The sequence below is a fragment of the Spirosoma luteolum genome (assembly GCF_054778875.1).
This window is the reverse complement of sequence record NZ_BAAGZE010000023.1, coordinates 57,672-115,342: the sequence shown is the minus strand read 5'-3', so window position 1 is coordinate 115,342 and position 57,671 is coordinate 57,672. Positions and strand designations below refer to the sequence as shown.

At 54.4% G+C, this 57,671-nt stretch carries 54 protein-coding genes (2 of these 54 cut by a window edge); 28 read left to right on the top strand and 26 right to left on the bottom strand.

What is annotated here, in order from left to right; genetic code table 11:
* The 9 genes from ACYVAC_RS20810 to ACYVAC_RS20770 all read left to right on the top strand — a co-directional run.
* Positions 1 to 507, top strand: the 3' portion of a protein-coding gene (locus tag ACYVAC_RS20810) for a GDP-mannose 4,6-dehydratase (RefSeq protein WP_461099732.1). It extends 459 nt beyond the left edge of the window; only the last 507 of its 966 coding nucleotides appear in the window; the start codon falls outside the window, past its left edge; it ends in the stop codon at positions 505 to 507.
* A gap of 88 nt (positions 508 to 595) precedes the next feature.
* Positions 596 to 1,876, top strand: coding sequence for a lipopolysaccharide biosynthesis protein (locus ACYVAC_RS20805; protein WP_461099730.1), 1,281 nt, complete (start codon positions 596 to 598; stop codon positions 1,874 to 1,876).
* Positions 1,864 to 2,676 (top strand): class I SAM-dependent methyltransferase, encoded by an 813-nt coding sequence (locus tag ACYVAC_RS20800; protein ID WP_461099729.1) that lies wholly within the window; start codon positions 1,864 to 1,866, stop codon positions 2,674 to 2,676. Before ACYVAC_RS20805 ends, ACYVAC_RS20800 begins: the two co-directional genes overlap by 13 nt.
* Positions 2,677 to 2,707: 31 nt before the next feature.
* Positions 2,708 to 3,808: a glycosyltransferase family 4 protein gene (locus ACYVAC_RS20795; RefSeq protein ID WP_461099727.1), complete on the top strand. Its 1,101-nt coding sequence runs from the start codon at positions 2,708 to 2,710 to the stop codon at positions 3,806 to 3,808.
* A gap of 23 nt (positions 3,809 to 3,831) precedes the next feature.
* Complete coding sequence (locus tag ACYVAC_RS20790) at positions 3,832 to 4,566, top strand: glycosyltransferase family 2 protein (RefSeq protein ID WP_461099726.1); 735 nt, start codon at positions 3,832 to 3,834, stop codon at positions 4,564 to 4,566.
* 23 nt (positions 4,567 to 4,589) lie between these two features.
* The gene (locus ACYVAC_RS20785) at positions 4,590 to 5,477 is read left to right on the top strand and encodes a glycosyltransferase (RefSeq protein ID WP_461099725.1); all 888 of its coding nucleotides are present in this window, start codon (positions 4,590 to 4,592) and stop codon (positions 5,475 to 5,477) included.
* Between the two features lie 16 nt (positions 5,478 to 5,493).
* Positions 5,494 to 6,801 (top strand): O-antigen polymerase, encoded by a 1,308-nt coding sequence (locus ACYVAC_RS20780; protein ID WP_461099724.1) that lies wholly within the window; start codon positions 5,494 to 5,496, stop codon positions 6,799 to 6,801.
* Positions 6,802 to 6,826: 25 nt separating this feature from the next.
* Positions 6,827 to 7,525 (top strand): glycosyltransferase family 2 protein, encoded by a 699-nt coding sequence (locus tag ACYVAC_RS20775; RefSeq protein ID WP_461099723.1) that lies wholly within the window; start codon positions 6,827 to 6,829, stop codon positions 7,523 to 7,525.
* A 3-nt stretch (positions 7,526 to 7,528) separates the two neighbouring features.
* Positions 7,529 to 8,452, top strand: a complete 924-nt coding sequence (locus ACYVAC_RS20770; RefSeq protein WP_461099722.1) for a glycosyltransferase family 2 protein — start codon at positions 7,529 to 7,531, stop codon at positions 8,450 to 8,452.
* Here the strand turns inward: ACYVAC_RS20770 and ACYVAC_RS20765 are convergent.
* Positions 8,439 to 10,064, bottom strand: a complete 1,626-nt coding sequence (locus tag ACYVAC_RS20765) for a glycosyl hydrolase family 28-related protein (protein WP_461099721.1) — start codon at positions 10,062 to 10,064, stop codon at positions 8,439 to 8,441. The two genes, ACYVAC_RS20770 and ACYVAC_RS20765, sit on opposite strands and share 14 nt — an antisense overlap.
* A gap of 31 nt (positions 10,065 to 10,095) precedes the next feature.
* The gene (locus ACYVAC_RS20760) at positions 10,096 to 11,907 is read right to left on the bottom strand and encodes a hypothetical protein (protein ID WP_461099720.1); all 1,812 of its coding nucleotides are present in this window, start codon (positions 11,905 to 11,907) and stop codon (positions 10,096 to 10,098) included.
* 271 nt (positions 11,908 to 12,178) lie between these two features.
* Here ACYVAC_RS20760 and ACYVAC_RS20755 point away from each other — a divergent pair, with 271 nt between their 5' ends.
* The 8 genes from ACYVAC_RS20755 (at position 12,179) to ACYVAC_RS20720 (ending at position 23,851) form a co-directional block, all read left to right on the top strand.
* Positions 12,179 to 13,870, top strand: coding sequence for a beta strand repeat-containing protein (locus ACYVAC_RS20755; RefSeq protein WP_461099719.1), 1,692 nt, complete (start codon positions 12,179 to 12,181; stop codon positions 13,868 to 13,870).
* A 1-nt stretch (position 13,871) separates the two neighbouring features.
* Entirely contained in the window at positions 13,872 to 14,405 is a 534-nt protein-coding gene (locus ACYVAC_RS20750) for a T9SS type A sorting domain-containing protein (protein WP_461099718.1), read from the top strand.
* Positions 14,406 to 14,701: 296 nt separating this feature from the next.
* Complete coding sequence (locus ACYVAC_RS20745; protein ID WP_461099717.1) at positions 14,702 to 16,081, top strand: sugar transferase; 1,380 nt, start codon at positions 14,702 to 14,704, stop codon at positions 16,079 to 16,081.
* A 48-nt stretch (positions 16,082 to 16,129) separates the two neighbouring features.
* Complete coding sequence (locus tag ACYVAC_RS20740; RefSeq protein ID WP_461099716.1) at positions 16,130 to 17,668, top strand: capsule assembly Wzi family protein; 1,539 nt, start codon at positions 16,130 to 16,132, stop codon at positions 17,666 to 17,668.
* A 121-nt stretch (positions 17,669 to 17,789) separates the two neighbouring features.
* Positions 17,790 to 19,040, top strand: coding sequence for a serine hydrolase domain-containing protein (locus tag ACYVAC_RS20735; protein WP_461100178.1), 1,251 nt, complete (start codon positions 17,790 to 17,792; stop codon positions 19,038 to 19,040).
* 69 nt (positions 19,041 to 19,109) lie between these two features.
* Complete coding sequence (locus ACYVAC_RS20730) at positions 19,110 to 20,030, top strand: alpha/beta hydrolase (protein WP_461099715.1); 921 nt, start codon at positions 19,110 to 19,112, stop codon at positions 20,028 to 20,030.
* Positions 20,031 to 20,276: 246 nt separating this feature from the next.
* The gene (locus ACYVAC_RS20725) at positions 20,277 to 22,631 is read left to right on the top strand and encodes a TonB-dependent siderophore receptor (protein WP_461099714.1); all 2,355 of its coding nucleotides are present in this window, start codon (positions 20,277 to 20,279) and stop codon (positions 22,629 to 22,631) included.
* A gap of 62 nt (positions 22,632 to 22,693) precedes the next feature.
* Positions 22,694 to 23,851, top strand: coding sequence for a PepSY-associated TM helix domain-containing protein (locus tag ACYVAC_RS20720; RefSeq protein ID WP_461099713.1), 1,158 nt, complete (start codon positions 22,694 to 22,696; stop codon positions 23,849 to 23,851).
* A gap of 9 nt (positions 23,852 to 23,860) precedes the next feature.
* Here ACYVAC_RS20720 and ACYVAC_RS20715 read toward each other — a convergent pair whose 3' ends face one another.
* Together ACYVAC_RS20715 and ACYVAC_RS20710 are read right to left on the bottom strand one after the other, a co-directional pair.
* Entirely contained in the window at positions 23,861 to 24,766 is a 906-nt protein-coding gene (locus ACYVAC_RS20715; protein WP_461099712.1) for a prohibitin family protein, read from the bottom strand.
* Positions 24,767 to 25,041: 275 nt separating this feature from the next.
* Positions 25,042 to 25,491, bottom strand: a complete 450-nt coding sequence (locus ACYVAC_RS20710) for a DUF1573 domain-containing protein (protein ID WP_461099711.1) — start codon at positions 25,489 to 25,491, stop codon at positions 25,042 to 25,044.
* Positions 25,492 to 25,735: 244 nt separating this feature from the next.
* On the opposite strand from ACYVAC_RS20710, the gene ACYVAC_RS20705 reads away from it, so the two are divergent.
* The 3 genes from ACYVAC_RS20705 to ACYVAC_RS20695 all read left to right on the top strand — a co-directional run bounded on the left by ACYVAC_RS20705 (position 25,736) and on the right by ACYVAC_RS20695 (position 30,293).
* Positions 25,736 to 28,144: an alpha-ketoacid dehydrogenase subunit alpha/beta gene (locus tag ACYVAC_RS20705; RefSeq protein WP_461099710.1), complete on the top strand. Its 2,409-nt coding sequence runs from the start codon at positions 25,736 to 25,738 to the stop codon at positions 28,142 to 28,144.
* A gap of 102 nt (positions 28,145 to 28,246) precedes the next feature.
* Positions 28,247 to 29,752 (top strand): 4Fe-4S dicluster domain-containing protein, encoded by a 1,506-nt coding sequence (locus ACYVAC_RS20700; protein WP_461099709.1) that lies wholly within the window; start codon positions 28,247 to 28,249, stop codon positions 29,750 to 29,752.
* A 19-nt stretch (positions 29,753 to 29,771) separates the two neighbouring features.
* Positions 29,772 to 30,293, top strand: a complete 522-nt coding sequence (locus tag ACYVAC_RS20695; RefSeq protein ID WP_461099708.1) for an NADH-quinone oxidoreductase subunit J family protein — start codon at positions 29,772 to 29,774, stop codon at positions 30,291 to 30,293.
* A 54-nt stretch (positions 30,294 to 30,347) separates the two neighbouring features.
* Here the strand turns inward: ACYVAC_RS20695 and ACYVAC_RS20690 are convergent, their stop codons facing one another.
* The 5 genes from ACYVAC_RS20690 to ACYVAC_RS20670 all read right to left on the bottom strand — a co-directional run bounded on the left by ACYVAC_RS20690 (position 30,348) and on the right by ACYVAC_RS20670 (position 34,734).
* A complete protein-coding gene (locus ACYVAC_RS20690; protein ID WP_461100177.1) occupies positions 30,348 to 31,112 on the bottom strand; it encodes a TPM domain-containing protein in 765 nt (254 codons plus the stop codon).
* A gap of 67 nt (positions 31,113 to 31,179) precedes the next feature.
* Positions 31,180 to 31,617, bottom strand: a complete 438-nt coding sequence (locus ACYVAC_RS20685) for a TPM domain-containing protein (protein WP_461100176.1) — start codon at positions 31,615 to 31,617, stop codon at positions 31,180 to 31,182.
* Between the two features lie 76 nt (positions 31,618 to 31,693).
* Positions 31,694 to 32,275 (bottom strand): LemA family protein, encoded by a 582-nt coding sequence (locus ACYVAC_RS20680; protein ID WP_461099707.1) that lies wholly within the window; start codon positions 32,273 to 32,275, stop codon positions 31,694 to 31,696.
* 77 nt (positions 32,276 to 32,352) lie between these two features.
* A complete protein-coding gene (locus tag ACYVAC_RS20675; RefSeq protein ID WP_461099706.1) occupies positions 32,353 to 33,816 on the bottom strand; it encodes a DASH family cryptochrome in 1,464 nt (487 codons plus the stop codon).
* A gap of 123 nt (positions 33,817 to 33,939) precedes the next feature.
* Positions 33,940 to 34,734, bottom strand: a complete 795-nt coding sequence (locus tag ACYVAC_RS20670; protein ID WP_461099705.1) for a DUF547 domain-containing protein — start codon at positions 34,732 to 34,734, stop codon at positions 33,940 to 33,942.
* Positions 34,735 to 34,833: 99 nt separating this feature from the next.
* Between ACYVAC_RS20670 and ACYVAC_RS20665 the strand changes: the two genes are divergently transcribed.
* Positions 34,834 to 35,622: an SDR family oxidoreductase gene (locus ACYVAC_RS20665; protein ID WP_461099704.1), complete on the top strand. Its 789-nt coding sequence runs from the start codon at positions 34,834 to 34,836 to the stop codon at positions 35,620 to 35,622.
* Between the two features lie 287 nt (positions 35,623 to 35,909).
* Here the strand turns inward: ACYVAC_RS20665 and ACYVAC_RS20660 are convergent, their stop codons facing one another.
* The 7 genes from ACYVAC_RS20660 to galE all read right to left on the bottom strand — a co-directional run bounded on the left by ACYVAC_RS20660 (position 35,910) and on the right by galE (position 42,107).
* Positions 35,910 to 36,569, bottom strand: a complete 660-nt coding sequence (locus ACYVAC_RS20660) for a response regulator transcription factor (RefSeq protein ID WP_461099703.1) — start codon at positions 36,567 to 36,569, stop codon at positions 35,910 to 35,912.
* Between the two features lie 53 nt (positions 36,570 to 36,622).
* Positions 36,623 to 37,429, bottom strand: coding sequence for a sensor histidine kinase (locus ACYVAC_RS20655; protein WP_461099702.1), 807 nt, complete (start codon positions 37,427 to 37,429; stop codon positions 36,623 to 36,625).
* Positions 37,430 to 37,589: 160 nt separating this feature from the next.
* Complete coding sequence (locus tag ACYVAC_RS20650; protein ID WP_461099701.1) at positions 37,590 to 38,267, bottom strand: hypothetical protein; 678 nt, start codon at positions 38,265 to 38,267, stop codon at positions 37,590 to 37,592.
* 27 nt (positions 38,268 to 38,294) lie between these two features.
* On the bottom strand, positions 38,295 to 38,705 hold the full coding sequence (locus ACYVAC_RS20645) for a hypothetical protein (protein ID WP_461099700.1): 411 nt from the start codon (positions 38,703 to 38,705) through the stop codon (positions 38,295 to 38,297).
* A gap of 315 nt (positions 38,706 to 39,020) precedes the next feature.
* Complete coding sequence (gene rfbA / locus ACYVAC_RS20640; RefSeq protein ID WP_461099699.1) at positions 39,021 to 39,881, bottom strand: glucose-1-phosphate thymidylyltransferase RfbA; 861 nt, start codon at positions 39,879 to 39,881, stop codon at positions 39,021 to 39,023.
* A 92-nt stretch (positions 39,882 to 39,973) separates the two neighbouring features.
* Complete coding sequence (gene rfbB / locus ACYVAC_RS20635) at positions 39,974 to 41,047, bottom strand: dTDP-glucose 4,6-dehydratase (protein ID WP_461099698.1); 1,074 nt, start codon at positions 41,045 to 41,047, stop codon at positions 39,974 to 39,976.
* A gap of 10 nt (positions 41,048 to 41,057) precedes the next feature.
* Positions 41,058 to 42,107, bottom strand: a complete 1,050-nt coding sequence (galE, locus tag ACYVAC_RS20630) for a UDP-glucose 4-epimerase GalE (RefSeq protein WP_461099697.1) — start codon at positions 42,105 to 42,107, stop codon at positions 41,058 to 41,060.
* 130 nt (positions 42,108 to 42,237) lie between these two features.
* On the opposite strand from galE, the gene ACYVAC_RS20625 reads away from it, so the two are divergent.
* Entirely contained in the window at positions 42,238 to 43,113 is an 876-nt protein-coding gene (locus tag ACYVAC_RS20625) for a transglutaminase-like domain-containing protein (RefSeq protein ID WP_461099696.1), read from the top strand.
* Between the two features lie 84 nt (positions 43,114 to 43,197).
* Here ACYVAC_RS20625 and ACYVAC_RS20620 read toward each other — a convergent pair whose 3' ends face one another.
* Positions 43,198 to 43,824, bottom strand: coding sequence for a 4'-phosphopantetheinyl transferase family protein (locus ACYVAC_RS20620; RefSeq protein WP_461099695.1), 627 nt, complete (start codon positions 43,822 to 43,824; stop codon positions 43,198 to 43,200).
* Between the two features lie 115 nt (positions 43,825 to 43,939).
* On the opposite strand from ACYVAC_RS20620, the gene ACYVAC_RS20615 reads away from it, so the two are divergent.
* The 3 genes from ACYVAC_RS20615 (at position 43,940) to folB (ending at position 46,400) form a co-directional block, all read left to right on the top strand.
* Positions 43,940 to 44,857, top strand: a complete 918-nt coding sequence (locus ACYVAC_RS20615; RefSeq protein ID WP_461099694.1) for a WD40 repeat domain-containing protein — start codon at positions 43,940 to 43,942, stop codon at positions 44,855 to 44,857.
* A gap of 118 nt (positions 44,858 to 44,975) precedes the next feature.
* Positions 44,976 to 46,004, top strand: coding sequence for a DivIVA domain-containing protein (locus ACYVAC_RS20610; RefSeq protein WP_461099693.1), 1,029 nt, complete (start codon positions 44,976 to 44,978; stop codon positions 46,002 to 46,004).
* Positions 46,005 to 46,049: 45 nt separating this feature from the next.
* Entirely contained in the window at positions 46,050 to 46,400 is a 351-nt protein-coding gene (gene folB, locus ACYVAC_RS20605) for a dihydroneopterin aldolase (RefSeq protein ID WP_461099692.1), read from the top strand.
* A 94-nt stretch (positions 46,401 to 46,494) separates the two neighbouring features.
* On the opposite strand, the gene ytxJ is transcribed toward folB, so the two are convergent.
* Positions 46,495 to 46,824, bottom strand: a complete 330-nt coding sequence (gene ytxJ, locus ACYVAC_RS20600) for a bacillithiol system redox-active protein YtxJ (protein WP_461099691.1) — start codon at positions 46,822 to 46,824, stop codon at positions 46,495 to 46,497.
* Between the two features lie 56 nt (positions 46,825 to 46,880).
* Entirely contained in the window at positions 46,881 to 47,189 is a 309-nt protein-coding gene (locus ACYVAC_RS20595; RefSeq protein ID WP_461099690.1) for a phosphoribosylpyrophosphate synthetase, read from the bottom strand.
* A 59-nt stretch (positions 47,190 to 47,248) separates the two neighbouring features.
* Here ACYVAC_RS20595 and ACYVAC_RS20590 point away from each other — a divergent pair, with 59 nt between their 5' ends.
* Together ACYVAC_RS20590 and rsgA are read left to right on the top strand one after the other, a co-directional pair.
* Complete coding sequence (locus ACYVAC_RS20590) at positions 47,249 to 48,550, top strand: 3-deoxy-D-manno-octulosonic acid transferase (RefSeq protein ID WP_461100175.1); 1,302 nt, start codon at positions 47,249 to 47,251, stop codon at positions 48,548 to 48,550.
* Positions 48,551 to 48,587: 37 nt separating this feature from the next.
* The gene (rsgA, locus tag ACYVAC_RS20585) at positions 48,588 to 49,514 is read left to right on the top strand and encodes a ribosome small subunit-dependent GTPase A (RefSeq protein WP_461099689.1); all 927 of its coding nucleotides are present in this window, start codon (positions 48,588 to 48,590) and stop codon (positions 49,512 to 49,514) included.
* A gap of 54 nt (positions 49,515 to 49,568) precedes the next feature.
* On the opposite strand, the gene ACYVAC_RS20580 is transcribed toward rsgA, so the two are convergent.
* The 7 genes from ACYVAC_RS20580 to hemC are packed head-to-tail and all read right to left on the bottom strand — an operon-like array spanning position 49,569 to position 56,976.
* A complete protein-coding gene (locus ACYVAC_RS20580; protein WP_461099688.1) occupies positions 49,569 to 50,957 on the bottom strand; it encodes a cystathionine beta-synthase in 1,389 nt (462 codons plus the stop codon).
* Entirely contained in the window at positions 50,954 to 51,574 is a 621-nt protein-coding gene (locus ACYVAC_RS20575; protein WP_461099687.1) for a hypothetical protein, read from the bottom strand. The genes ACYVAC_RS20580 and ACYVAC_RS20575 overlap by 4 nt, the downstream gene beginning before the upstream one ends.
* Positions 51,571 to 52,650 (bottom strand): AAA family ATPase, encoded by a 1,080-nt coding sequence (locus ACYVAC_RS20570; RefSeq protein WP_461099686.1) that lies wholly within the window; start codon positions 52,648 to 52,650, stop codon positions 51,571 to 51,573. The genes ACYVAC_RS20575 and ACYVAC_RS20570 overlap by 4 nt, the downstream gene beginning before the upstream one ends.
* Before the next feature lie 30 nt (positions 52,651 to 52,680).
* Positions 52,681 to 54,339, bottom strand: coding sequence for a M1 family metallopeptidase (locus ACYVAC_RS20565; protein WP_461099685.1), 1,659 nt, complete (start codon positions 54,337 to 54,339; stop codon positions 52,681 to 52,683).
* Entirely contained in the window at positions 54,339 to 55,559 is a 1,221-nt protein-coding gene (locus tag ACYVAC_RS20560) for an ABC transporter permease (RefSeq protein WP_461099684.1), read from the bottom strand. Before ACYVAC_RS20560 ends, ACYVAC_RS20565 begins: the two co-directional genes overlap by 1 nt.
* Positions 55,560 to 55,618: 59 nt before the next feature.
* Positions 55,619 to 56,056: a GNAT family N-acetyltransferase gene (locus ACYVAC_RS20555; protein ID WP_461099683.1), complete on the bottom strand. Its 438-nt coding sequence runs from the start codon at positions 56,054 to 56,056 to the stop codon at positions 55,619 to 55,621.
* Complete coding sequence (gene hemC, locus ACYVAC_RS20550; protein ID WP_461099682.1) at positions 56,053 to 56,976, bottom strand: hydroxymethylbilane synthase; 924 nt, start codon at positions 56,974 to 56,976, stop codon at positions 56,053 to 56,055. Before hemC ends, ACYVAC_RS20555 begins: the two co-directional genes overlap by 4 nt.
* A gap of 301 nt (positions 56,977 to 57,277) precedes the next feature.
* On the opposite strand from hemC, the gene ACYVAC_RS20545 reads away from it, so the two are divergent.
* On the top strand, positions 57,278 to 57,671 hold the 5' portion of the coding sequence (locus ACYVAC_RS20545; RefSeq protein ID WP_461099681.1) for an Hsp20/alpha crystallin family protein. The gene runs 17 nt beyond the window's last position; the window shows 394 of its 411 coding nt (coding positions 1–394); it begins with the start codon at positions 57,278 to 57,280; the stop codon falls past the right edge of the window.

Sequence of the window (57,671 nt, the reverse complement as noted above, 5' to 3'; positions counted from 1 at the left end):
GCTGCTGCGTTCTGGCAGGTAGCTAACTACCGTGAAGCATACAGTATACAGGCGAGTACGGGCATTCTGTTCAACCACGAATCGCCGTTGCGTCCCGAACGGTTTGTTACTCAGAAAATTGTAGCCACGGCCATTCGGATCGCCAGTGGCAGCAACGAAATGCTCACGCTGGGTAATATCGATATTGCCCGCGACTGGGGCTGGGCTCCCGACTATGTAGAGGCTATGTGGCTGATGCTGCAGCAGGACAAGCCCGAAGATTTTGTCATTGCTACCGGACATACCAGCAAGCTAAGCGACTTCATACAAGCTGTATTTAGTGCTGTTGGCTTAAACTGGACCGACCACGTCCGGACCGATCCATCGTTTTTCAGACCCACCGATATTGCTGAAGGTCATGCTGATCCGTCGAAAGCCAGGACCATACTAGGCTGGTCGGCTGCGCATAAAATGGAAGACGTCGCCAGGCTAATGGTTGATGAGAGACGGAAGTGGACAAATACGTGATCGCATGAGAAATAGGTATCTAGGTAGTTTGCGGACACGTTTTATCAACCTACACCCCCGAACAAAAAAAGCCCAAACCAATATTTTATTGAGTCTGCTCCTGAAGGGTGGGGGAATGGCTATATCGCTTATACTGGTTCCGCTGACAATAGATTACCTATCTAAGGAGACGTATGGTACCTGGCTGACAATCAGCTCGATCGTAACCATGCTGACTTTTTTCGATATTGGTATCGGCAATGGACTGCGCAATAAACTGGCTGAGGCTGTCTCGAGAGACGATAAAGTTCTCGCCCGATCGTATGTGACCACAGCTTATGTAGCCTTTGGCTGGCTACAGGCCGCATTTATTGTCCTGTTTATACTGGGTATCCAGTTTGTGCCGTGGCAACGTATTCTGAATACGACAATCGACAGTGAAAATTTACAGCGGGTGGTCTTGATTGCTATGGTATCGATATCGGCAAAATTGGTGCTGGATATCCTATCCTATGTCCTTTTCGCGCTTCAACGTTCAGGATTAGTTAGTTTGATAAACTTCGTCTCGAACAGTCTGATTCTGGCAGGAACCTATACGCTGACGAAACTGACGCAAACCGATATGTCGCTTCTGGCCATCGTTACGTTTATCAGCCCCATAGTGGTGCTGCTGGTGGCGAGTGTTGTGCTCTATATAGGACCCTTACAGGAATACAGGCCCGCTCTGGCTCTTTATAACAAACAATATATCCGCGATCTGCTGTCATTGGGCTATAAGTTCTTTGTCATTCAGATGGCCGTTATTGTACTGTTTTATACTGATAACCTGGTCATAACGCAGCTGTTTGGGCCTGGCGAAGTAACGACTTACAATGTTGCGTTTCGTTATTTCAACGCCATCAATACCATTTTTATCATTGCTATCACCCCTTACTGGTCAGCGTTTACCGAAGCCTTTGTGAAGAATGACCGGAGCTGGATGAACAGGACGTATAGGCATTTGCAGAAACTTTGGCTTGGGCTGGTTATATTGGTGGTTGTGATGATCCTGGTGGCTGACGTCGTATATGCGTTCTGGGTTAGCGATCGCGTGGTGGTACCTAAGTTACTGAGTGTAACGACAGGCCTGTTTGTGGTAATCAGTTGCTGGAATAATGTGACGGTAGCTGTTGTAAATGGGGTAGGGAAGGTGCGGTTGCAGTTATATTACTCGCTGGCATCGGCCGCTCTTAATATTCCTTTAGCTATATTATTTGGTAAATACCTACAGTTGGGTAGTGCAGGGGTTATGTTGGCGACTAGTCTGTCGCTGTCGATTGGTTCAGTAGTAGGTGGGTTACAGGCGAAGAAAATTCTTAATGGAACAGCATACGGATTATGGAACAAATAAATCCACCGCAACAGAAGCAATGTACCATTTGCTCAGCAACTGCCCGCCCTTACTGCCAAGCAAAAGTGCTCGGTAAATACGACGTTCAGTATTACCGTTGCGAACAGTGTGGGTTCATTTTGACCGAAGATCCATACTGGCTCCCGGAGGCTTATAACTCGGCCATTACAAAACTCGACATTGGGCTGGTCATGCGTAATGAGCTGATGGCGCCACTGGTACAATCGGTTATTAAGTGCTGGTATGACAGGAAAGGAAAGTTTGTAGACTACGGTGGTGGTTATGGTATGTTCACCCGGATGATGCGTGATCGGGGCTTCGACTACTACCGACAGGATATTCACTGCGCCAATTTGTTTGCCGAATCGTTTGATGTAGAAGATACGTCAACGTTCAGGGCCGATCTGGTCACGGCTTTTGAAGTGATGGAGCATTTGATCGATCCGGTCGAAGAGGTGAAGAAGATGCTGGTGTACAGCGATACTATCCTCTTCTCAACTATGGTTCAGCCCACAAACGACGTGAAGCCTGAGACATGGTGGTATTTTACGCCAGAGACAGGACAGCATATTGCCCTGTACAGCCGGGAGTCCTTACGGCAACTGGCTCGAAAGTTTGATCTGAATTATTACTGGAACGAGCAAAATATACACCTGTTTACCCGCAAGCAAATTCCAAACAACCTGTTTAAATTGGTAACGCATCCACGCATCAGCCCAGTGTATAATTTTTTATCGGGAAATACGGGCAGTTTGCTTGATCGTGACTTTGGTTTCATTCAAACTAAAGTCACAGTCTAACCCCATATTTTTTTACGTAGTCAGGGAGAGCATGCGTACCTTTTTCGATTATCAGACATTTTCATTACAGGCGTACGGGGGCATTTCCAGATATTATACGGAACTGATAACTGGTATCAACAAAACGGAAGATAACGAAGCGTATCTGCCATTACTTGTTTCTGACAATATCCACCTGGCGGAGGCTGGTATAGCTCCGGGCCTGTCGCTCAGGCGATATGGTTTTTACAAAAAGGTACAGATCATGTACCGGCTCAACCAGCTTTACACTGTCGCTAAACTGAAGAGTAAAGAATTTGACGTTTTTCACCCTACCTATTACGATCCTTATTTTCTACCTTATCTGCCTAAAAAGCCGTTTGTCGTCACGTTTCTTGACATGATACAGGAAAAGTTTTCCAGTCAGTTTCCTGATCTTGATGACAACGGCGTAACGTTCGCGCGCAAAAAAATCGTTGCAGAGCGGGCAGATCGTATCATTGCCATATCGGAGAGTACCAAAAAGGATATTGTTGAATACCTGCATGTAGACCCAGCCAAGATCGAGGTAATTTATTTAGGAAGTTCGTTTGAGGTTGCCACAAAAGTGCCAGTTGAAGGATCAAAAAAGCCTTACCTGTTATATGTTGGGCGACGGGAGCGTTACAAGAACTTTGCCGGTATGATGGTAGCCATCAGCGCAGTTCTGATTAAGCATGATGTTGAGTTAGTCTGTGCGGGCGGAGGAGCCTTTTCAAAAGAAGAACAGGAGTTCTTAAAAGCGCAAGGGGTTTCTAATCTGGTACGCCAGGAGCCAATCGACGATGAAAAGCTTAAAAAGATGTACCAGCATGCTGTCGGATTCATTTTTCCGTCGCTTTACGAGGGATTTGGTATTCCTGTTCTGGAAGCATTTGCCTGCGGCTGTCCCTGTGTTCTGACGAATCAAAGTTCACTGCCAGAGGTGGCCGGTGATGCGGCTTTGTATGCTGATCCAGCTGTACCGGAATCGATGGCTTTATGTGTAGATCGGCTGATTACGGATCAGGTACTGCGCGAAGAGTTGACGCGCCGAGGATTCGAACGGCTGAAACAGTTTTCGTGGAAAAATACCGTGACACGTACAATCAGCCTGTATCACCAATTGGTTTGACTTAGTGACTTTTTTGCCTGCGTATGACTAAGCCAATACTATCTATAATCACAGTAGTCTTCAATGCCCACACAACAATAGAGCATACACTACGTAGCGTTATAAGTCAGAAGAATGATTCTGTTGAGTATTGGCTTATCGATGGAGGGAGTACGGATGGGACGCTCGACGTGATAAGGCAGTATGCCAGTCAGCTAACAGGCTACATTAGCGAACCTGACAGGGGTATTTACGATGCTATGAATAAAGGCATCGATCGCTGCAATGGTGAGTGGGTTTATTTTCTGGGGGCCGATGACAGGCTCGCCGATGGCGCACTCGAATCAATCATTCCGCATTTGAAGCCCCCTTACCAACTCATTTATGGGAATACCCTGTTCGACAATGGCCATTTGATGAAGTCATCGCTGGGCAGTCGTACACTTGCGCAGAATACCGTGCATCATCAGAGTGCTTTTTATAACCGAGCGCTATTTGAGACATTTCAGTATGATACTACCCTTAAAATAATTTCAGATTATGAACTGAATTTGCGTGTTTATGTATTCAGTGTTCCTGCAGAGTATATACCTATAACGGTTGCTATATGTGCCACGGGTGGTGCCAGTTCTAACCTGAATGAATCGCTAAAAGAAACCAATTTGATTCGCGCGCGCTACATAAAAAACCCCTTTAAAAATAAGCTGATCACCTTAGCGCTAAATCTTTATTACACGCAGAAAAAAATTCGCCATTACCTGTACGGCCATCAGGTCTGATACAGAGATAGCTCCTCGTCAACTTGGCAACTATATCCAACCCTAGCTTTCCTGAAATCAAACAGCAACGTCGACCAATTGCAGGGGCTGTTATCCTCTACAACAGCTCGGTCGATGTGATTGACAATATCAATTCTTATATCGGCCAGGTTGAACGACTTTATGTAATTGATAATTCGGACCAGGAACTGCCCGACCTCGTTAGGCAGTTCCTGAGCGCCAGGAAAAGCATTCGATATATCACCAATGCGGGTAACCTGGGCGTAGCTTATGCGCTGAACAAAGCATGCATAGCAGCCTGTGAAGAAGGTTTTTCGTTTTTGCTGACAATGGATGACGATAGTCTGGCGCCTAAGGGACTGGTCGAAAGGCTATACCAGGCATGGCTTGCTCAGCCCAATCCAGAACGGGTAGGAATCGTCTCAGTGCAACATCAGCGTGAACCCGATCTGGCCTATCTGGCGAAGCCGGTACGGTTTACCATGACATCCGGAAATTTACTGAACCTGCAGGGATATCGGGCAGTTGGGCCTTTTCTAGAATCCCTGTTTATCGATCATGTAGATCATGAGTACGGACTGAGGCTGGCTACTCAGGGGTATCAGGTACTGGAAGTACAGGGCCTTCGGCTAAACCACCGGCTGGGTATGCAGAAGGTGGGAAGAGTCTTGGGTGTAAAAGTTACCTTTGTGTCGCATAACCCTGTAAGACTCTACTATCTGGTGCGAAATGGGCTCTATGTAAGCCGACAATACGTCATTAAACAGACGGCATCGAGTGCGGTTATCCTCTGGTTGAGCCTGAAAGAGGTCATAAAATCGATTCTCCTTGAAGACCAGCGCCCGCAACGAATAGGCTTACTTGCCGAAGCGCTACGAGACGGGTTGCGGGGAAACTTGGGGAAGCGCTAGTCCTCGAGACGCAACTATGGAAATAGACCTCACTACCATACCAGCACTAGTCACATTAGCAATTTGTTTGCTGGTGGGCTACTATTTTCTGTACAGAAAATATATTTACGCTGTCATCGACCCACTTTTCCTTTTCGTGCTGGCAACCAGTTTTGCTAGTGTTCTGGTCATTGAAGTGGTTGTTGAAGAAAAAGATATCTGGCATTTTTTTGCTTGTCAGGCTGCTCTTATTCTGGGCTTCTACGTAGCCTATAAAAAACTTGCTCCTGCTGATGGTTTATCTGGCGACACTGTATACGGCTTTACGGACCAGAAGACGCTCGAATGGACTACGTATGTTTTGCTCAGCATTTACATCGTAGCGAACATTATCGTAGCCTATACAAAAGGGTTTGCGCTTCTTTCGGATGCACCGACTGAATCTAAAGTAGCCAATTTTCAGGGAGGGTTTGGGATTTTCAGAAAAATAAACTGGGGGGTTGGTATTTTTATAAGTTCCTCATTTCTGTTTTTGTATTTGATACAATCAAAAAGCAAATACCTCTATTTTTTGCTGATTGTGGCCGGCTTTACTGCACTCGAAGGGTCCAAAGGGTCTCTACTGCGCATTGTTATAGCGGCAGGTCTCGTATTTTATCATCCCGCTTTCTGGGAAAAAAGACGTCTGTTACAACGACTTAAGATCTATACACCTGTTGCGCTGATAGCGGTATTAGGCGTCGTGTTTACCGTACTTGTCAAAGAAAATGATGGTGCATCAGAAGCGTTCGTTGCATTTATCCGGCGGCTTCTGTACGGTGGCGATGTAGTACTCTATTTCTACACGCCCCAAAATGCCGATTACTTCGCCAATTTTACTAGTCTGGATTATTTTGTCAGACTGATTAACCCGATAACAGGCTTTTTTCGCATTCAGCCCTATCAGGAAGCCCTGGGTAATGTCATGGTCGAGAACATACGTCCGCCCGGTGTAATTGTCGATGTTACGGTAGGTCCAAATACCCCTTTTTACATTGAAGGATTGATTTATTTCGGGTATTGGGGGGGGATCATATACAGTTTTGTGGTAGGCTTGGTCTACGCACTGATGAGGGTATACTATTTTTCGATAGTTAGATCGAATGCCTTCTTCTTCGTCTTTGCAGCCAGTTTTCTTCAGCTGGTAACGGGTATGCTAACCGACGTAAATCTAGCTGTGACGCAAACTTTCGATATGATTTTTTTCTCGTTGCCGGTGTACATTCTGGTTAGTTTATACATAAATCGATCGGTGGGTTTATCCTGGGTAATAAGAAAAGGCAAACGGTCGCCACTACATACATAGCGTTATGATTTCTATTAGTGTTTGTATGGCAACGTACAATGGTGAACTATTCATCGGGCGTCAGCTTAGGTCTATTCTGGAACAGCTTGGCAGCCAGGATGAAGTTATTGTATCGGATGATGGGTCTACCGACAAGACTTTAGCGGTTGTTGGCAGTTTTGCAGACAGCCGGATTCGGATTTTTAAAAATGAGGGCAGAAGAGGACCGGTCGGAAACTTTGAAAATGCGTTGAGACAAGCATCGGGTCAATATATAGTGCTGGCCGATCAGGATGATGAGTGGTTACCGGGAAAATTGACTTCAGTGCAAAAGGCATTGCATACGGCTGATCTGGTACTAACAAACTGTCGGGTGGTCGATCAGCATGGGACGGTCATCTGGCCTTCGTTTTTCGTACATCGGGGTAGTAGGCCGGGCTTCATAAAGAACCTGTTGAAGAACTCATACGTAGGCTGCTGCATGGCATTTCGGCGTGACGTTCTAGCCTATGCACTGCCTTTTCCAGCACACATTCACATGCACGACTGGTGGATTGGCCTGCTGGTTGAAGCTAAAGGAAACGTCGCGTTCCTGACTGAACCAATGATCAACTACGTGCGTCATGGAAACAATGCTTCACCAACCGGTGAGGCTGGCTATGGATTACATAAGCAGATCATCAACAGGTTGCTGCTGATCACAAACCTGATACCAAGGCTACTCACATCGCCCCGCAAATCCTGAAAAATGATCTCTGTTGTAATACCTACATACAATGCAGTTGCTTACCTGCCTGCGCTGATCGATAAGCTTGCTGAACAAACCGTTGCGTATCAACTAATCATCATCGACTCACAATCGACCGACGGCACTCCCGAATGGCTAAAGTCCCGAAAGATTCCGTTTGTCTCGATTCCGACGGCAACATTCAACCACGGCGGAACCCGTAATCTTGGCGTTAGTCTGTGTGAGTATGAAAACGTTGTCATGTTGACTCAGGATGCCCTGCCTACCAGTGAAAAGACACTGCAGGTACTAGTTGATATGATGAATAGCCGACCCGATATTGGTATGGCCTACGGCCGTCAATTACCTTACCCGGGCGCCGATCTGATGAGCATCTATGCACGGTTGACCAATTACCCGTCGCAGAGTGATATCAAATCGATCGACGACATTCCAAGGCTGGGTATTCGAACCTGTCACTGTTCCAACTCATTCGCAGCTTACAAAAAATCGGCGTTGCTGGCAGTAGGGGGCTTTCCTACGGACACTGTGCTGGGTGAAGACGTGGTGGTAGCGGCCCGCCTGATCAAAGCAGGCCGCCCCCTGGCTTACTGCGCCGAAGCGCAGGTTTTGCATTCTCACAACTATACGTTAACCGAAGAGTTCAAGCGCTACTTCGACATTGGTGCCTTCCACCAGCAACAGCGGAATTTACTGAAGGATTTTCAGCGGGCGGAATCAGAAGGATTCCGGTACGTAGTAGACGAGTGGCGTTATTTGGTCAAGCAGGATGCTACGATCATGATTCCGACTCAACTTCTTCGTACCGGAGCCAAATATATCGGCTACCGGCTGGGCCGTATGCACGATCGTTTTTCGGCCAGTACAAAACGCCGGATGAGCATGCATGCCCGGTTCTGGTCGCAACTGCCTACAGCAAAATAGGGTCGTTTACCAAAAAATCGCTCAAGAGTTCCGCTGTACCACTATACGTAACCGACTCGCCGGATCCACTTCCCATTACACGGGGAGTAACAGTGACTGTGCCTATTCGATTGGCAAACGAGATACTGACCAGCACACCGGCAATGTCAAGGTAAGCCGGGTTGGTTGCACTTTTATCCAGTATGATAACCGTCGCCGACGGTGAATCCTGAGTACCAACGTTGTTCTGATTAATTAGTACCTGGGCCTGAAAGGCTAATACAGCACTCCCGCCAGAGCCATAACTCCCGGCCTTTATTACACCGTCGAGCCAGACTCTGTAATAGCCGCCCCGGCCGTTTGGTGAGGCCGTATTGTCAGCTTGTGTAAATTGCACGGCGTTGGCAGCTGTGATTGCCCCGTTGCTGCCCGCTCCGATGAACTGGTTGGAAAGCTGACGCAGGCGTCCACCTTTTTTTTCAAAAGGCTGCAATACGTTAAACGTAACGTTAGCAGATTTTTTGAGCAGGTTAGGCGAAATGATATACTGATTGCTCGGAATATCGTAACAGGTGATCTGGCCATTGATCAGCGATCCAGCGGCCTGCTGATTCGGATCGCTGGCCGGAGCATGATATACGATATACCGATTGTTACGTTCGGCAACTACCGGGAGCGTGACCCGCAGATTGAACCCTTTTGCAATTGAGCCAGACAGATCGACCAATTCCGTTGCAGGCGTTGTTACGTTTGCTGAGACAATATCAAAATCGTTACCTTCAAAACCAGCGTTCAGCACCCGCAACACCCGTGAGTAAGATTCAACGGTAGCGTGTATTTTCAGGTTTGTCGTGTAGTTGACACACAAAATAGCGGTTTCGTTAGTGCCATTTGCCGCCGAAAGTCGTCCTAAGTAACCGTGAAAATTCAGGCTGTTAGTCCCTAGTAAAACCATGGCAGGCTGACGTTTCTCGTAGCCCTGAAGGGAAGTGCCGTTAATACTGGTGACCCCCATAGAGCCGGTTCCGGCAGCCAGTGTCTGAAAGGGACTGGTAACGGTGAAGTTGGTACCCGTAGCGCCAAGGCTGGCCGCGTAACTCATGATAAGTGGCGTATTGGCCCGGATCGTGCATTCGTGGATATAGAACTCTTCACTCCGTACGTTGAGCAGCCCAATTGATCCAAAACCGCCATTGGCAGCGGGCTGGTCAATCATCTCGAAATAACACTTACGGATGCCACAGTTGAGCCCCCCATTGCTGGTCAGTGCGAACAGCACGCCAATTGTAGAGCGGTTTCCCCGGTCTGAGGTGACGAATGTAAAGTTTTCGCAGCCAGAAAGCGAGGAGCCACTAAAGTCAAACATTACACCACCTGTGTTGCCGATGATAATAGTGTTCAGGTACGGTCCACCATCGCCTGCCATCCATAAGCCGTTGGTGTTGGTGAGGTTGATTGGACCGGCGATGTAATAGTAACCAGCAGGAAAAAAAATGGTAACGCGATATTTCGCGCTTGTTCCACCCGAAATGCTCAGGTTTTTAGCGTAGTCTACGGCGCGTTGGATAGCAGCCCGATCGTCGGTGAATCCATCGCCAACTGCGCCAAACTGAGCATCTTTTACGTTAATCATAGTACTTTATACGGGGGAAATAAGTGAGGGATTACTGACTTGTGAAACGATATTGAAACCGGCGGTCTGGAGCACTGTCTCCGTTCAGGAAAAATTCGGTTATGCTGTTTAGATGCTGAATATTATCTGCCCAGTGGAAATCTATATGTACACCCTTTCCCGATTTTCTGACCAGTGTGAGTGGAACACTCAGTTCCAGTTCGTTACCCGTGTAGCGGAGTTGAGCTGTACCTGCACTGACCCACTTGGAGCCACTCCACCGGGTTATTACAGACTGATTACCTTTCACGGTGTAATTAACGAGAATATCATAGCCATTCCAGCCCGTTCTGTCAGATTGGTCGGTATCGATAAACAAAAGCATCCAGTTTTTCCCTCTTGACGGGGTTAGTGGCTGGGCTGTCTTGGCATAGAAATATACGTTTCTACTGTCGTAAGTCACTTTAGCATCAACTATGTCATTTCTTCCTGTGTTATTGATATAATTCATTTTGCTGTCGGCCCGGGGCCAGTTACGATGCATGACATCGCCGGCCGGGTCGCTGAATTTAGGCTTTACCGGCGACCATTCCTCAAATTTTCCATCTATGGCAATGGTTCTGGCAGAGGTAGCGACCTCAGTCGCGGGTAGTCCTTTGAAACGCCGTACGTTGGCAACCAGCTGGTAATAGTAGTTGTCAGTATAACCTCCTTTCATGGGGTCAATATCCCGGTTGAACTCTTGGTTATACAAGTCGATAAAATACGTTTGCCCTACTTTCAATGGTTTACCCATGTAGTTGTAGGCTTTGGTGCGGGCAGACGGATCGGGACGGTTTACATACCGTTGAGCAGTCCACTCATTCCAGCCGGCAACAAAAACAACAGCTGGGTCTACACTAAGGGCGCGTTTCCACTGCTCGGCAAAATATACGCCTTGCTGTGTCTGCGAAGTAGTACCCTGCCTATTGAGCGCCAATGAACGACCAGGTCGGTAACTTTTACCAATACTGTTATCGAATGGATGGCTGGCTACAGCCACCGGGATCTCTTCCGGAACCGCCGGATTCTTGTCCCATCCGTAGTGCTGGGGGGTACGATCGAGCCACTGCCAGTGGTGAGGCTCATTCTGAGTGTTGGTCCAGGCCCAGCTGTATCGCCATGTAAAAAAGTCGCGGATGGCCGGGTTCGTCATTTCTGCTTCTTTACCCAGCATAAGCGGTTTGCCCTGCCAGCGAAACCACAAGTCACTGTATAGGTTTTGAGCGTAGAACTGCTCATACAGTGTTGTAACGGTCTGTGGGCTTTTAGTGTAGGTGACGAAGCAGATGTAGGGAGTAGGTATACCTTTCTGGCGCATATCGCTCGAAATTGAGCAGAGCTTCTTTACTGTGCTCAGGTAGGTATCGCCGTTAGTAACATCCAGGAAAAGGATATCGATGCCGGCCAGCGTTAACATCTGCAGGTTTCGCCGGATCACCCATGGGTCGTCGGCTTTGAAGTAGCCTACTTCCGGCTCGCCCCACCAGTGCCAGGCTGTTTCCGGACCGTACCTGGGGTTTGTTGGGTTAGCCCGCGTCAGGGCTGATATATCATATACCCCTTTGTCGTTATATTGACCGTGAGTCAGAAAATAAAAGATACCCACGTACCGGTTGCGTTTAAATTTACCCGTAGCAGGATAAGTGGGCAGGGGACGACCGGCGCCATCGGTAGCTACCCAGCCGGCACTGATGGGGGGCACAATTGGAGACCCCGTTTCTGCCTGCACGAACGCCTTGGCGGGTCGCGACGAGTCAGGCATTGGAAAGACCAGTGGCAGAAGCAGGCCACTGGCTAACATACTTACGATGATTAGCCTCATTCTGTGCCGAAATGGGTTGTGTCATGAGTAAGTTAATCCGGCGGCTTTATGTTTTAGCGTATTTTTAGGAACCGGTCGTTTTTGAGTTTCCAGAAAGACCGTTGCATGGTGTATCTGGTTTGTGGGGCGGGGGCGCTTATTGTCGTTCGCCAGCCATATAGATTTCATGGGAATAGTTTCTGTACGTTGGCACGAACAATGCACACTGCCAGTATAAATTTAATTTTCGAATCGGCACTTTTACGATACTTTTGAGACCAAATAGATGATTATGAATCGACTACTATCGGCACTGACAGTTAGCCTTGTTTGTTCCTACGCAACCGCTCAAACCAACTACGTGTCCACAGCACCTGCTTCGGCTTCTCCCGGCGCCGATAATACGCTGGTTGGCGTTGGTGCCGGAAATCTCAATATGAGTGGGGCCAGTAACCTGTTCATTGGTCGTGGTACAGGCACACAGAATATGGCTGGCACCCAAAACGTGTTTTTAGGTGCTTCGGCTGGCAATCAAAATTCGTCTGGTCAGGGAAACTCATTTGTGGGGTTCAGTGCTGGTTTCAGCAATAACCAGGGTAATAACAACACCTTTCTGGGTAATACAGCGGGATACACCAACACGGCTGGGTACAATAACGTTTTCACCGGTTACCGGTCGGGCTATTTCAATGCACAGGGTAATAACAATGCATTTTTTGGCAGCGGATCTGGCTATTCGAATGCACAGGGTAGTGATAACACATTTCTGGGGTCTGACGCTGGCAGCGGCAATACAACTGGTAGCGGCAACACTTTTGTAGGTTCACTTTCCGGCGCATCAAATGCCGGATCCACGCAAAACACCTATGTAGGGGCCAATACAGGTCTGAACAACACAGGCAGCTCTAACACTTTTATTGGCTATGACGCAGGACGTAATAACCAGTCGGGTAGCTTCAACGTGTTTGTCGGACTATCGGCGGGGTTAAATAACACGACTGGTTTGGGTAACCTTTTTCTGGGTCAGCAAGCTGGTATAAACAACAGAACTGGTAGCTATAACCTTTTCATGGGTAATAGTGCAGGTAGCGCAACAACGGGGGGGGACGGAAATACGGCCATTGGTGATGGAGCCGGTCTGCACAATACAACAGGGCAGCGTAATACCAATATTGGTCGTTATGCTGGTCTGAACAACCAGACTGGATCTGACAACGTCTTCATTGGGTACGGTGCGAAAGCAGGTAATGCAAACCCAACCAACGTAACCAATGCTGTTGCTCTGGGGGCCAATGCAATTGTCAATGCCAGCAATAGCATTGTGTTGGGTGCAGGCGCCAATGTTGGTATTGGTACATCGGCACCTGCCAACAAACTGGAAGTGGTTAGCAACACGGCCAACACATCGGGCCTGCGTCTGACGAATCTGAAATCGAGCAGCCCGGTTACGATCACAGCTACCAAGTACCTGACCGTCGATGCCAATGGCGATGTGGTGCTGGGTAGTGCCAGTGGTTCGGGACGCGTGGGTGTCGACGAAACGGCTGGCATGTGGTCAGTTAATGGCGATAACATTGCCAATACCAATAGCGGTGGCGTTGTGATTGGCCCGGGGGTAAGCAAAACGCCGGCTGGCTATCGACTGTTTGTAGCCGATGGTATCCTGACAGAAAAAGTGAAAGTAGCCGTCAAAAGCACCAACGACTGGTCGGACCGTGTGTTTGAAGCCGGTTATCACCTGCGTAAACTGGCCGAAGTTGAAACGTTTATCAATCGTGAGAAACACCTGCCGGGTGTGCCATCAGCCCAGGAAGTTGTCAATGAAGGCGTCGACGTGGGCCAGATGCAGGCTAAACTGCTGGAAAAGGTAGAGGAGCTAACGCTCTACGTTATCGATCTCAAAAAAGAGAACGAGCTGTTGAAAAAGAAAAGCCGCGCGCTTGAGCAACGCGTAAACCGGATCAAAACGGCAAAACGTAATTAATATGCGCGGAATCATCTTAGTAGTGGCCTGCCTGTCGGCGTGGGCCGCCCACGCCCAGTCACCGCGTCAGTCGGTTCGGATTCAAATCAGCTACGAGCAGGGTACCCGGCATCTGGAACAGGCTGTAGCCTTTATCGAAGCGGTGAACACCATCCAGGCCTCAACTGCGGTCGACTATCAGGCTGGTCGCTCCGTATCCTTGCTGCCTGGCTTCGAAGCGCAGACAGGTAGTACCTTCTCGGCCTTTATAAAACCGGTTGCCGCCGAGAATGAAACACCGCTTCAACTGGCTGCCTACCCGAACCCATTCGAGCAGACAACCCTGATTGAGTACTATCTGCCGGCCGATGGCAAAGTAAATCTCTGGATTATGGACGCACAGGGTAAACCTATTCGTCAACTGGTGGACGCACAGGACCAGAAAGCCGGTAAGTATCAGATCGAGTGGAAAGCCGAGTCTGTTTCTGCGGGGATTTATGTGCCCGTTCTGGAGTCGAATCAGCAACGAACCAGCAGTCGTCTTGTCAAGAAATAAGTTAGTTTCCTTAATAAAAAACGCTCCCTGCAAACACAGGGAGCGTTTTTTGTGGAACAGAACTTAATTTATAGGTAAACGTGGTCAATAGATCTTTGGTCGCATTGCGGTGGCCGCTTATATAAACCGCTGGATAAGTTAAAGGGTAAAGTTGGATTTAAGTTGTAATTTGCAATGAATAACAGCCGTACCGTAGGATAATTTAAAGATAAAACAGGGTGATGTGAATCGACATGCGTCTCTCTTTCGCTGTTTTTCTCCTGGCCTGATCATTCTGTACGCTTAATGAGTTAATCATGAGGCATCGCTATTCCATACTCTTCTTTCCACTCCACATCATCGTCGACTTTTTAAGTCTGAATGCTGCTTTCGTGGGTGCCTACTGGATTAAATTCGGCGTGGTTGAGCCGGTGACCCGTTTCCCGTACGATTCACTCTGGATTGCTTTTAATCTGATCTGGCTTATCGAGATCATTGTTGCCAAACCATACATTTTTCCAAGGCAGCTGTTTAAACTCGACCATCTCTTACGCAAACTGCTTGTTCTTACTGCCGTTCATACGGCTATCGTAGCCGTCTTCTGGATCGCTGTCAAAGGCTACTATTACTCCAGGGAACAGCTGCTGATTACGTACGTTCTGTTTATCATTATGGCCTCCCTGTTTCGGATTGGGGGGCTACTGTTTTTGCGGGAATATCGCGCGCGAGGGTATAATAACCGACGTTATGCGGTCGTTGGGTATGGGAAACTGGCCACAACCATTCGTAGTTTTTACGATGCCCATCCCGAAATGGGTTTTCAGTTCTGTGGCTATTTCGACGAACCCAACCCGGAAAATCGGGGGCAGTTGCTGGGTTCGTATGACGACCTGCCGTATCACATACAGAAAAGCGAAATCGACTGCGTATATTGCTGTATGCCCTACATCGATAACGAGCGGCTACGCAGTATCGTCGATGTAGCCGAAACCGCCAATTACCAGGTTAAACTGCTCATCGACTTCCGGGGTTTTCTGGCGCGGGGCGCGTCGGTTGAGTATCACGATTTTCTGCCGGTACTTAACGTATCCTCGCAGATGCTGACCGATTTTCAGGTCAATGTCCTGAAGCGCGGGTTCGATATTATTTTCTCGCTGGTAGCCATCGGGCTTGGATCACCGTTGCTGCTGCTGGTAGGACTCATTACGAAGTGTACCTCGAAAGGGCCCATGCTGTATGCACAGGAACGCATCGGGCAGGATGGTAAGCCGTTTACGATCTACAAGTTTCGGAGTATGTACACCAATGCCGAAGCGGCCGGTCCGTCGCTGTCGGCGGGGGCCCGCGACAACCGGATTACCCCCTGGGGGCGATTTATGCGGCAAACCCGCCTGGATGAACTGCCACAGTTCTTCAATGTGCTGAAGGGCGACATGTCGGTAGTTGGGCCCCGGCCAGAGCGTCAGTTCTTTATCGATCAAATTATCGAAGTGGCGCCAGAGTACAGGAATTTGTTGAAAGTGAAGCCCGGCATTACATCAATCGGGCAGGTTGAGTTCGGATACGCAGCCAGTATTGAGGAGATGGTGCAGCGCTTGAGCTACGATCTGCTTTATACCGAGCGTCGATCCTTCTTCTACGATATGTGGATCATCATGCAAACCGTACGTGTGATGGTGCAGGGACGTGGTAAATAGCTGGCGTTCGTACCGCTGTCGTGTCCGGCACTCGCTATAGGCAACGTTATGCGATTTTCTACATGTGTCGTCTGGACAGGACTCCTGTTCGCCATCACGCAGTTTGTCTCCTTTGGCCAGCCCGCTGCCCGCCAGACCCAGTACGCGGCCGAAACGGGCGTACTGGCCGCTTCTGACCAGACACCGTTCTGGTTACGCGCCAATCAGTACGGGATCGTTCCACTTCAGCCCTCATCGCTCCGACTATCGGGAGGAATCTGGTCTGACTACCGCCCTACTGATACGACCGTCAGTCGCCGGAAAACCGATTGGGGCTATGGCCTCAACGTTGTTGCCAATGCCGGCACAAATTCTCAGTTTCTTATTCCGGAAGCGTACGTAAAGGGCCGTCTGGGTGTCTTTGAACTCTACGTTGGCCGTCGGCGCGAACTGGTCGGTCTGGTAGATACAACGTTGACCATGGGAGCCTACGCCTGGTCAGGGAATGCATTGCCCATACCCAAGGTGCAGATTGGGTTACCGACGTTTACACCCATTGGCTTCACAAAAGGGTTTGTATCCGTTCTGAGCACCTATTCGCACGGCTGGTTTGAGAACCGCGATCGGTATGTAAAGGGCTCTTATCTGCATCAGTTTCAATTCTACGCCCGGTTGGGTAAGGCAGACGCCCGGGTTCGGGTTTATGGTGGCTTTAACCACCAGGTCATCTGGGCCGGGCAGGCAGGTCCCAATGTGTTATCGCCCCTGGTATCGGTAGATGGAAAGCTGCCCTCGGCCATTCGGTACTACCCGGCCGTGGTCATTGGCGAACGGGGATTATTTGATGCCGATGACAGGAATGTAACCTCGTTTGAAGACAATCGGATCGGCAATCATCTGGGTTCGGTCGACTTTGCGGCCGATGTGAACCTGGGCAACTGGAACGCATTCATCTACCGGCAGTTTCCCTACGACGATGGGTCGCTCTTCTACCTGACCAATATTCAGGACGGACTCAATGGATTGCGGCTCAAGAACAGAAGCCAGCCATCGGGGTCGTTGTTTTCGGTACGGCAGGTAACGCTCGAATACCTGTTTACGGGAAGTCAGGGCGGGCCTGAATTTGTGATCGAAGACCCCAAACGGCGGGGCCGCGACGACTATTTCAACCACGCGCAGTTTATCGATGGCTGGACGTATTTTGGCCGTTCATTGGGAAATCCGTTTCTGACGCCGGCCAATGAAGTACAGTCCGACTTAAAAACCCGTGATTTCGGTATTGTGAATAACCGCGTGAGCGCAGTTCATCTGGCCATACGGGCGCTTGTCTACAACAAACTCGATCTGACAGCCCGGCTGTCGTATAGCGTAAACGCCGGAACATATCCCATGCCTTATCTGGCGATGCCCCGGCAAGTATCGGGTATGCTTACAGCAGCGCTACCCGTCGGGCTGTTTGGCGGAACCGTGCTGAGTGGGTCACTGGCCGTTGATGCGGGCTCACTGTTGCCCAAAAGTGTAGGTGGCTACGTGAGCCTTCGCAAAAGCGGGGTGTTAAGGGGTAAAGGTACTGATACTAAAGCGGCTGGCCGTTTGTCGACGCAGTAACCAGTGGTCATATAGCAAGACCGCTGGTTCGAAATAAAGAAATGTTGCCGGCCGATATGCGCTGGAAAAGAACCGGCCGTTCTAATTTTACAAAAACAGTCGATTAATTGTGAGTGTAGGCATGGTGCAGGTGCGTTGGAGCGGAAAGTGGATTACCGGGTTAGTACTGCTGATGTTGGTTGGGGCGTGTAAATCGGATACGCAGCGCCAGTTGACAAAATCAGCCAATGCGTTGCGGAGTTGCGCCGACGAACAGAAATTAAGTCCTGCCGAACAGCAGCGCATCAGGCAGCAGATTGGAGCCGATACCAAGACCGACAAAATTGCCGATATCATTCGCCAGAAGGTACGGGAAGGGTTCAACGGCAACGTCCTGATTGCGCAGAAAGGGCTCGTGCTCTATAAAAACTGCTTTGGCCTCGGCCACTTCGAGCGCGGTCAGCGCGATACGCTGGTCGAAGATTCAAAATTTCAGCTGGCATCGCTCTCCAAAACCTTTACGGCAGTCGGTACGCTTAAGCTGATCGAATTGGGGAAACTGAGTCTCGACGATTCGATTCAGAAGTTCTATCCTGATTTTCCGTACCACGGAATCAGCGTCCGGGAGTTGTTGAGCCACCGGAGCGGCCTGCCCAATTACGCCTACGCGTTTGATGACAGCATGAAGGTAAACTTCTACAAGCGGGAGAAGCCGTACCCCACCAATGCGACCATCATGCACTGGTTTGCAACCGTAAAACCAACTCCGCAGCGGTATAATATTCCGGGGCGGGGATTCAGCTACAGCAACACCAATTACATGGTGCTGGCGTCGATCATCGAGAAGGTGACAAAGCAAAGCTTTGAATCGTATATCAACAAAACCATTTTCGAGCCGCTGGGGATGCACGATACCTTCGTAGCGACGACCCGAAACGAAGCTTTCAACAAGCATAAAACGGCCGGCTATCAGTGGAATCGACGCATCCCGAAAGATTACTATGATGATGTAGTCGGTGATAAAGGGGTGTACTCGACCATCGGTGACCTGTTTCGGTGGTATCGGGCGCTCAACGGCAATTGCATTCTGCAGAAAAAGACGCTGGCTGAGGCCTTTATTCCACGCAGCTTCGAGAAGAAAAGCACCAAAAACTATGGATACGGTTTCCGGATGATGCTCGATAGCAATAATCAGCCTGAATACATTTACCATTCTGGCTGGTGGAAAGGCTACAACACCATGTTCTGGTTTAGCCCGAAAGATGAGTATGTGATCATTATGCTAGGCAACAAATACAACAAAACGGTCTACCGGGTGAAGGAACTGATCGAGGTCTTGCACGGGGGCGCCCCAGACGCCAAATCGGATCAGGATGCCGAAGTTGAAATATGAGTAGAGCCGGCCCCATGGCCGGCTTTTTTGATTCCGCACCTGCTGCTGCTCACGTCTCTACTCACCCCGATGCGTACCCTGCTTTACACCCTTACACTTGCTGCTGTGTTGTCGACTGCTTCTGCTCAGGAGGTTATCAAACTCTGGCCCGATGGGCAGATCCCAAATGCGATTGCCGGTGTTCCGGATGCCGAGAAAGCAGAAAAAGGAAGCGATGGTATCGACCGCATCAGCGACGTCTCGATACCCACCCTGACGGTTTATCGGCCCACGGGCAAGGCCAGTGGGGCTGCGGTAATGGTGTGTCCGGGGGGAGGCTATGGCATTCTGGCATCGGGCCACGAAGGGGTAGACATTGCCCGCTGGCTAAACGGGATGGGCGTAACGGCCTTCGTCCTGAAATACCGGCTTCCCAGCGATAAGCGGATGATCAACCAGCACGAGGTGCCGCTCATGGATGCCATGCAGGGTATGACCCTCATACGGCAGCGGGCCAGCCAGTACAAGCTCGACCCCGCCAAGATTGGTGTGATGGGCTTTTCGGCCGGCGGGCACCTGGCGTCGACGCTGGCCACGCACTACAATAAAGGCCCCCGTGCCAGCGAACAGGCCCGCCCCGATTTCGCTATCCTGATTTATCCGGTTATCACCTTTGGCGCCAATACGCACCCCGGTTCTAAAAATAATCTGTTGGGCAAACTCAATACATCCCCCGAACTAGTTGCCTACTATTCCAACGAACTGCAGGTGTCTGAGAAAACACCCCCCAGTTTTCTGGTGCATGCCGAAGATGATAAAGCTGTACCGGTGCAGAACAGCATCGATTACTACCTGGCCTGCCTGAAACACAAAGTACCCACTGAGATGCACCTGTATCCGGCCGGTGGACATGGCTTTGGCCTTCGCACGGCAAAATACGGTTCGCTGACTACCTGGCCAGCCAGTTGCAAAGCCTGGCTGACCGCTCTTGGCGCCGTCGACAGCAATTAATCAGACAGACCAGAAATATGTTTGTCACCAGGCCCTACGCCTGAGCATCATCTCAGGATAGGGCTTTTTTGTGGGTGCTAAACTATTTTATATCATAACATTTTGATTGTCAATGCATTGCTATAATGCTCTGAAAATAAATTTCCTTATTTATAAATAGTCTAATTAAGTTTGAGTCGAAAGTTCGGGGTAATACCTGATTCGGTCTACAGTGACTACCTGATTTACAACGATGAATTGACGCTCATGAAACAGTTATGCCTTCTCTTTTGGGCCATTTTATGTCCACTTATTCTGTCGGCTCAGTCTGATACGGGGACCATCACGGGTCTGGTCCAGCTGCCCGATGGCACACCTGCGACATCCACGCATGTCTGGATACGTGGTACGCAAGCAGGCGCTGTAACAGACGCCGAAGGGCGTTACACGATTGGACAGGTGCCGGCCGGTGAGCGCGTACTCGTGGCGAGTCGGATAGGATCGGGACGGGTTCGGCAATCCATGCTGGTGGTGGCCGGCCAAACCATAACGATACCCGCTGTGACCCTGACCGAGTCGGCCGAGACACTCGACGAAGTAACTGTGGCCGGTAAGCCAAGCTACAAGACTGATGTCGTTTCCGGCTCGCTCCGGCTAAAAACACCCCTACTCGAACTGCCTCAGAATGTACAGGTAATCAGTCGGCAATTGCTGGCCGATCAGCAGGTGTTCGATATGCTGGAGGGTGTTTCACGCAATGTGAGTGGTGTAACGAAACAGGAGCATTGGGATAATTACGCCCGGCTCAACATGCGGGGTTCCCGGATTGCTCCTTTCCGCAACGGCATGAATGTACAGTCGACATGGGGGCCGCTGGCCGAAGATATGTCGATGGTCGACCGGATTGAGTTTGTGAAAGGCCCGGCTGGCTTCATGATGGCCAACGGGGAGCCAAGCGGGTTCTATAATATTGTTACTAAAAAGCCCACTGGTGTTAACCGGGGAGAGGTGACACTGACAACGGGTAGCTTCGATACCTACCGGGCCGCCCTCGATCTGGATGGTCGGCTGTCGGCCGATGGTAAACTGCTGTATCGGTTCAACGTGATGGGTCAGGCCAAGGGTTCCTACCGGGATTTTGAATATAACAATCGGGTCACGCTGGCCCCCGTACTGACGTATAAGCTGAGTGAACAAACATCGCTCACGGCCGAATACACGTACCAGTACTCGCAGATGTCGGCGATTGGATCGGCTTATGTGTTTTCGAGAAACGGCTTTGGTGAACTACCGCGTAATGCCACTACGGCGTCGGCGAATCTCGATCCTACCCGCATCCATGATCACAGTGCTTTTCTGATTCTGAATCATCGGCTCGATCCCAACTGGCAATTGACGGGGCAGCTGGCTTATTTCAGCTATACACAGGTGGGTAGTTCGCTCTGGGCCGATTCGCTTAACACCCGGGGCGATCTCTACCGGCGGCTCAGCAGCTGGGATGCGGCCAATCAGGGCAAATTTGCACAGGTGTTTGTAAACGGTGATGTAACCACCGGACCCGTGCAGCACCGGCTGCTGCTGGGCCTCGACCTGGGCACCAAAGAATACATGGCCGACTGGAACCAGACGTTTGCACTCTACAACGACAGCTACACGTTCAACATCTATCGTCCAACCTATTACCTGCCGGCAGATCTCCTGCCCAAAATCGACCGGTCGACCAGCCTGCGTTACCGGGCGGGGGTGAATGTGCTGAGCCAGTCTTATTCGGGCGTTTACCTGCAGGACGAACTGTGGTTCTGGCGCGACCACGTACGGCTTACGCTGGCCGGCCGGATCACGTCGGCACGGGATAGCGAATATGGAGCCGGCACGGCCGAAACGGTATTTACCCCCCGGGTGGGCATTAGTGGTTCGCTCTCCCGGCAGACATCGATATATGCCCTGTACGATCAGGCATTTGTGCCGCAGGCGGGCGCTACAGCGCAGGGGATTGCCTTCAAGCCTGTAACGGGCGACAACGTGGAGGCTGGCATCAAGAAAGACTGGGCCAATGGCCGCTGGAACGCTACCGCATCGGTTTACCGAATCACCAAGAACAACGTACTCACCAGCGATCCTACCAATCCTACTTATTCGATCCAGCTGGGGCAGACGCAGACACGGGGTGTCGAGTTCGATCTGCGCGGAACACTGCTACCGGGCCTGAACGTAGTGGCCAACTACGCCCTCACCGACTCGAAGATCACCAGGGATACGCAGGCCGAGAATGTGGGTCAGCCCGTTCCGGGTTTTGCCCGCCACATCACCAATGCCTGGCTTGCCTATCGGTTGCAGACCGGCGCTCTGAAGGGTTTGGGCGTATCGTTTGGCTATCAATGGCAGCTCGATCGCTATGGCTGGTATGTCGATACGCAGTCGCGGGAGCCGGTTTTGCCCAACTATTTCCGCACCGACGGGGCCGTTTCGTGGCAGCACGACAAGCTCAGTCTGGCCCTGAACGTAAACAACCTGCTCAACGCTTACCTCTATTCGGGTTCGCCCTATCCGTATGGCGGCTACAATTACTACCAGATCGAGGCACCGCGTAACTATCGGCTTAGTCTGGGCTACCGATTCTAAAAGCAACAACATCCGGTTGGCAGCTGGGGTCAACGCTGCCAACCGGTTTTCAGGCTGGCGTTATGAAAGGGAAAGAACTAATCGGAATCATACACCGGTGGCTGGGGCTGGCATCAGGCCTGGTTGTTTTCATCGTTGCGCTTACCGGGGCGCTCTATGCCTTTCAGGCCGAGATTCAGGATCTGACGCAGCCCTGGCGCTTTGTCGATGCCACGGGGTCCGCTCCGTTGCCGCCGTCACGCATCCGGGCGCTGGCCGACCAGGCCCTACCCAACCGATTGCTTCACAGCGTTCATTATCTGGAAGCGGGACGGTCGGTTGTTGCGACCTATTATGCGCCGACCGACACCTACTATTATGGGGTGTATGTCGATCCCTACCGAGGGCAGGTGCTGCGGGTAGTCGACTTCAATCAGACTTTCTTCCGCTGGGTACTCAACGGGCATTATTACCTGTGGCTGCCACCCGCTATTGGTCAGCCGCTGGTGGCATCGGCTACCCTGGTATTTGTGCTGTTGCTGCTGTCGGGTCTGGTATTGTGGTGGCCTAAAAATCGGAAAGGCGTGCGCCAGCGACTAACCGTTAACTGGTCGGCCCGCTGGCGCCGGGCCAACTACGATCTCCACACCGTTGTCGGCTTCTACGCGCTGACCATCGGGCTGCTGCTTGGGCTGACCGGCCTGGTGTGGGGTTTTCGGTGGGTGGCCAGTGCCGTGTACTGGAGCACCTCGGGTGGTGCCGCGCTCGTCGACTACGCCGAACCTGCATCCGATACAAGCCAATCGGTAACAGCCGGCCCGTTGCCGATCGATCAGCTCTGGCAACGGGTACTGCGGGAGCAGCCCGGACTACAGAGTGTGGAGGTTCATTTTCCGGCCACGCCAGCCGCACCCGTATTAATTAGCACCAACACCCGTATCGACAACACCTGGCAGACCGACCACCGTTTTTTCGATCAGTATACCCAGCGCGAACTGGCTGTGAACCATCCTTACGGCCGGTACAGACAGGCATCTGTGGCCGATAAGATTGCCCGACTTAATTACGATGTGCACACGGGGGCCGTGCTGGGCTGGCCGGGTAAGCTGCTGATGTGTCTGGCCAGTCTGGTCTGCGCGAGCCTGCCTGTTTCGGGTGCGTTGATCTGGTGGGGGCGCCGGAACAAAAAAAAGCCCGGAAGCGTGCGGGCTCCCGGGCGGGCAAAACGGGTAGTGGTCTAGACGGAGCGGTCAGCGGTCGTTCAGGATCAGCGGCATCGAACTGCGGCCGCCCATGACAATGATCTTGGCATTGGGCGAAGCCGCCAGTTCACGCTGCGCCTTGATCTGCTCATACTGGAGCTGTTTGTCGCTGAGTCCGGTCGACAGGATACGCTGGTAATCGGCAATGCCCTTGGCTTCAACGCGTTTGCGATCGGCTTCCTGCCGTTCTTTAGCCAGTACAAACTGCATTTTCTGCGCATCCTGCTCGGCGTTGATCTTCGACTCGATCGTTTTTTTGACCGATGCCGGCAGGTTGATGTTGCGGATCAGCAGTTGCTCGAGCATTAGCCCACGCTTGCGGAAATCGTTCTCGATGGTTTTATAAATGCGGCCCTGAAACTCGTCGCGCCGGCTCGAGTAGAGTGCCACGGCATCGTAATAAACGGCATTGTCACGAATACGGGTACGGGTAATTGGGCGCACGATCTTATCGGTGTAATCGGCGCCGATTTCCTGAAAGATACGGGGTGCATCGGCCGGTACCACCCGGTACAGCACGGTCAGGTCGATAACGACTTCCAGCCCGTCGGCGGTCAGTACCCGGATGGCATCGTCGCCCAGTTTCTCCCCTTCGTCGTTGGTGGCCGACATGGTGTAGTTCTGCGTCTTGACATCGAAGGTGCTGACATGGGCGAGGGGATTCACAAGGTGAAGGCCCGAGGTCAGTGGTTCGGGGCTGACGTTACCGAACAGCGACACCACGCCCACCTGGCCAGCGTCGATCTGACGGATGCCTGCCGAGAGCAGACCCAGAACAAGGAGTACAAGCCCAACCAGTTTGGTCGGGCGGGCAAAGCGGGCAAAGGCCAGCGCAGGGGTATTGATGGCAAATCCGGCCAGCAGGACGAATAAGCCCAGTATACTTAAAAACATGGCTTGATAAGGTTAATGAGTGTGACTGAAACCGGTGGCGGTCAGGCTGGGCGGACAGGGCCGCGGGAGTGGGGCGGAGGCATGGCAGGTAAATGGCCAGGAAACGGTCCAAATGTACGCGGTGCCGCTGCGCCCGGATCGGGTCTTACAGGAACGGATGCCCTGATCCTGAAAAGGTTACCAGCCCTGATGGACGATTCCGTAGGGTACGAAAAAAGGCATCCGGTAAACGACCAGATGCCTTTCATGACCACACTATTTAACCCTTCAGCGTGTTAGCGTGAAGTTTTGGTGACTTTCTTCTTGGTTTTGTCGACCGGCGATGCGGTCGGAGCTGCCGCGGCTGCTTCTTTCTGAGCGACTACTTCGCCTTTCAGATACAGCGTTGTCTGACCGGCTTCGGCATTGCTCGTTACCGTTACCGATTTAGTAAACTGACCGGCAGCTGCTGCGTTGAACGTGGCCGAGACCGAACCCGTTTTGCCGGGCATGACGGGCTCTTTCGTCCAGTTTGGCTTGGTGCAGCCGCAGGAAGCCGTCGCGTCATTGATCACGATAGGGTCCGTACCGGTGTTCTTGAATTCGAACACGTAGGTAACGGGCTTTCCCTGTTCGACTTTGCCGAAGTCATGCGTCTCTTTGGCGAATTTCATGACCCCTTTCTGGGCGTAGCCAACTGCGACGGAGACAAAAAAAGCTACGAATAGTGAAAAAATCGTTTTCATTGGACTGAACGGAATTATGGTTTGGTTATAAGTATACCCTGCCTAATAAACGAAAACTGTCGCAAAAGATTTGCCAAATTCTTTGATAAATCAGTTTGCTTAACAAAGAAAGGGAAAAATCGCTTTTTTTGAAAGCTGGGTTGTTTTCGCTTAAATTTACTTTCGCTTGACGGCCGGCAAAATGGGTGTCAGGCGCTTCATCAGACAAACTAATTGTTGAACGCTTTCAACCCATGGGCCTGCTGTGATAGCAAACGAACAACTCCGATCAACTGATATTCTCTCTCCCGAAAAAATCCTGTCAGACTATCGACTAGCCTGTGAAAGCCGGCAGGTTAGTTTGCTCGGTCGGCGGGATGTTATGGGAGGTCGGGCTAAATTTGGCATCTTCGGCGATGGCAAAGAGCTGGCACAACTGGCAGCCGCCCGGGCCTTTCAGCGGGGTGATTTTCGCTCGGGCTATTACCGCGACCAGACCTTCGTGGCGGCTCTGGGCGAGCTGCGCTGGAGCGAATTCTTTGCCCAGCTTTACGCCCACGCCGATCTGAATGCCGACCCCAACACCGCCGGCCGGTCGATGAACGGCCACTTCGCCACCCGGTGGGTCGACGAGCAGGGCCTGTGGCGAAACCAGACCGACCTCTACAATTCAGTTTGTGATATTGCGCCCACAGCCGGCCAGGTGCCGCGCTCGGTGGGGCTGGCCTATGCCTCCAAGCTATACCGGCTCAACCCGGCGCTGCACAACCTGAGCGATTTCTCGCGCCAGGGCAACGAAATCGTTTTCGGGACCATCGGCGATGCATCGACGTCGCAGGGTATGTTCTGGGAAAGCATCAACGCGGCCGGTGTGCTGCAGGTCCCCTTGCTGATGTCGGTCTGGGACGATGGATACGGTATCTCGGTGCCGGTCGAGTACCAGACTACCAAAGGAAGTATATCCAAGGCACTGGCTGGGCTGCAGCGCGATGCCGATGATAAAGGTTTCGAAATTCTGACCGTAAAAGGCTGGGATTATGTAGCGCTGCTCGAAACGTATGAGCAGGCCGCCCGCCTGTGCCGCGAACAGCATATTCCGGTACTGGTACACGTGCAGGAACTGACGCAGCCGCAGGGGCATTCGACGTCAGGTTCGCACGAGCGCTACAAATCGCGGAAGCGGCTGGCCTGGGAGGCCGAACATGATTGTAACAAAACGTTCCGGCAATGGATTTTGAGCAACGGGTACGCCACGAGCGAAACCCTCGATCAGATCGAAGCCGAGGCCAAACAGGTAGCCAAAGAAGCGAGAATCAGCGCGTGGAACGCGTTTCAGGGGTCGATGAAAAAAGACCATGATGAGGCTCTCGATCTGCTGCAGCGTGTAGCCCGCAACAACCCCAAATCGACCGAACTGATGGCTATCCGTGAGCAACTGCGCACGGAAGTGGGGCCGCTCCGGCGCGATTCGGTAGCGGCCATCCGGAAAGCGCTGCGCGTGCTTCGGCTGGATACTGGTACGGCCAAAAACCAGCTGCGCACGTATCTCGACCGGATAGCCGTTGCCACGCAGGATATGTACAGTTCCTTCCTGTACAGTCAGTCGCCCGATTCGCCGATGCTGGTCGATGCCATCGCGCCTGAATACGATGGTGAAGAAACCCTCGTTGATGGGTACATACTGATGCAGCGGTACTTCGATAACCTGTTCGGTCGTGATGCCCGGGTTGTCGCGCTGGGTGAAGATGTGGGGATGATCGGCGATGTAAACCAGGGTTTTGCCGGGCTTCAGGAGAAGTATGGCGAGGTTCGCATCACCGACACCGGCATTCGCGAAACATCCATTATCGGGCAGGGCATCGGCATGGCCATGCGTGGCCTGCGCCCCATCGCCGAAATTCAGTACTTCGATTATATCTACTACGCGCTGGCAACACTTACCGACGATCTGGCTACACTGCACTACCGCACCAAAGGTGGTCAGAAAGCGCCCCTGATTGTCAGAACGCGTGGCCACCGGCTGGAAGGGATCTGGCATTCGGGGTCGCCCATGGGAACCATGCTGAGCAGCCTGCGCGGTATGCATGTGCTGGTGCCGCGCAACATGACCCAGGCGGCCGGCTTCTACAATACACTCATCAAGGGCGACGACCCGGCGCTGGTGATCGAGTGCCTGAACGGCTACCGGCTCAAGGAAAAATTGCCGACCAATCTCGATACGTTCTGTGTGCCGCTGGGCATACCCGATACGCTGCGGGTTGGCAGTGATGTAACCGTGGTTACGTATGGGTCGATGTGCCGGATTGTGATGGAGGCCGCTCAGCAGCTGGCCGATATGGGTATTCAGATCGAAGTGATTGACGTTCAGACGCTGTTGCCCTTTGATCGGCATCACCGCATCGTCGATTCGATTCGCAAAACCAACCGGGTGCTGTTTGCCGATGAAGACGTACCGGGTGGTGCAACGGCCTACATGATGCAGCAGGTGATCGACGGGCAGGATGCGTATCAATACCTTGATTCGCCCCCGCGGGCGCTGGCTGCCAAACCGCACCGGCCACCTTATGGCTCCGATGGGGACTATTTTTCGAAGCCCAGTGTTGACGACGTAATCGAAGCCGTTTACGCGCTCATGAGCGAGTGCGAACCCGAACGGTTTCCGGCACTTTATTAATGCGTAGCGGAGCGCGTTTTCGGTCTGATCCGACATGCGCTCCGCTGCCCTGTCTGGCAGATGGCGTATTTTGAGGATATAAAGAAAGGCATACAAACATCATTGAAAGGCCTGAGCCTGACGCTGCGCCATCTCCGTCAGGCTACCCGACGCCGGACGGCAATGGGTGTAGCCGACAGCCATTATTTCGATCTGCAGACGGGGCTGGTCACACTGCAGTATCCGCAGGAACAGCTGCCTATTCCCGACAACGGTCGCTACCGGCTCCACAATGAAATCGACGACTGCATCGTCTGCGACAAGTGCGCCAAGGTATGCCCTGTCGATTGCATTACCATCGACGCCATCAAGGCAACGGAAGAGGTTGGCCGGGCATCGGACGGATCGCCGATTCGGTTGTATGCCGCTACCTTCGACATCGACATGGCTAAGTGCTGCTACTGTGGTCTGTGTACGGCCGTGTGTCCCACCGAGTGCCTGACGATGGACAAGGCCTTCGACTACAGTGAATTCGAACTCGACAAACTGACGTACCATTACGCTGACCTGACGCCGGCCGAGGCCGATGAAAAACGGGCCTTGTATGAGCAGTTTGTGCAGGAGAAAGAAGCGCAGAAAGCTGCAGCTGCCGCAGCCAAAGCAACGACGCAGCCTGAAGCAGGTGCCGCGGTGGCGAAGAAGCCGGTATTCAGACCGACGGCCAAACCGGCTGCCGTTCCGCATGAACCGTCGACGCCACCCAGCTCTGCCGTTGAACACCCGCTGACCGACGCCACCCCAACCGAGATGGAGCAGATTGCACAGGGCGGTCTCGAAACAACGAAAAAACCAGTATTCCGGCCTACCCGAAAGCCCGATGTGCCGCCGGCCCCGGTGCAGGAAACCCCCGCTGGTGAACCCGACGCAGTGGCACCGGCAACGGCCGATACGCCCAAACCCAGGCCGGCTTTTCGGCCGTCGATGAAGCCAGCCGCTTCGGTCGATACGCAACCGGCCGCTACGCCGGAAGCGGGCAGGCCTAAACCGGCTTTCCGCCCGACCATGAAGCCTTCGGCTACAGCGGGCGAGGCAGGCCCGTCGTCAGACGAACAGCCTGCGTCGGCTGCCGCGCCCAAACCCGCGTTCCGGCCGACGATGAAACCGTCGGCACCGGCTGCGTCCGCCGAGCAACCCAGTGCCGCTGCCGAGGGAGAAGCCACTGCGCCCGCCGAGGCACCCAAGCCCAGACCTGCCTTCCGGCCAACTATGAAGCCGGCCGTTGCGTCGGCATCTGATCCGTCTGCTACGTCACCGGCACAGCCCACCGAGGCTCCCAAGCCGAAGCCCGCGTTTCGGCCGACGATGAAACCGGCGGCAGCGCCAACGCCTGATACTACAGCGCCCACGAGCGGCCCCGCAACCAATGCAGAAACTCCTGCCGAGGTTCCCAAGCCGAAGCCTGTCTTCCGGCCGACGATGAAACCGGCGGCCCCGGCTGCGTCCGCCGAGCCGCCCAGTACCGCTGCCGAGGGAGAAGCCACTGCGCCCGCCGAGGCACCCAGGCCCAGACCCGCCTTCCGGCCAACCATGAAGCCCCGGCCGAAACCCGACGAGGGCGACGCATCGTAACGACCCAATTCCACTCCCTGTGATTCAGCTCGCCTTTTACGCCTTTGCCGCGCTTACCCTGCTGGGGGCGCTGGCCGTGTTGCTTACCCGCAATGTACTCTATGCCGCCTTTTACCTGTTGCTCACATTACTGGGTGTGGCGGGCCTGTTTGTGCTGGCGAGCGCCGACTTTCTGGCTATTGCCCAGATTATGATCTACGTGGGTGGGGTGTTGGTGCTGGTTATTTTCGGCGTTATGCTCACCCATAAGGCAGAGCCCATCTCTACGGTAAGCAGCCAAACCGCCAACCGGGTTCCCTCGCTGAATCGGGCTGGTATGGGCGTTGCCGGCCTGGTGGTAGCCGGGGCGCTGTTTGTGGGATTATATTCACTACTGGCCCGGGCTCATTTTCCGATGCTCGATCAGCCGCTGGGCTGGCAGTCGTCTATTCAGGTCATCGGCCGGCAACTGATGACCGAGTTTGTGGTGCCCTTCGAAATCATTGCCATACTGCTGCTGGCGGCCCTGGTTGGCGCTACCTACCTGTCGGCCCGCAAATAAAAAAGGGGTTGCCAGCTGGCAACCCCTCTCCGTATCCAGGTATCGCGTGATGGGTTAGTAGTCGCCCCCGGCGCCACCGCCCCCGAAGCTGCCTCCGCCAAAACCGCCGAAGCCACCACCGCCACCGCCACCGCCGGAGGAGCCTCCCCACCCGGAATAAGTCGATGTGGGGAAGAAAACGGGCGGAAAAAAACCGCCCCCGCCCCGGGTACCGCTGCTGCCCCCGCCCCGGTTGCGCCGGGCAATGATGAAGATGATGATCATGAAAATAAGCACCCAGAAAAACAGGCTGCTTCCGTCATCTTCATTACTGGTGGGGTCGGCTTTGTATTCGCCCCGCGCCCGCTGGATGATTTCGGTTGTGGCTGCGTCGAGTCCTTCGTAATACTGCTGCTGCTTGAAGGCCGGTACAATCGTGTTTGAAATGATGCGTTTGGCAATGGCATCGGGAATAGCGCCCTCGAGCCCGTAGCCCGTAGCGATATACACCTTGCGGGTCTGGGTAGCCCAGGCCAGCACCAGCCCGTTGTTCTTGCCCTTTTGCCCAACCCCCCATTTCCGGCCTACCTGAAACGCAAAGTCGCCGATGGGGTAGGGCTCCGTTGTGCGCACGATAACGATGGTAATCTGGGTCGAGGTCGAATCGTTGTAACGGCGGAGCTTCTGCTCCAGCTGGCTACGTTCCTGAGCGCTGAGTGCACCGGCAAAATCGTTTACCAGTCGGGGCGGATTGGGCCGGTCGGGAATAACGGTGTTGGCAGCCGGCGTATCGGTTGCCACATCGGTCTGTGCCCGGCCGAGCGTGGTCAGCAGCAGCATAAGCCCAACGAGCAGGCTGGCTGCCGGCCAACGGAAAAAAGATAAAAAAGAAGGTCGGTTCACAGCATTAGGAGCTAAACGAAATATCGTCGGGGAGTTCGTTGATGTCGGTTGCGCCGTCGTAGGGGAAATACTGCTTCAGCTGCTCGCCGGCCCGTTCAATACCCTGGCTAAGGCCATCGGCATAGTGTTGCCGGGCAAAAAAAGGCCGCATCAGGGCCTTGGTACTTTCCCAGAAGTCGGTCGGAACGCGGTTGTTGATGCCCCGGTCGCCCAGCACGGCAAATTTGCGGTCGGTGTAGGCCAGGTAAAACAGCACGCCATTCTGCTGTTTGGTTTCCTGCATACCCAGGCTGGCAAATACTTCGATGGCCCGCTGAACCGGATCGGGCAGGGGGCAGTGCGGTTCCACATGCACCCGGATTTCGCCGGATGTGTTCTGTTCGGCCAAGCGGATAGCGCTGATGATACGCTCCTGCTCGGCAGCGCTGAAAGGATTGGTCATGGCGATGGGTGTTAACAGAGCGGCAACGACCGCCAGCGCCGAAGCCCCGCGTATCGTTGCCGCCATAAACCAAAACCTAGAATTGAACCGTAGGGGCGCTCTGGGCTGCCTGCGATGCTTCGAAGAACCCTTTAACGGGGAAGCCGAAGATGCCGGCAAAGATGTTGTTCGGGAACGACCGAACCGATAGGTTATACTCCTTAACGGCTCCGTTGAAGTCGTTGCGGGCTACCGAAATGCGGTTTTCCGTGCCTTCGAGCTGGGCCTGTAGTTCGGAGAAGTTCTGCGTTGCTTTCAGGTTGGGATAGCTCTCGGCAACGGCCAGCAGGCGCGACAGCGATCCGCTCAGCTGATCCTGGGCTGCCTGAAACTTCTTCACGTTTTCGGGGGTCAGCTGATCGGCGGTCAGGTTGATGCCGGTTGCATTGGCCCGGGCCTGAATAACGGCCGTGAGCGTGCTTTTTTCGAAGTTGGCTGCCCCCTGAACCGTCCGCACCAGGTTGGGGATCAGGTCTGACCGGCGTTGGTACTGGGTCTGCACCTGCGCCCACTTCTCCTGAACGTTGGTGTCAGTCGAAACCAGACCGTTGTATGAACTACAGCCGTACATGCCCAGAATCAGGGCGATAACGACAACGATGATAAGGGATTTTGACATGGTCTAAGCGTGTGAAAGCTGGTTATTGTTGGGGGTAAAGTTGTGGAAAATGGGGGACTTATCCACACAATTGTGGGCTAATGGTCTTTTTGCGGGCTGGTCCACTTCGCGGGGTTGATGACCGGTATCGGGTAGTGCTGACCCGGTACAACACCGTAGCGATTTTGCTCGTCGGGCGTGAGGGCACCGGCCTGCTGTAGCCGGTCGGTGGGTACATGGGTTAGCTCCGGTACCCACGTCTTCACGTAGGCACCCGACGGGTCATACCGGCTGGCCTGCGACAGTATATTGAAGTAGCGATCTTCGCGCGGATCGTTGCCCACGCCCGCCACGTAGTTCCAGTTGCCCCAGTTGCTGCAGGGATCGTAGTCGATCAGCTGACTTTCAAAATAGGCTGCTCCCCAGGTCCAGTCGATACCCAGATCTTTGACCAGGAAGCTACCGACGTTCTGCCGGCCCCGGTTCGACATAAAGCCAGTAGCGTTGAGTTCGCGCATGTTGGCGTCGATAAACGGAATGCCTGTGTTGCCGCTAGCCCAGCGCAGAAAAAGCGCACGGTCGCGCAGCCATTTTTTGCCCAGGTCGTTGCGGATACCGCTGATCTTGAAAATCCGGTTGCCAAACCGCAACGCCACAAATCGGAAGAAGTCGCGCCAGATCAACTCAAACACGACCCAGTAGGTCGAGTCGTTTTCGACCCGTTCGGCCTCGTAGCGCTTTATGTCGGCATAGATAAACCGGGGCGACAGGCAGCCCAGTGCCAGCCAGGCCGAAAACTTGGTCGAGTATGCCTCGCCCAGCATCCCGTTTCGGGTTTCTTTGTACGTGCGGATATGGTCGGCGTCCCAGAGGTAATGGTTCAGGCGGGCCAGTCCGGCGGTTTCGCCCCCGGAGAAAGGAAGAACAGCCCGCGGATCGGGGCTGGTTACCCGCGCGATCGACTCGGCATCGAAGCCAACGTCGGCCAGGCTTGGCAGATCGCCGGCAGGCAGCAGGGGCTCGAACGGCAGGTTGGTAGGAGCGGGCAGGGGATCCCGTACCGTTGCCGACTTTTCTACCTCTTTCCGAAACTGGGTGAATACGTTGGGCAGGCGAGCGATGCCGAAAGGCAGGTCCCGTACATGGTAGAGAGTCGATTGCCAGATCAGCTCCAGGTCAATATTAAGCGGCTTGAGCCGTTTGCTCAGGTCCGATTCAAGATCGGTTTCTTCCTGCGTTACTTCCTTGCTGGCGTATATGGCCGTAGCGCCGGTCTCCTGGGCCATCTCGGCCAGCAGTTTGGCGGGGTTGCCCATCCGGACAATCAGATCGCTACCCCGCTGCCGGAGCGAATCGCGCAGGTCGGCCAGCGATTCGAGCAGAAACTGCGACTGGAAAACGCCCATCTTCCGGAATCCAATGGCCGGCAATTCGGTAAACCAGGTGGGGTCGATTACAAAAACCGGAAGCACAACATCGGCCGCTGCCAGTGCACCCGACAACGCTTCGTTGTCGTGCAGCCGCAGGTCGTTGCGGAACCAGTATACTATTCGCGTTGGCATAAGCAAAAAAACAGTCGTCAGCAGGTTACTATGTCTCAACAGCCCGCCCCCGCTTTTGTTCGCCGGGGCGCGGGCTGGCCAACTGTATACCTGTTGACGACTGCTGTCTGGCCGCAAACGAATCTATTGCTCGTTCAGCTTCCAGTTGTAGTCCATGAACGAGATGTCGGTGTCCTTGTTGATTTTAACCTTCGAATACTTGTTGACCCAGTATTCAATCGATTTATCGTTTTCTTTCCAGTCGCCCTTATACCAGTCGAAGTATTTCGACAGGCTGGCTTTTTTGGGCGTAATGGCGTTTTTGGCCGGGTTGTTCAGAAAGTCGCTGCCCTGGTCGTCGAGCTGCGCATCGAGTTTCGAGGGCATGTACGCTTCGTTGCGGAGCCGGGGGCACGAACGGGCAGCACACACCAGCGCAAAGTGAATACGAGGGTCGTTGAACTGCTTCCGCAGTGTGCCATGCTCGATGTTGTCGAGGCTCATCGACTCACCCCCGATTTTGAAGAATTTGCTGGCCCAGGGCGTTGTCACAAACGGAATCTTGATCTTCGAACCGATATCCTTGATGCTTTCGACCGGGTAGTGGTTCAGAATCAACTGCACCGTAAACGCATTGTAGGCGTTGATCCAGTACGCCATTTTCTCGTTTTTGCTCCAGGCGTCGGTTGGCGGATTGGCGCTGATCATGTCGAGGTATTTCTTGAGCTGTTTCTCGTCGCTCTTCATCCCCTTATAATTGACCAGGCCTTTTTCATTGATGTATTTTTTGGCCAGCCCGTCCCAGATGCTATGATCGACGGCGGCCGCTGCCGGAGCCACTGCGTGGGCCGGTTCGGTCGGTGTTGTAAAGGCGGCCAGCCCGATCAGCGTCATGCCGAAGAAAGCGAGTGCCAGCGTTTTTACCGTGTAGTATTTCATGGTATATTGATTGTTTTGCAAATACATACGAGCCAGCGCTCCAAAAGGTTTATCTTCCTTACTGGGAGGACTGGCCAAATCACCAAACCTAGTTAGTATATGCATCTTGATCTGACCGGAAAAACAGCACTCGTTTGCGGCAGTACGCAGGGAATTGGCCGGGCATCGGCCGTCGAACTGGCTCAACTGGGCGCAACCGTGGTGCTGATGGCGCGTAATGAAAAAGCGCTACTCGCCACGCTGGCTGAACTTGATACAAGTCATGGGCAACAGCACCGCTACCTCGTTGCCGACTTCAGTCAGGCGGGAGCCGTGGCCGGTGCCATTGCCACCCATCTGTCGACCTATCCCGCCCTTCATATACTGATCAACAATACGGGTGGGCCGGCGGGCGGTGCCCTGATCGAGGCCGATGCCGCGGCCTTTGTACAGGCGTTTCACAATCACCTGCTCAACAACCAGACGCTGGTACAGGCCGTGGTACCGGCCATGAAAGCAGCCGGGTACGGGCGAATCGTAAACATCATCAGTACGTCGATTAAGCAGCCGATTCCGGGCCTGGGGGTTTCCAACACGATTCGGGGGGCGGTGGCGCAGTGGAGTAAAACGCTGTCGCTGGAGATTGCGCGTTTCGGTATCACCGTCAACAATGTGCTGCCCGGCTATACCCAAACGGCCCGGCTCGATGCGGTGGTGACCATGCGGGCTGCCAGCAGTGGTACATCGGAAGCCGACGTAGCCGCGCAGATGGTCAGCGAGATTCCGACGGGGCGGTTCGTGACGGCCGAAGAAGTAGCGGCCGCCGTCGCGTTTCTGTGCACCCCCGCGGCCGCATCGATCAACGGCATCAACGTCCCTGTCGACGGCGGCAAGACGGGGAGTTTGTGAAAGGGCGGGGAGAGGGTTGTAGAGTTGGCTAGTTATAGGGTTGGAGCGTTGTTGTGTTGAGTGATTACGGAGTAGCATCGGCGGATTGGCGCCGGCATCAGGCAGGCGGTCTGGCATTTCAGTCTACTTCATTCACGCCCTCCGCATATCATACCCGCCAACACCAACCTGGCTCCGCAACGCCATAATCCAACACGTCCGGAACCTTAGAACTACACAATTATAAAACACGACAACCCTACGACTAAAAAGCCCTGCAACCACACAATTCCCCCGGCTCTCCCCTCTTAAATAAGTCCGTTCTTGAACGCATAGGCAACCATACCGGCAGTGTTTTTCATGCCGGTTTTCTCCAGAATCCGCAGGCGGTGACCTTCTACGGTGCGCGGGCTGAGGAAGATTTTCTCGCTGATTTCGTTGGTCGACAAGCCCTCGCAGATCAGCGTGAGTACTTCTTTTTCTCGCTCCGACAGGAGGATTTTGCTGTTATAAAAGGCGTTGACGGGCTTCGTGACCGACGTTTTGTTCGTCATCTTACGTAGCATGGCTTTCGATACGAACTCGTTCAGGTAAACGCCCTCGTCCATAACTTTCCGGATGGCCTTCTCGACTTCACCCGCTTCGGCATCTTTAAGCAGATAGCCACTGACGCCTTTCTCCAGCAGGTGCAGCACCATACGGTCTTCGTCGTGCATGGTCAGCACAACAATCTTGACGAGGGGGTGGTTTTCGCGGAGATAGTCGGCCGTGGCGGTGCCATCCATCACGGGCATCTGAAGGTCGAGCAGCACGACATCGGGCATTTTCCGGGCAATGCGCTCGATGAGTTCCTGCCCATTGGCAGCTTCCAGAATTAACTCGAAATCGCTGACCTGGCCCAGAATGTTGGCCATACCCACCCGAAACAGCGTATGATCGTCGCAGAGGGCCAATTTGATTTTTCGCATTGAAGGGGGCGGATAAGGGTAGTACGAAGTAGGTAGCAGCGCGCGGTATACCGTCAGGCGGTCAGCATCATCGGCATTGGTTCATCAAGGCCTACCTGAGCGTGAATCTGGGAGCCGCGTCCGGGCGCCACATCAAAGGTAACATGGCCGGCCACGACACTCAGCCGGCTTTCAATGTTGCGCAGACCAAGACCCCCCTGCTTGTTCTCCATGATGGCGTCGAAGTCGAAACCAACGCCATCGTCGATCACGGATAAGCGTACCTGATGGTCAACGCAGTAGAGCTGAATCGTGATGGTGTGGGCCCGGGCGTGCTTAATGGCGTTGTTCATCAGCTCCTGCGCAATCCGGTAAAACATCAGTTCCAGCGCGGGGGGCAGTTTCTCGATGGTTTCGGGGCAGTCGAGCTGTACCGTCAGCTCACCCTCGGTGGCGCGGTCGGCCAGTTCTTCGAGGGCGGCAATCAGACCAAAGCGTTGCAGCGTGGTGGGCACCAGATCGCGGCTGATGCGCCGGACATTGCTCATGGTTTCGTCGAGCATGGCGCGGGTTTTTTGCACCAGCATGGTTCGGTTGATATCGTCGTTGAGGTAGCGGTCGAGCTGGTTGAGGCTCATCTTGGTCACCGACAGCATGGTGCCGATGCCGTCGTGCAGGTCTTCGGCCAGTCGTTTTCGTTCGGCTTCCTGCCCTTTAAACGTAGCCGCCATCAGTTCGCGCCGGTGTTGCTCCTGCAGTTCCTTGAGGGCCAGCTGCTGTCGGGCCTGTTTCTGCTGGTAATAGGCAACGAAGATGATGATGAATACGGCCATCATCAGCAACACCGCCGTTCCAACAGCAATGACAGAGCCTGATTCCATCGGTGATTGGTTTAGAAAGTCAGCACGCAGGAAAGCAAAATTGCCGAATCAGGGCCTGAAAGTCAATTGACCGGCCAGACCTTGAGGAAGTGGTAAGCGACAAAGCCGGTACGCCCAACAGGGTACCGGCTTTGTCATGTGCTGGGCCAGCGGGCAGCCGTCAGGTAACGTTCTGCCGGTCGGAACGGGCAAACCAGAGGCCCACCGCCGACAGGGTGGCAAATGTGATGTACAGAAACTGATTGGCGTTCCAGTACTTATCGAATACATCGGCCGGCACCTTGTTGATATCCTTGTACCAGTACTCGCTGTAGAGCACAATGAAAAACGTACCGGCGGCATACAGCAGCAGACTCGACGCAAACCAGAACATGGTATGCTGGGTAAGATTGATTACCCGCATGTCGGTGAGTAGTTTGTTGAAGTAGGCCAGTACCAGTACCAGCGCAAAAATCCGGAACGTCGACAGACTCACTGCCGACACATCAACGCGCTGGTAAGCGTAGATCGTAATGGCCGTGCAAAGCGCGGTGAGGCCAAGCAGCACCCGTTTCTCAATTGGTTTGTCGAAATAAGGCAGGAAGATAAGCCCGACAAACACCGTTTCGAAAATAGGTTCGATGTTCTGAATGAACAGGTTGTTCTGGTTAATGAAAATCTGAACGAGCGAGTACGTGTCTTTCAGGAAAAAGACCACGAAGAAAAACCAGATGTAGCGCAGCCCGGCTTTGAGATACCGAAACCGAACCAAACCAATACCAATGGGGAGACAGCTAATTACATAAGAAAGAAAGTCGATCGGATATTTTTCAAAGAAATGCAGTAGTCTCAGGAGCATGGTTACTGGTCGATAACGTCTGGGGGCTTATTTCGGGCAGTGCTGCGGGCAGGTGAAGCCGTCGCCCAGGGTGGTGGCTTCGCCGTCATCGTCGGCCGGGGGAGTGTCTTTCAGGCCAGCCTGTGCCGCCGGAATGTGCATGTCGCGGCCATTGGGACCTACACCCGTCAGCAGTACGCGTGGCCGCAGCTGACCAACGCCCGTGTCGGTGGGGTTACCGTCGAGGTCTTCCCAGCGTTTGGCGTGGTGTACCCGCAGGCCCGTGCAGCCCGGCTGGCTAAGCAGGTGCATAACCTGATCGAGTCCAAAAAACTCCGATCTGACGCACTCGTCTTCGTTGATGCCCATTTTGCTTTTGCGCTCCCGGTAGGCACCCGTCATAGCATTACTTTCGTCCGCCTTCAGAAAGCGGCCAACTTCTTTGGAAAAGGTTGTCATGTATAGGAATGAGTAGTGGTTATTGACCGCCGAAAGCTATTAAGAAAGGGGGGCTTTCTCAACCACCTGGCCACCTAAGCGGCTGGTAGAAGGCCTTTTTACGTAGTTCTACGCAATAGATCAGGGGCTTTTGCCTGATTGCAGCATCGGCCTCAAAAGCCGGGTTTCTGCGCGCAGCCGACGGATACGGTTCCGCTATTTTTGTTTGGTAGCGGCATGCAGCCGTATCGCGTCAGGTTTTTACATAGGTTAGGTAACCAAAAAGGCCGAAGCAGTGATTGCTTCGGCCTTTTTATGTCGGTATAACGCGCCGGCTTATTTGAGCAGGTTGAGCAGGTACTGACCATAACCACTCTTAACGAGGGGTTGGGCAATGGTACGCAGCTGCTCCGCGTCGATAAACTTCATGCGGTAGGCAATCTCTTCCGGACAGCCGATCTTAAGGCCCTGCCGTTCTTCGATAACATGTACAAACTGGCCAGCCTGCATCAGTGATTCAAACGTGCCGGTGTCGAGCCAGGCCGTGCCCCGGTCCAGTACACCGACTTTCAGTTTCCCCCGTTTCAGGTACTCCTTGTTCACGTCGGTGATCTCAAATTCGCCACGGGGCGAAGCCTCGATGTTTTTGGCAATCTCAACGACGTCGTTGTCGTAGAAATACAGGCCCGGTACGGCGTAGTTCGATTTGGGGGCGGTAGGCTTTTCTTCGATCGACAGCACGTTGAACTGATCGTCGAACTCAACCACACCGTAGCGTTCCGGATCGTGTACCTGGTAGGCGTACACCACTCCGCCATCGGGATCGTTGTTGGCCTGCAGCAGTTTCGACAGGCCCGAGCCGTAGAAAATGTTGTCGCCCAGCACGAGGGCCACCTTATCGGTACCGATAAACTCTTCGCCGATCACGAATGCCTGCGCCAGCCCGTTGGGCAGTGGCTGCTCGGCATAGCTGAACGCGCAGCCCAGCCGCGACCCATCGCCCAGCAGTTTCTGGAAGTGGGGCAGGTCGTGGGGGGTTGAGATGATCAGGATTTCGCGAATACCCGCCAGCATCAGAATCGAGAGCGGGTAGTAGATCATCGGTTTGTCGTAGACCGGCATCAGCTGTTTGCTGACGGCCAGTGTCAGGGGGTGTAACCGGGTGCCGGATCCACCGGCCAGAATAATTCCTTTCATTGTATCAATGCGTGAGTTTGTGGATGAGTGATTGAGTGAATTACGAAAAGCCGAACAGCTGTGCGCACAATCGCTCAATCACCATTCGCTCTTTAGCGATTTGTGTACATCCCCTGATAATACGACTGGTAGGCACCCGACGTAACGTTGTCGAGCCACTGCTGATTGGCCAGGAACCAGTCGACGGTTTTCTCAAGGCCTTCCTCGAACTGAAGCGAGGGTTCCCAGCCCAGTTCGTTCATGATCTTGTTGGCGTCGATCGCGTAGCGCAGGTCGTGGCCGGCGCGGTCGGTTACGTAGGTAATCAGCTGTGCCGATGTGCCTTCGGCCCGGCCCAGCTTCCGGTCCATGATCGAGCAGAGCAGGTTGACGAGGTCGATGTTTTTCCACTCGTTGAAGCCGCCGATGTTGTAGGTATCGCCCAGCGCCCCTTTGTGGAACACCGTGTCGATAGCCCGCGCGTGGTCGACCACAAAAAGCCAGTCGCGCACGTTCTCCCCCTTACCGTAAACGGGCAGGGGTTTGTTGGTCTGGATGTTGTGAATCATCAGCGGAATCAGCTTCTCGGGGAAGTGATTCGGACCGTAGTTGTTGGAGCAGTTGGAAATAACCACCGGCAGCTTGTAGGTGTTGCCGTAGGCCCGTACGAAGTGATCCGAAGCGGCTTTCGAGGCCGAATAGGGCGACTGGGGGTCGTAGGGCGTGGTTTCGAGGAAAAATTCGTCGGGGTTATGCAGCGAACCATACACCTCGTCGGTCGAGACGTGGTAGAACCGCTTGCCCTCGAACGAAGCCGGTGTGCCATCGCCTTTGGCCAGCCAGCTGTTTTTGGCGGCATTGAGCAGGTTGACGGTACCAACCACGTTCGTCATCACAAACGACATGGGATCGGTGATCGACCGGTCGACATGCGATTCAGCCGCGAGGTGGATAACGCCGTCGATGGGCAACTCCGCAAACAGACCTTCCAGAAATTTGGCGTCGGTGATGTCGCCTTTCACGAAGGTATAGTTCGGTGCATTCTCGATGTCGGTCAGATTGGCCAGATTGCCGGCGTAGGTCAGCGCATCGAGGTTATAGATATGGTATTCGGGATATTTCGTGACAAACAGCCGGACAACGTGCGAGCCGATGAAGCCGGCTCCGCCGGTGATTAACAAGTTCATAATCGATTGTTTATGACAGAGTACTGGATTCCGTTAATTGTTGTTGCCACCGCCAGGCATCCCGCAGCGATTCGCCCAGCGAACGCGCGGTTGTCCAGTTAAGCACCTGCTTCGACTTGGTCACATCGGCATATACCTGCTCGACATCGCCCGGCCGGCGCGGGCCGATCGAATAATTGAGCGTAACGCCCGTTTCGGCTTCAAACGTTTTAATCACGTTCAGCACCGTTTCGCCCCGGCCCGTGCCAATGTTGATCACATCGTAACAGGCATCGGCGTTGGTTTCGTTGAGCACGCGCAGCGCCTGTACGTGGGCATCGGCCAGATCGACTACGTGGATGTAGTCACGGATGCACGTACCATCGGGCGTGTCGTAATCGTTACCGTAGACCGTCAGGCTGTTGCGGATACCGGCTGCTGTTTGCGTGATAAACGGGACCAGGTTGGCCGGCACGCCCAGCGGTAGTTCGCCAATCTGGGCCGAGGGGTGCGCACCAATGGGGTTGAAGTAGCGCAGGGCCATGGCCTTGATGGGAACCAGTGCCCGCACAGCGTCGCGCAGGATATCTTCGCCGATGGCCTTGGTGTTGCCGTAGGGCGACTCCGCGGGCCGGCGGGGTGTTTCTTCGGTAACCGGCAGTTGCTCGGGTTGTCCGTATACCGTGCACGACGAGGAGAAGACCAGGTTGTGGACCTTGTGTTCGGTCATCAGTTCGATCAGCAGCAGCAGCGAATCGAGGTTGTTGCGGTAGTATTTAAGGGGCTGCGATACCGATTCGCCCACCGCTTTGTGGGCGGCAAAGTGAATGACGCCAATGAGCGGTTCCTGCCTGAAAATAGTATCCATCGCAGTCCGGTCGTTGCAGTCGGCCTCGTAAAAGGTTACGTCGCGGCCCAGAATGGTACGCAGTCCGGTCAGTACCGATGCCTGCGAATTAGCGAAGTTGTCGACGATAACTGGCTCAAAGCCAGCTTCGACCAGCGAAACAACCGTGTGAGAGCCAATAAAGCCGGCTCCGCCAGTGACCAGAATCTTGGGTGAATTACCTGTAGATGTCAAGCTGATTTCAACTAAAAATTTGTTAATATTTCAGGAAGCCACCCCTGCGAACCGGACAAAAGTAGTACATTCAGGATGTTTCCGAAAAGAGTTTTTACAGTACGGCCCAACGGCGAGGTAGCGAAATGCGATGAACGACAACGAATTAAAGGCACTCATCTCCCTGCTGGACGACGAAGATCAGGAAGTCGTTGAGCATGTCGAGCAACGAATCAGGCAGATTGGCGGCCCCATGATCCCACTCCTGGAAACCGAGTGGGAGGGGAGTTTCAACCCCGATCTGCAGAAACGAATCGAAGAACTTATTCACAATCTACAGTACGAGTCGGTGATCGACCGGATGCGGGACTGGAAAAACGGGGGCGGCATGGATTTGCTCGAAGGCCTCTGGATTGTAGCAACGTACCAGTATCCCGATCTCTCGCTCGACAAGCTGCGGCAGGAAGTCGAACAGCTGTATTACGACGTGTGGGTCGATTTTAAGGACGAGATGCACCCCGACGAGCGCATCAAGGCCATGAATAATGCGTTTTTTACAAAGCTCAAGTTCGCGCCCAACACCAAGCATTTTCATTCGCCGACCAACTCGATGATCAATCAGGTGCTGGAGTCGCGCCGGGGCAACCCGATCACGCTCTGCGTACTCTACATGCTGATTGCCAATCGGCTGCATCTGCCCGTCTACGGTGTCAACCTGCCCAACCTGTTTGTGCTAACGTATAAAGACAACAGTGGGGTGCAGTTCTACATTAATGTCTTCAACCGGGGACTTATTTTCTCGCGGAAAGATATCGACCAGTACATCGACCAGCTGAATCTCAAACAGCTGAGCACCTTCTATCAGCCCTGCACCAATGCCGATATTGTTCGGCGGGTGCTGCGCAACCTGGTGCTGGCGTTCGAAAAAATCGGCGATATGGACCGCGTTCAGGAAGTCGAGCGCATTCTGGAGACCGTGCGCGACGAAGGCGACGGCCTGCCCCTGTCCGACTATACGCAGCGGTAGCCGGTAGCCAGTCCATAAACCACCCATTAGGCGGGGTATCCGATCGTCCGGCGGGCTGTCGATACCCCGCCGGCATTATGGGGGCTAGTAAGCCACCGCCAGCAGGCCTGGCCCGATCCGGAAGCAATCGATGGTTAGCGTTTCGGTATGGTCGGGCAGCCGGACATGGCCCGTCAGCTGCGTGGCATCATCGGCAAAGGGGTCGATATGGAGGTGCTCACGAAACGTAAGCTGCCGCTTCCCATACAGTTTATACAGACTTTCTTTGGCACACCAGTACACGGCCAGCCGGCTGGGCTGCCCGGCCGCATGACTGATTTCGCCGGGCGACAGAATGCGCGGCACTACTCGCTGAAACTGGTCGCGGATGGGCTCAATGTCGATGCCGACCGGCCGCGACTGGTGGAGCACGGCCGCAGCCCAGCCTCCCGTGTGCGAGATCGAAATAAACCAGGGCAGGTCGCGGAGGTGGGGCTTGCCGTATTCGTCTTTATACAGGCCGGTATAGACCCCGCCCTGTGCTTCGACCAGCCGGCGCACGGCCACCCGGCAGGCCAGCCATTCGGTGCGCTGGGCCGGATGCCGGATCAGCGCCAGATCGGCCAGTTCGGCATCGGTCAGCGGTATGCCGGCCCGTAGCGTGGCTTCATCGGCTTCGATGGGTAATAGCAGGGCCGTACAGTCGGCATTGATGGGTAATTGGTGGCTCACATCCCAAAAGTCGACAGTGGCCGGTGAAAAAGAAAGCGAACCGGGGGCAGATAAAGGCGGGGCCGGCGGCAGCGCGGGTAGCCGGCGGCATCACTTTGTTTGCGACCTTTGCCCGGTGATAGTAACGAAACTCGATACGTTTGGCGGGCACCGCGACTGCGTGTATGCGCTGGCCGCCGGAGCCAGCCGGCCCGACCAGGCCGACGCCGGTACGTTTTATTCGGCCGGGGGCGATGGGTTGGTCGTACGCTGGCAGCTGGGCCGCCCCGACCTGGGCGAACTCATTGCGCAGGTGCCGGCCTCCGTATACGCGCTGGCCCGCCACCCCGAGAGTGGGCTGCTCTGGGTAGGGCAAAACTACGAAGGCCTTCACCTGATCGACCCGGTGCAGAAAACCGAAGTAGCCTCGCTCAAACTAACCTCGGCAGCTATTTTCGATATTGCCTTCCACAAAGACGATGCGTTTGTGGCGCTGGGCGATGGCGTGGTTGCCGTGGTCGACGTGGCCAGTCGGGCTGTACGCCGGCACCTGAAAGCTACCGATCAGTCGGCGCGGAGTCTGGCGGTCAACCCGGTCGAGCGTGAACTGGCGGTTGGCTACAGCGACAACACGGTTCGTATATTCGATCTCAACACACTGACGCTGAACCGGGTGATTCCGGCCCACACCAACTCCGTTTTCACGCTTGTATACTCGCCCGATTTTCGGTATCTGCTGACCGGGAGCCGCGATGCCCACCTGAAAGTCTGGGACGTGGAGCAGGGCTATGCGCTGCATACCGATGTGGTGGCCCACCTCTTCACGATCAACCGTATCGCCTACAGTCCCGATGGCCGGCTCTTTGCCACGGCCAGTATGGATAAGGCGGTAAAGATCTGGGACGCCGAAACCTTTCGGCTGCTGAAGGTCGTTGACCGGGCGCGTCACGCCGGACACGGCACATCGGTCAATACGCTGTTGTGGCCGTCCGGTCCGGATATCGTGGTATCGGCGAGCGACGACCGCACCATTTCGGTCTGGCAGATCCGCTGAAACGATACGGAGTGACCAGAAACGTAGATTAACTGCCTAATTTTTGTTAAATCGGCAGAATGCCCGTTATTTCACCCTAAACCAACGAACGGGCTTTTCCCAAACTGTTTGCGCACCCATGAAAATTACTCCGATAGAAATCCGGCAGCATACGTTTGAAAAAGCGATGCGCGGCTATAAACCCGAAGACGTCGATGCGTTTCTGATCTCGCTGTCTCAGGAATGGGAGCGGGTGAACATGGACTTCAAAATGCTGAAAATGCAGCTTGAGATTGCCGAGAAAGAACTGGGTAAGCTCAAGGAGGTGGAAATGACGCTCTTCCGGACCCTGAAAACCGCTGAGGATACCAGTAATCAGATCACCGATCAGGCAAACAAGGCCGCCGATATTTACCTGACCGAAGCGAAGCAGAAAGCCGACGATCTGCTGGCTGATGCTCGCAAACGGTCGACACTGATGGTGCAGGATGCCGAAAACCAGGCCCGGTACCTCAAAGACAATATCCTGAACGACCTGAAATCACTCGAACACGATTTCAAGGCGCTTGAACAGTATAAAGAAAATCTGGGGGTGCAGATTCGCGATCTGGCCGGCAAAGCAATCGATAGTGTCGATCGGTTCGAGAAGAAATTTGCCCGGCAGAATCTCCTGGGCAAGATCGACGAGGTAGCGACCCAGATCACCGATGAGCTGAAGCAGGCCGATGCGGCCAAAAAGCCCGACTATGAAGCCGCTTCCGGCACGGAGGCAGCCATGACTCCTGTCGCGCCAACCTCCGCCGACGCAGTACCGGCTGATACGGCGCCAGCCGAAACAGTATCGGCTGAGCCGGCCCCGGTCGAAGCTGAGCCGGCCCCTGCGCCGGTAGCCGACCATACGCCCGCGCCGGAGCTGCCCCCGCTCATCGAACGTGAAGCGTCGATTCCGGAAGCAATTCCGGTTCACACAATCGATGTGCCGGCCCCGGCTCCCGAGCCTGCTGAACCCGTTGCCCAAACACCGGCCGAACCACACACACCCGTGTCGACACTGGCTGAAACGATGACAGCCGCGCCTGAACCGGCTCCGGCCCCAACGCCCCAGCCCGTCGGCCCTCCCGAAGAGACTCAGCCCAAACGGGGTGGCTCATTTTTCGACCAGATTTAGCCCCGAACGATTGCAACCGGCAGGCTTCGGCCTGCCCTCACCTACATGGGAACAATTACCCTCGAAGGGCTGGAATTTTTCTCGTACCACGGCTATTACGACGAGGAACAGAAAATTGGCAACAAGTACTCGGTCGATATTGTGGTGACCGCTGATTTTCAGGAAGCGGCCCAGCGCGACCGCCTGAGCGCAACGGTCAACTACGAGCACCTGTATCAGATCACGACGGAGGTTATGAAACAACCTGCCCGCCTGCTCGAACATCTGGCCCATGGCATTATTCAGGGCATCCGGGCACAGTATCCCGATCTGATCGCGGTGGAGGTAAGCGTTTCAAAATTCAATCCGCCCATTGGCGGGGTTTGCCACCGGGCCCGCATTACCCTGAAGGGGTAAGGTAAACAAAAACGATCGACGGCGTAATCGGAAAGCGGAGCCTGAGCACCGCGTCTGACTACGCCGTCGATCGTTTTTTGTATGCAGGCTTGTTTTAAACGGCCTGCTGCAGGCCGGCAAACGAGATACCCATGTGTGAGGCATCGTAGACGCACTCGCCATTGCGAATCAGCAGTACCTGTGGCGACTCATGAGCCACACCGAACTCGCGCTCGATCTGGCTGGAGATGGGGCGGTTGGCCAGCAGATCAAGGTAGTAGGGTTTGACCCCCAGCTGATCACTCCAGTTTCGCTCCATGCGGCTCAGCGCCATAGCACTGATCGAGCAGGTCGTACTGTGTTTAAAGATCAAAATCGGTTGTTTGGCCGATTCTGCCTTTATCTCGTCGAGTTGAGTATCACTGACTAACTTAGTCCAATTCATGATGTTGCTGCAAAAAGCTGTTGCTTAACAAGTATTTTCGGGCGCAAAAAGTTCGTTTACCGGCTGGGGTCGTAGCGTAGCTTCCCGGCCATCTCATGCGAGATCGATTCGGCGTAAGCCCCGTAGGCATCGACCAGAATACCCTTGTGCCCATCGCGGCTTTCAACGGCATACAGCACGCTCTCATCGTCGGGATCGGTCATACCCTCGAACCGGAAAACCTGCACAATGTCAAAGTCGGCGGGGTGCAGCTGTACGTTGTCGTGGGGTCGGTGCAGGTGGTCGTCTTTCAGGTTATAGTCGTGGGTGTAGCCATCCCGGCGCAGGGCGTCGATGGCTTCGGTCAGGGTATCGAAGGTTGGCATGCGTCGTGAGTTTGGTTGTGAGTCCGTAGTTTTGTCTGTATAACCAACCACCCATGGGCTTGTTTGCACACTTGTACAATGCCGGAATCGGCGCTTACCCCTGGGTAGTACGGCTGGCGTCGACCGTTAACCGCAAGGCCCGGCTCTGGTATGCGGGGCAGCAGGGCGTGGTCGACCGGTTGCTGGCAGTGCCCATACTACAGCCCGGCCAGCATCCTGACCGGCCGTTGGCCTGGTTCCATGCGGCTTCGCTGGGCGAGTTCGAACAGGGCCGGCCCGTAATCGAAGCTTTCCGGCAGCACTACCCGCACTACCGCATCCTGCTCACGTTCTTCTCCCCCTCGGGCTACGAAGTGCGTAAAGACTACGACGGCGTTGATTATGTCGACTACCTGCCCGTCGATACGCCGGCCAACGCCCGCCGGCTGGTGAAGGGGCTGCAACCCGCCATCGCGTTCTTCATCAAATACGAGTTCTGGGCTAACTACCTGCGCGAGCTGAAGGCTGCCGGCGCGGTGGTAATCTCGTTTTCGGCCATTTTCAGGCCCGATCAGTTGTTTTTTAAGCCCTACGGCGGTTTCTACCGGCAGATGCTTCACCAGTTCGACCAGTTGCTGGTGCAGAATCAGGAATCGGTCGATCTGCTGGCGTCGATAGACGTCAGGCAGGTGCGGCTGGGTGGCGATACGCGCTTCGACCGGGTAGCGCAGACAGCCGCGACCATCCGCACCATTCCGGTTGCCGCGTCGTTTCGGCGCCAGGCCGACGGGACATCGGCACCTGTGCTGGTGGTGGGCAGCGCCTGGCAGTCGGATATGGATGTGCTGTTACCTTTTTTAAACCAGTTCGATCGGCCCCTGAAAGTTATTATTGCCCCGCACGAAATTCACAGCGATGAACTGACGCGCTGGCAACAGCAGCTCCGCCGGCCATCCATACGTTATTCGGAGGCTGGCACCGGTAGCCCCGATCGGCTGGCCGAAGCCGCGGTGCTGTTCATCGACAATATCGGCATGCTCTCGTCGCTCTATCAGTACGGTACGTTTGCCTACATCGGCGGGGCGTTCCGCGAAGGACTGCACAACATTCTGGAAGCGGCCACCTTCGGGATGCCCATCTTTTTCGGACCCGTTTACGACAAGTATCAGGAAGCCGTGGAGCTGGTTGCCGAGGGGGGCGCTTTCCCAATCAGTAGTACGGCCGACCTGCTGGCTGCGTTTGGCCGGCAGTATGCCGATCATGCCAGCGCGGATCAGATCACCCGGTCGTACGTGCTGCGGAACGTCGGCGCCACGGCTGCGGTTATGGACGTTGTAACGCAGTTGCTGGGCATTCCGCCAACGCCGGCCGACGCCCCCTGAGGCCTGTGCTCATTCACTTTTTTTACCCAAAAACCCCTTGCAAACCGGCTTAATACTCCGTTCGACTGGCTCCTGGTATGACATTCGCAATGCGGACGGCCACATCTATCAGGGCCGTCTGAAAGGCAAATTCAAGATCAAAGGGCTGAAAGTAACCAACCCCATTGCCGTGGGCGACCGGGTGCGGTTCGATGTTGAGGACGAGGTGGAAAATACCGCGATCATCACCGATATCGAACCGCGCGAGAACTATATCATGCGGCAGTCGGTCCATAAAACGGCGCACGGCCACATGCTGGCCGCCAACCTCGATCAGGCGGTGTTGCTGGCCACGCTGGCCATGCCCCGTACATCGACGGGCTTCATCGACCGGTTTCTGGTTTCGGCCGAATCGTTTCGCATTCCGACCACGGTTGTATTCAACAAAGCCGACATTCTGACGGAGGATGGGCTGGCTTTTCAGCAGAAAATCATCGAACTGTACGAATCGATTGGCTATCCCTGTCTGGTTACGTCGGCGACCGAAGGGGTGGGGGTCGATGCGTTCCGGGCGCTGCTCGATGGCAAGGTAACGCTGCTGGCCGGCCACTCGGGCGTGGGAAAATCGTCGCTGGTCAATGCGATTGCGCCGGGGCTTAACCTCCGCACCAACGAAGTGTCGTCGTTTGCCAACAAGGGCGTGCATACCACTACGTTTGCGGAGATGTTCGAGCTGGCGCCCGATACCTTTATCATCGATACGCCGGGCATCAAAGAGCTGGGGCTGATGGATACGTCGCGAACCGAAATCGGCCACTACTTTCCCGAAATGCGCGAGCGCCTGAACCAGTGCCGCTACAACAACTGCCTGCACATCAATGAGCCGGGCTGCGCCGTAAAAGACGCCGTGGCCGAGGGCGACATTGCCGAAAGCCGCTACATGAGCTACCTCAGTATGATGGAGGGGGGCGACAACCGCAAATAACCCAGCCGGGTTGGGGTCTGTTGCTACAGCATACGGCCCCAACCCGGAGAAGGCTTAGTTGGTCATGGCGGCCAGCAGATCGGCCTGGGTAATAATGTGCACCTGTTCGCGTTCGTCGCGCACGAGCAGCGCCTTGTTGTCGCGGTCGATCAGCGACGACAGGGCATCGATGGTATTGTCGAGGCCGACAAATTTGAACGGCTTGTCCATCACTTCCCGCACCGGGTGGTCTTTCACGGTCGGATCGTCGATCAGGCGGTTCAACACGGTAGAGTCGGTCAGGCTGCCCACAATGTGGCCGTCTTCGTCGGTTACGGGAATCTGCGAAATGCCGTAGCGGTTCAGCACCTGAATGGCCTGGCTAATCGACACGCCCGACCCGATGGTGGTGAGCTGGTCGCCCGATTCGTCGCGGCCGCCCTTGTGCCGGATAATATCGCGGGCCGTTTTAAAAGCCCGGTCTTCCAGAAAGCCGTGGTCTTTCATCCAGGTGTCGTTGTAGATTTTGGCCAGGTAGCGTGTCCCGTGGTCGGGCAGCAGAATCACCATCACATCGCTGTCGGTGAGGTTGGCTTTGGCCCATTCGAGAGCACCATGCACGGCCGTACCGCACGACCAGCCCACAAACAGCCCTTCCTCGCGCGACAGTCGCCGGGCCATGATGGCGGCATCCTTATCGGTTACTTTCAGGATATGGTCGATCACGTCGAAGTTGACGTTTTGCGGCAGGATGTCTTCACCGATGCCTTCGGTCAGGTAGGGGTAAATCTCGCCCGGATCGAAGATGCCCGTCTCCTTGTATTTTTTGAACACCGACCCGTAGGTATCGAGCCCGACGGTAACGATGTTGGGGTTCTGCTCTTTCAGGAATTTCGACGTACCGCTGATGGTACCCCCCGTGCCGACACTGGCGGCATAATGGGTAATCTGGCCGTCGGTGTCGCGCCAGATTTCGGGGCCGGTCGTATCGTAGTGGGCCGCCGTGTTGGATGGGTTGTCGTACTGGTTGGGATAGAGCGAGTTCGGAATGTCGCGGTTGAGCTTGCGGGCTACCGAGTAGTATGAGCGCGGATCGTCGGGAGCCACGTTGGTGGGGCATACCACCACTTCGGCACCGACAGCCCGCAGAATATCGATTTTCTCTTTTGACTGCTTATCGGCCATCGTGAAGATACACTTGTAGCCTTTGGCGATGGCTGCGAGGGCCAGGCCAAAGCCCGTGTTGCCGCTCGTTCCCTCGATGATGGTACCACCCGGCCGGATCGTGCCGGCTTTTTCGGCGTCTTCGATCATTCGGATGGCGATGCGGTCTTTTACCGAGTTGCCGGGGTTGAAGTATTCGACCTTGGCCAGGATGGTGCCGGGAATGCCTTTGGTCACGCTATTGAGCTTGACGAGGGGCGTGTTGCCGATGGTATCGACAATAGAGGAGTAATAGTTCATGGATGAGGTGGTTTGTCGTACGCTTCCAGAAACGCAACGACCTGTTGATGGAAGTGTTTGAAACTACGCGACTGCCGGGCGAGCTCATCAAAATCTGCTTTCATCGCAGCTTCGCGGGCTATTTTTTCAATTTGTTGACGGTCTTGGCGTTGCCCGTAGACTTTACGTTTTGTTTCGACTTTAGGTATTGATTCGAGACTATTTGCTGTCGCGTTCTGCTGAACGTAATGAATCCAACAGTCAATCGCCTGAATGGGTGCGTACAGAATTATTTTGTTTTCGTATAGCTTGTATGCCCTACCCATGGCATCCTGCAACTGTTTAAGCCGCTGCGTATGGTATTCCTGATTATCGGTAAAATCGGTCGTGTCTAAATCGATACCCGCTATGAACAGATCGCACGGATATTTCTTATCGGCGAATGATTGCACGCAATAGGTTGCGGCCTCCTGCAAGACTTTTGAAACGCTTGGGTTTTTAGAAATGGCAAGCTGAATTTTTGTTCTGACTGGTTGTAGGTCGCCAATTTGTTTCGCTATCCAGTCGATATAAGCCGGGATAAACTGGTATTCAGCAAATCCTTCGGCGATTAGGGTATACCGTAGCGTCTTGCTCATAAAATTGCCGGAACTCCTCCTAGCAGTCCATAAAGCCAGTTCTCGCTTAGATTCGAAGTTAAGTCAACCGGGTCGAGGTCTAATTCTCCGTTACGTGCGTTGGTAGGATCAATGATATCGCGCTGTAAATTCTTTACATACGTAGCCCCGTCGTCATCTTTATCGAAAACAAAGACAGCTTCCGGGCGGGTAGCAAATTCATCCAACACATGTTCATTATGCGTAGTCAGAATAACCTGTACATCTTTCTCCTCGGCCAGACGGAAAATGAAATCCATTACTTCCCGAATGCGTCGGGGGTGAATGCCTTTTTCAGGTTCTTCCAACAAAAGTAATTTCGGTGGATTTGGCTGGTTGATGATGCACAACAGCGCCACAAAATACAATACACCTTCTGATACTTCACTAGCCCAGAAGTCATTATCATCTTTATCGAAGAATTTTAGACGTAGCTTATTTTCACCGTTGCTCTCTACCGAAGGTGTTCCAATACTGACTATGTCGCCAACAGATTTATGGAGATTGTTTTCTAATTCCCTGAAAACGCGCTTATAGTTTTGGCTTAGATTGAATATGAAGGGAATAATATTCCCACAATCGGCTTCTAGAATTTCCTCTGAACTTAGTTTGTGCGGTTTGGTGATTAACTCTGGATTTGGTTTATATATTTTTAGATAACCTAATAGATTCTTTAACGTGTGTTCGTTTAGGCGGGTAGTTTGGTTAGAAGGTAAATAGTCGAAACTACTCATCGAGCTCCCCCAAATATGTGGATTAATTTGATCTCGGTTGAATTCAATAGCCACGTGTTCCATATGGTTAATTGCTATGAATTCAGATGTGGGCTCGATGGTCAGGTGGATGAATGCTAGACTGTTGGTTTCTGATCTGAAGATAAGTCGTGAAGCAGCTTCGGGGAGTGTCTTCTTTTCGACAGCCCAGTCAAACATTTCCAGCGCCTTCAGAAAATTTGTCTTGCCCGAGTTATTTGGGCCAATCAGCAGATTGACCCGCTGGAGGTCAAGGGTGACAGCCTTCAGGCTTTTGAAATTCTGGATCGAAACGCGCTTGAGCATAACCGGGGCAGTTGACTGGCCCTAAGTTAGCTATTTCCCCATTTGCACCGCCCGCATCAGCAGGGTGTTGTCGGGATCGAGCACAACGGTGGTGGGCGCGCTGCCGGCGGGCACCGTGAACGTCTGGGATTTGCCCGACAGCAGCAGTTTGGGCGACCGCCCCGTTTCCTGACTGCCGTTGCGCAGGCTCACCACAAGCGGCAGGCTGTATTGCCCCACGCGCTGGGTCTGCCGCACCTCGATTTCCACCACCCGTTTGGCTGCGTCGTACCGCCAGCCCCACACCAGTTCCGGATAGCCCGGCTGCGTGAGCCACTGGCTGAAGAACGAATCCAGTTTTTTGCCCGATACCTGCTCCATGATCGCCTGCAGGCTGGCGGTGGTGGCGTTGGCGTTCCGGTGGGCTGCGTAGTAGGCCCGGATACCCTTCCAGAACAGATCGTCGCCCAGTTCGCTGCGCAGCATATGCAGTACCCAACCGCCTTTCTGATAAGCAAAGGGGTTGAGCAGCTCGGTCAGGTTGGCGGCCGACGAGTCGATGATGGTGGCGCGGGGTTTCAGCGCTGCGTAGCGAAATACCTGCTCCCGGTTCTGGTTCAGCACGGCGTTGAGCGTATCGCGGCCGTAGGCGTGTTCGAGATAGAGTGCCGAAAAATAGGTAGCAAAGCCTTCGCTCAGCCACAGCTGCGACCAGTCTGACTCGGTAGCCGAATTGCCAAACCACTGGTGCGCAATTTCGTGCGCCAGCAGGGCCTCCACATCCGAGTTTTTCTGGCCCACAATAATGCGCTCGTTGTAGAAAATGCAGCTGGCATTCTCCATCCCGCCAAATACCGTAGTCGACTCCACGTTGGCGAGTTTTTCGTAGGCATACGGGCCAATATGGTCGTTGAAATACTGCAGGATCTCGCGGGCGGGGCGGTAGTCGATAAAGCCTTTCTGGCTGTCGCGGGGGTAGAGCCAGCTCTGCACCGGTACCCCGGCCACCGTGCCTACCTCCTCGACGGCAAAGCGGGCCGCACCAATCACCATCACCTTGGTCGGGATGGGGGTGTTTTCCTGCCAGCGCGTCAGCTTTCGATTGCCGGCAACGGGCGTTTCGCTCACGAATTTTCCGTTGGCAATGACGCGGTAAGCCGCCGGCGCGTTGACAGTGAAGGAGCAGGTTGCCTTATCGGACGGGTGATCCACAACGGGCAGATAGTTGCGGGCGTTGTTGGGCCAGTTGTCGCCGAAGAACGTGCGCTCACCAAATTTGTTGTGGCTAATGATGAGCCCCCGGGCGGGCACACCGCTGTAGCGGATCACCACGTCGGTGGGTTGCCGCGGAGCCGCCGGCAGGTTGATGAACACCCGATCGTTGCGCTGGCTGAACGGAACGGCCTTGCCATCGGGTAGGGTCACGCGCTGCACCCGCATGCCGGTAGCCTCCGCCGAAGCCGAATCGGCTTTGGCACTGATCAGATCGAACCAGACCGACTGCCGGTCGTCGGCCCGCACAAAGCGAATGCGGGTTTCGCCGGCGATGCGGTTGGTGGAGTCGCTGAGGGTAAGCGAAAAATCGTAGTGCTGCACATCGACACCGGGCTGGGTATAGCGGGCCAGATAACCGGCCGCCAGTTGCGCGTGGGCCTGAATGGACAGGAAAAAGAGAACTAGAAAAGCAGACGTTGAGCGAAACAGAATCATTAATCTTCGGCTAGCGTACGGGAAATATTCATGCGGTAAACCCCGATGGCGGGGAGGGCGGCAGCCAGCAGGCCAACCAGAATGGCCACGCCCAGCAGGGCCCACTCTTCGGGCAGGATGCCGAAAGCGGCCAGGTTATAGTGGTAATCGTTGGAGACGCTGCTCGAAAAGAGCCACAAGCCTACCCGACTCAGCACGATGCCCAGCACGAAGCCGATCAGGGCCAGCACCAGGCCTTCGAGCAACAGCATGCCAAACAGCTGGGCCCGCGTGGCACCCATCGACAGCATCAGGGCCATTTCGTAGCGCCGTTCCTTGAGCGAGTTGTAGAGCGATACGAATACGCTGATGCCCGAAATCAGCATAATCACGATGGCCAGCCCACGTAACGTTTCGACACCCACGCCGAGCAGCGAGAACAGGCGGTTGATTTCGATGTTGGGCAAAGCGGCCTGCAGTTTGGAGTTGGTGTTGATCCCCCGGGCCAGCATCATGCCCAGCGGGTTGCGGAACTTGATGAGCATGCTCGTGATTTCGCGCGGGGCTTCGGGTTCGCCTTCGTCGGCGTGGGCGTCGCCGGCCTCGTGCCCCTCGTGTTCGTCGTGGTGCTCATGAATGGCCCAGATACTCGACAGGGGCGTCAGAATGAGCTGATCGGCCACGGTGTTGGTGGTGTTTAGTACGCCCACGACTTTGTATTTCCGGTCGGCATGCACCTCGCCTTCTGCATCCAGTCCGTGCGAGCCCGCGAAGGTATCGCCCGGTTTCAGGCCCGTCACGGCCGCTACACGGGGACCGATCACCACATCGAGATCCTGGCTGAACAGCTGCCCCTGCGCCACCGTAGCCCCGAAGTGGTCGAGGTATTTTTTGTTAGTGCCCACGATGCGGAACGACTGGTAGTTGTCGCCGATCGAGAGCGGAATGGCCGACTTGATCATCGGGTTCTGCGTCAGCCGCTGGGCTTCGTCGAGCGGAATGTTGCCCGTGGGGGCGTCGATCTGGTAGATGCTCGACAGAATCAGCTGCAGCGGACTGCCTTTGGCCCCCAGCACCATGTCGATTCCCTTGATGTTGCGCCGGAACTGATCGTCGAGCTGCTTGTTGAGCAGCAGCAGCAGCGAGATAATCGTGATGCCAAACGTCATCAGCAGGCCGCTCAGAAAACTGCTGAGGGGCTTGTCTTTCAGGTTACTCCAACTGATTCGGAACAGATTCATAGCCGTGGGCAGCGCGGGGGTGTCTGGAATATAAAAAAGAACCGTAGCCGGTCAAGGACCTAGGTCAGAGACAGGACAAAGTGATGGCTGGTAATATGGAAACGTTTGTTGAGGTAAAGCCGGTGTGCATCGTAACGGGCCGGGTTCTGGCCCGAGTCGAGCGTGACGTAGGCGCACTGGGCCTGCCGGGCCTGATCGACCACAAAATCGACCAGCTGCCCCGCGTAGCCGTTGCCCCGGGCCGCCGGCAACGTCGACAGGTCGTCGATGTAGAGCGTGCGGCCGCTGTGGAGCAGGTGCATGATGCGGTAGCCCATCACGGCAGGCGCTTCGGTGCCATCGCCGGGATCGACAAACGCCAGACTGAAGCGTTCGTGCGTTTGCTGGTACCGGATCTGTTCGAGCGCATCGGCGGGCGTGAGGTGCGGGCGCAGGGCGAGCAGGGCCGGCAGGCACTGCCGAATCTGCGCGTCGGTCTGGGCGATCCGGATCGTCATAGCTGGGCGCGGATATCGGCCAGCAGCGTGTCGCCCCCGCGGGTCAGAATACTTTCGGCCAGGGCGTGGCCGAGGGATTCGGCTTCGGCCGAGGGGCCCGCAAACTGGTCGTGCAGCCGGTTCTGTCCGTCGAGGCTAACCAGCCCCCCCGACAGCACGACCTGCGCATCGACCCACTGGGCCAGCGCAAACGACGGAATGCTGCACCCCCCTTCGAGCCGGGCCAGAAAGGCCCGTTCGGCCAGCAGGCAGGCTTCGGTCCGCTCGTGGTTGGTAAGCCGCCGGACCCGATCGCGTTTGGCCGGGTCGAGGCTGGTAGCGGCTTCGATGGCGATGCTGCCCTGCCCCACGGCGGGCGTGAAGTCGATCAGCGAGAGCCGCTCCACAATCAACTCGTCGTAGCCCATGCGGTGCACCCCGGCAAAGGCCAGCAGCAGGGCGTCGCACTGGCCCTCGTCGAGTTTGCGGATACGGGTCTGGAGATTGCCCCGCATATCGACCGTGGTGACGTGGGGGCAGAAATGCTTAAGCAGCGCCACCCGGCGGGTCGACGAGGTGCCGATGGTAAAGGGCTGACCGCTGCTGAGCGACAGGTCTTTGTTGCGACTGACCAGTACATCGTTGGGGGCTTCCCGCTCGGTAAACGCAATGATGTGCAGATCATCGGGCAGGGTCGAGGGCAGGTCTTTGGCGCTGTGCACGGCAATGTCGATGCTGCCGTCGCGGAGCTGATCTTCCAGTTCCTGCGTAAAGACGCCCTTGCTGCCAATCTTCGAGAGCGACCGGTCGAGCACCTGATCGCCTTTGGTTTCGATCAGCACCAGTTCCGAGGTCTGCCCGTCGGCCTGGAGCAGGCGCTGTATGTGTTCGGCCTGCCAGAGCGCCAGCCGACTGCTTCGTGTTCCGATTCTAATGTGCATGATAGCGCAAAGGTACGGTCTAAATCGGCGTCAAAACAGCCCGTTCTGGGTAGTCGCCAGCCGGCATAGGCTGTGGAATACCAACCACATTCTGGATACCCGATACCCGAAAAATTCTACAATCGGGGCGCGCGGGCTCATACCTGTTTTGGCGCGAAATGGCCCCTGAGCCGGCCAAAACGGCATATGTGCCCTGTATTTGGTGGTTTTTAGCTGTCAGAATGACGGGACTGGGCCGGCTTTTGGTTCAGGCACGAGGTTTGTTTATACACTAGTACTTGAACAGTAAACAACAACTCCTATGAAAGCGATCGAAAATGTATTTCAGGGGACGACCAGTCAGATCAATCTCCTCAACACACTTTACGGCGGATCGAGTCAGGCCGTGATGGATGTAGCGCAGGAAGATGATAATCTGGTGATCCAGCTGAAAGCGCCGGGGGTGCAGTCTGAAGCCTTCAACGTACTGGTCGAAGGCAATAAACTGGTGCTGTACACGCTGCTGGTTAGCAACGTCAGCCTCACCGATGAGCAGGAAGGTACAACGCAGCGGATGGCCGTTCCGATGTTTATGAAAGTGCTCGACATTCCGGCCTTTGTCGACGCCGATCAGATTGAAGCGACCTACCAGCATGGTCTGGTAACGGTGACGCTGCCCTTTAAAGACGAAGAGCACCTGCACCGCCGGATCGACA

Excerpts from the sequence above, each read along its gene's own strand:
- ACYVAC_RS20800 (WP_461099729.1), top strand. The coding sequence starts at position 1,864 with ATGGAACAAATAAATCCACCGCAACAGAAGCAATGTACCATTTGCTCA.
- ACYVAC_RS20795 (WP_461099727.1), top strand. The coding sequence starts at position 2,708 with ATGCGTACCTTTTTCGATTATCAGACATTTTCATTACAGGCGTACGGG.
- ACYVAC_RS20790 (WP_461099726.1), top strand. The coding sequence starts at position 3,832 with ATGACTAAGCCAATACTATCTATAATCACAGTAGTCTTCAATGCCCAC.
- ACYVAC_RS20780 (WP_461099724.1), top strand. The coding sequence starts at position 5,494 with ATGGAAATAGACCTCACTACCATACCAGCACTAGTCACATTAGCAATT.
- ACYVAC_RS20775 (WP_461099723.1), top strand. The coding sequence starts at position 6,827 with ATGGCAACGTACAATGGTGAACTATTCATCGGGCGTCAGCTTAGGTCT.
- ACYVAC_RS20770 (WP_461099722.1), top strand. The coding sequence starts at position 7,529 with ATGATCTCTGTTGTAATACCTACATACAATGCAGTTGCTTACCTGCCT.
- ACYVAC_RS20765 (WP_461099721.1), bottom strand. The coding sequence starts at position 10,064 with ATGATTAACGTAAAAGATGCTCAGTTTGGCGCAGTTGGCGATGGATTC.
- ACYVAC_RS20760 (WP_461099720.1), bottom strand. The coding sequence starts at position 11,907 with ATGAGGCTAATCATCGTAAGTATGTTAGCCAGTGGCCTGCTTCTGCCA.
- ACYVAC_RS20755 (WP_461099719.1), top strand. The coding sequence starts at position 12,179 with ATGAATCGACTACTATCGGCACTGACAGTTAGCCTTGTTTGTTCCTAC.
- ACYVAC_RS20750 (WP_461099718.1), top strand. The coding sequence starts at position 13,872 with ATGCGCGGAATCATCTTAGTAGTGGCCTGCCTGTCGGCGTGGGCCGCC.
- ACYVAC_RS20745 (WP_461099717.1), top strand. The coding sequence starts at position 14,702 with ATGAGGCATCGCTATTCCATACTCTTCTTTCCACTCCACATCATCGTC.
- ACYVAC_RS20740 (WP_461099716.1), top strand. The coding sequence starts at position 16,130 with ATGCGATTTTCTACATGTGTCGTCTGGACAGGACTCCTGTTCGCCATC.
- ACYVAC_RS20735 (WP_461100178.1), top strand. The coding sequence starts at position 17,790 with ATGGTGCAGGTGCGTTGGAGCGGAAAGTGGATTACCGGGTTAGTACTG.
- ACYVAC_RS20730 (WP_461099715.1), top strand. The coding sequence starts at position 19,110 with ATGCGTACCCTGCTTTACACCCTTACACTTGCTGCTGTGTTGTCGACT.
- ACYVAC_RS20725 (WP_461099714.1), top strand. The coding sequence starts at position 20,277 with ATGAAACAGTTATGCCTTCTCTTTTGGGCCATTTTATGTCCACTTATT.
- ACYVAC_RS20720 (WP_461099713.1), top strand. The coding sequence starts at position 22,694 with ATGAAAGGGAAAGAACTAATCGGAATCATACACCGGTGGCTGGGGCTG.
- ACYVAC_RS20715 (WP_461099712.1), bottom strand. The coding sequence starts at position 24,766 with ATGTTTTTAAGTATACTGGGCTTATTCGTCCTGCTGGCCGGATTTGCC.
- ACYVAC_RS20710 (WP_461099711.1), bottom strand. The coding sequence starts at position 25,491 with ATGAAAACGATTTTTTCACTATTCGTAGCTTTTTTTGTCTCCGTCGCA.
- ACYVAC_RS20690 (WP_461100177.1), bottom strand. The coding sequence starts at position 31,112 with ATGCTGCTGCTGACCACGCTCGGCCGGGCACAGACCGATGTGGCAACC.
- ACYVAC_RS20685 (WP_461100176.1), bottom strand. The coding sequence starts at position 31,617 with ATGACCAATCCTTTCAGCGCTGCCGAGCAGGAGCGTATCATCAGCGCT.
- ACYVAC_RS20680 (WP_461099707.1), bottom strand. The coding sequence starts at position 32,275 with ATGTCAAAATCCCTTATCATCGTTGTCGTTATCGCCCTGATTCTGGGC.
- ACYVAC_RS20675 (WP_461099706.1), bottom strand. The coding sequence starts at position 33,816 with ATGCCAACGCGAATAGTATACTGGTTCCGCAACGACCTGCGGCTGCAC.
- ACYVAC_RS20670 (WP_461099705.1), bottom strand. The coding sequence starts at position 34,734 with ATGAAATACTACACGGTAAAAACGCTGGCACTCGCTTTCTTCGGCATG.
- ACYVAC_RS20665 (WP_461099704.1), top strand. The coding sequence starts at position 34,834 with ATGCATCTTGATCTGACCGGAAAAACAGCACTCGTTTGCGGCAGTACG.
- ACYVAC_RS20660 (WP_461099703.1), bottom strand. The coding sequence starts at position 36,569 with ATGCGAAAAATCAAATTGGCCCTCTGCGACGATCATACGCTGTTTCGG.
- ACYVAC_RS20655 (WP_461099702.1), bottom strand. The coding sequence starts at position 37,429 with ATGGAATCAGGCTCTGTCATTGCTGTTGGAACGGCGGTGTTGCTGATG.
- ACYVAC_RS20650 (WP_461099701.1), bottom strand. The coding sequence starts at position 38,267 with ATGCTCCTGAGACTACTGCATTTCTTTGAAAAATATCCGATCGACTTT.
- ACYVAC_RS20645 (WP_461099700.1), bottom strand. The coding sequence starts at position 38,705 with ATGACAACCTTTTCCAAAGAAGTTGGCCGCTTTCTGAAGGCGGACGAA.
- rfbA (WP_461099699.1), bottom strand. The coding sequence starts at position 39,881 with ATGAAAGGAATTATTCTGGCCGGTGGATCCGGCACCCGGTTACACCCC.
- rfbB (WP_461099698.1), bottom strand. The coding sequence starts at position 41,047 with ATGAACTTGTTAATCACCGGCGGAGCCGGCTTCATCGGCTCGCACGTT.
- ACYVAC_RS20625 (WP_461099696.1), top strand. The coding sequence starts at position 42,238 with ATGAACGACAACGAATTAAAGGCACTCATCTCCCTGCTGGACGACGAA.
- ACYVAC_RS20610 (WP_461099693.1), top strand. The coding sequence starts at position 44,976 with ATGAAAATTACTCCGATAGAAATCCGGCAGCATACGTTTGAAAAAGCG.
- folB (WP_461099692.1), top strand. The coding sequence starts at position 46,050 with ATGGGAACAATTACCCTCGAAGGGCTGGAATTTTTCTCGTACCACGGC.
- ytxJ (WP_461099691.1), bottom strand. The coding sequence starts at position 46,824 with ATGAATTGGACTAAGTTAGTCAGTGATACTCAACTCGACGAGATAAAG.
- ACYVAC_RS20595 (WP_461099690.1), bottom strand. The coding sequence starts at position 47,189 with ATGCCAACCTTCGATACCCTGACCGAAGCCATCGACGCCCTGCGCCGG.
- ACYVAC_RS20580 (WP_461099688.1), bottom strand. The coding sequence starts at position 50,957 with ATGAACTATTACTCCTCTATTGTCGATACCATCGGCAACACGCCCCTC.
- ACYVAC_RS20575 (WP_461099687.1), bottom strand. The coding sequence starts at position 51,574 with ATGAGCAAGACGCTACGGTATACCCTAATCGCCGAAGGATTTGCTGAA.
- ACYVAC_RS20570 (WP_461099686.1), bottom strand. The coding sequence starts at position 52,650 with ATGCTCAAGCGCGTTTCGATCCAGAATTTCAAAAGCCTGAAGGCTGTC.
- ACYVAC_RS20565 (WP_461099685.1), bottom strand. The coding sequence starts at position 54,339 with ATGATTCTGTTTCGCTCAACGTCTGCTTTTCTAGTTCTCTTTTTCCTG.
- ACYVAC_RS20560 (WP_461099684.1), bottom strand. The coding sequence starts at position 55,559 with ATGAATCTGTTCCGAATCAGTTGGAGTAACCTGAAAGACAAGCCCCTC.
- ACYVAC_RS20555 (WP_461099683.1), bottom strand. The coding sequence starts at position 56,056 with ATGACGATCCGGATCGCCCAGACCGACGCGCAGATTCGGCAGTGCCTG.
- hemC (WP_461099682.1), bottom strand. The coding sequence starts at position 56,976 with ATGCACATTAGAATCGGAACACGAAGCAGTCGGCTGGCGCTCTGGCAG.